Origin of the sequence: Eubacterium sp. Marseille-QA0814 (genome assembly GCF_965119675.1) — a bacterium.
Lineage (GTDB): Bacteria > Bacillota > Clostridia > Lachnospirales > Lachnospiraceae > Eubacterium_G.
In genome coordinates this window covers 1,952,672-2,010,342 of sequence record NZ_CBCPMG010000001.1, presented here as the reverse complement: position 1 = coordinate 2,010,342, position 57,671 = coordinate 1,952,672, and the positions used below count along the sequence as shown (strand labels likewise).

51 protein-coding genes (1 of these 51 cut by a window edge) are annotated in these 57,671 nt (G+C 32.7%); 7 read left to right on the top strand and 44 right to left on the bottom strand.

From position 1 onward, the window contains the following. Positions 1 to 60: 60 nt before the first annotated feature. The 19 genes from rpiB to ACQY63_RS09210 all read right to left on the bottom strand — a co-directional run bounded on the left by rpiB (position 61) and on the right by ACQY63_RS09210 (position 20,030). Entirely contained in the window at positions 61 to 513 is a 453-nt protein-coding gene (gene rpiB / locus ACQY63_RS09300; protein ID WP_022165115.1) for a ribose 5-phosphate isomerase B, read from the bottom strand. A 92-nt stretch (positions 514 to 605) separates the two neighbouring features. After that, a complete protein-coding gene (locus ACQY63_RS09295; protein WP_022165116.1) occupies positions 606 to 1,343 on the bottom strand; it encodes a DeoR/GlpR family DNA-binding transcription regulator in 738 nt (245 codons plus the stop codon). 64 nt (positions 1,344 to 1,407) lie between these two features. Next, on the bottom strand, positions 1,408 to 2,307 hold the full coding sequence (locus ACQY63_RS09290; protein WP_302690120.1) for a ribokinase: 900 nt from the start codon (positions 2,305 to 2,307) through the stop codon (positions 1,408 to 1,410). 139 nt (positions 2,308 to 2,446) lie between these two features. Continuing rightward, positions 2,447 to 3,421 carry an ABC transporter permease gene (locus ACQY63_RS09285; RefSeq protein WP_296963618.1) on the bottom strand — a complete coding sequence of 325 codons (975 nt, stop codon included), beginning with the start codon at positions 3,419 to 3,421 and terminating at the stop codon, positions 2,447 to 2,449. Position 3,422: 1 nt separating this feature from the next. Further along, positions 3,423 to 4,919: a sugar ABC transporter ATP-binding protein gene (locus ACQY63_RS09280; protein WP_022165119.1), complete on the bottom strand. Its 1,497-nt coding sequence runs from the start codon at positions 4,917 to 4,919 to the stop codon at positions 3,423 to 3,425. A 78-nt stretch (positions 4,920 to 4,997) separates the two neighbouring features. Then, complete coding sequence (locus tag ACQY63_RS09275) at positions 4,998 to 6,104, bottom strand: sugar ABC transporter substrate-binding protein (protein WP_412335968.1); 1,107 nt, start codon at positions 6,102 to 6,104, stop codon at positions 4,998 to 5,000. Between the two features lie 33 nt (positions 6,105 to 6,137). Beyond that, positions 6,138 to 7,058, bottom strand: a complete 921-nt coding sequence (locus ACQY63_RS09270) for a sugar phosphate isomerase/epimerase family protein (protein WP_428245093.1) — start codon at positions 7,056 to 7,058, stop codon at positions 6,138 to 6,140. Between the two features lie 423 nt (positions 7,059 to 7,481). After that, positions 7,482 to 8,384, bottom strand: a complete 903-nt coding sequence (gene alsK / locus ACQY63_RS09265) for an allose kinase (protein ID WP_412335964.1) — start codon at positions 8,382 to 8,384, stop codon at positions 7,482 to 7,484. Positions 8,385 to 8,399: 15 nt separating this feature from the next. Further along, a complete protein-coding gene (gene rpe, locus ACQY63_RS09260; RefSeq protein ID WP_022165123.1) occupies positions 8,400 to 9,050 on the bottom strand; it encodes a ribulose-phosphate 3-epimerase in 651 nt (216 codons plus the stop codon). 218 nt (positions 9,051 to 9,268) lie between these two features. Further along, entirely contained in the window at positions 9,269 to 10,258 is a 990-nt protein-coding gene (locus ACQY63_RS09255) for a LacI family DNA-binding transcriptional regulator (RefSeq protein WP_428245092.1), read from the bottom strand. A 319-nt stretch (positions 10,259 to 10,577) separates the two neighbouring features. Next, complete coding sequence (locus ACQY63_RS09250) at positions 10,578 to 11,879, bottom strand: leucine-rich repeat protein (protein ID WP_428245091.1); 1,302 nt, start codon at positions 11,877 to 11,879, stop codon at positions 10,578 to 10,580. Between the two features lie 141 nt (positions 11,880 to 12,020). Beyond that, entirely contained in the window at positions 12,021 to 13,292 is a 1,272-nt protein-coding gene (locus tag ACQY63_RS09245; RefSeq protein ID WP_428245090.1) for a leucine-rich repeat domain-containing protein, read from the bottom strand. A 167-nt stretch (positions 13,293 to 13,459) separates the two neighbouring features. After that, positions 13,460 to 14,755: a leucine-rich repeat protein gene (locus ACQY63_RS09240; protein ID WP_428245089.1), complete on the bottom strand. Its 1,296-nt coding sequence runs from the start codon at positions 14,753 to 14,755 to the stop codon at positions 13,460 to 13,462. A 379-nt stretch (positions 14,756 to 15,134) separates the two neighbouring features. Beyond that, a complete protein-coding gene (locus tag ACQY63_RS09235) occupies positions 15,135 to 16,481 on the bottom strand; it encodes a glucose-6-phosphate isomerase (RefSeq protein ID WP_290989588.1) in 1,347 nt (448 codons plus the stop codon). Positions 16,482 to 16,605: 124 nt separating this feature from the next. Continuing rightward, on the bottom strand, positions 16,606 to 17,319 hold the full coding sequence (locus tag ACQY63_RS09230) for a hypothetical protein (RefSeq protein ID WP_296966018.1): 714 nt from the start codon (positions 17,317 to 17,319) through the stop codon (positions 16,606 to 16,608). Between the two features lie 91 nt (positions 17,320 to 17,410). Then, a complete protein-coding gene (locus ACQY63_RS09225; RefSeq protein WP_428245088.1) occupies positions 17,411 to 18,103 on the bottom strand; it encodes a 5'-methylthioadenosine/adenosylhomocysteine nucleosidase in 693 nt (230 codons plus the stop codon). Positions 18,104 to 18,186: 83 nt separating this feature from the next. Further along, positions 18,187 to 18,435, bottom strand: coding sequence for a TIGR03905 family TSCPD domain-containing protein (locus ACQY63_RS09220; RefSeq protein WP_022165129.1), 249 nt, complete (start codon positions 18,433 to 18,435; stop codon positions 18,187 to 18,189). 42 nt (positions 18,436 to 18,477) lie between these two features. Beyond that, positions 18,478 to 19,221 carry an ABC transporter ATP-binding protein gene (locus tag ACQY63_RS09215; protein WP_022165130.1) on the bottom strand — a complete coding sequence of 248 codons (744 nt, stop codon included), beginning with the start codon at positions 19,219 to 19,221 and terminating at the stop codon, positions 18,478 to 18,480. A gap of 8 nt (positions 19,222 to 19,229) precedes the next feature. Beyond that, entirely contained in the window at positions 19,230 to 20,030 is an 801-nt protein-coding gene (locus ACQY63_RS09210; protein WP_022165131.1) for an ABC transporter permease, read from the bottom strand. Between the two features lie 181 nt (positions 20,031 to 20,211). Here ACQY63_RS09210 and ACQY63_RS09205 point away from each other — a divergent pair, with 181 nt between their 5' ends. Beyond that, entirely contained in the window at positions 20,212 to 22,674 is a 2,463-nt protein-coding gene (locus ACQY63_RS09205) for a CDP-glycerol glycerophosphotransferase family protein (protein WP_428245087.1), read from the top strand. Positions 22,675 to 22,779: 105 nt separating this feature from the next. Beyond that, a complete protein-coding gene (locus ACQY63_RS09200; protein WP_428245086.1) occupies positions 22,780 to 24,462 on the top strand; it encodes a CDP-glycerol glycerophosphotransferase family protein in 1,683 nt (560 codons plus the stop codon). 146 nt (positions 24,463 to 24,608) lie between these two features. On the opposite strand, the gene ACQY63_RS09195 is transcribed toward ACQY63_RS09200, so the two are convergent. The 6 genes from ACQY63_RS09195 to ACQY63_RS09170 form a co-directional block, all read right to left on the bottom strand. After that, positions 24,609 to 26,804: a CDP-glycerol:glycerophosphate glycerophosphotransferase gene (locus ACQY63_RS09195; protein WP_428245085.1), complete on the bottom strand. Its 2,196-nt coding sequence runs from the start codon at positions 26,802 to 26,804 to the stop codon at positions 24,609 to 24,611. A gap of 9 nt (positions 26,805 to 26,813) precedes the next feature. After that, complete coding sequence (gene tagD / locus ACQY63_RS09190; RefSeq protein ID WP_117999977.1) at positions 26,814 to 27,230, bottom strand: glycerol-3-phosphate cytidylyltransferase; 417 nt, start codon at positions 27,228 to 27,230, stop codon at positions 26,814 to 26,816. 72 nt (positions 27,231 to 27,302) lie between these two features. Beyond that, a complete protein-coding gene (locus ACQY63_RS09185) occupies positions 27,303 to 28,490 on the bottom strand; it encodes a CDP-glycerol glycerophosphotransferase family protein (RefSeq protein WP_022165136.1) in 1,188 nt (395 codons plus the stop codon). Further along, complete coding sequence (locus ACQY63_RS09180) at positions 28,487 to 29,611, bottom strand: CDP-glycerol glycerophosphotransferase family protein (RefSeq protein WP_022165137.1); 1,125 nt, start codon at positions 29,609 to 29,611, stop codon at positions 28,487 to 28,489. The genes ACQY63_RS09185 and ACQY63_RS09180 overlap by 4 nt, the downstream gene beginning before the upstream one ends. Before the next feature lie 7 nt (positions 29,612 to 29,618). Beyond that, positions 29,619 to 30,437 (bottom strand): glycosyltransferase, encoded by an 819-nt coding sequence (locus ACQY63_RS09175; RefSeq protein WP_302689946.1) that lies wholly within the window; start codon positions 30,435 to 30,437, stop codon positions 29,619 to 29,621. A 9-nt stretch (positions 30,438 to 30,446) separates the two neighbouring features. Further along, positions 30,447 to 31,808: a sugar transferase gene (locus tag ACQY63_RS09170; protein ID WP_428245084.1), complete on the bottom strand. Its 1,362-nt coding sequence runs from the start codon at positions 31,806 to 31,808 to the stop codon at positions 30,447 to 30,449. Between the two features lie 421 nt (positions 31,809 to 32,229). Between ACQY63_RS09170 and ACQY63_RS09165 the strand changes: the two genes are divergently transcribed. Next, complete coding sequence (locus tag ACQY63_RS09165; RefSeq protein ID WP_428245083.1) at positions 32,230 to 33,630, top strand: LCP family protein; 1,401 nt, start codon at positions 32,230 to 32,232, stop codon at positions 33,628 to 33,630. A 9-nt stretch (positions 33,631 to 33,639) separates the two neighbouring features. Further along, positions 33,640 to 34,701, top strand: a complete 1,062-nt coding sequence (locus ACQY63_RS09160) for an undecaprenyldiphospho-muramoylpentapeptide beta-N-acetylglucosaminyltransferase (protein ID WP_022165141.1) — start codon at positions 33,640 to 33,642, stop codon at positions 34,699 to 34,701. 98 nt (positions 34,702 to 34,799) lie between these two features. On the opposite strand, the gene ACQY63_RS09155 is transcribed toward ACQY63_RS09160, so the two are convergent. The 5 genes from ACQY63_RS09155 to ACQY63_RS09135 all read right to left on the bottom strand — a co-directional run bounded on the left by ACQY63_RS09155 (position 34,800) and on the right by ACQY63_RS09135 (position 38,489). After that, entirely contained in the window at positions 34,800 to 35,213 is a 414-nt protein-coding gene (locus ACQY63_RS09155) for an HIT family protein (RefSeq protein WP_022165142.1), read from the bottom strand. Between the two features lie 75 nt (positions 35,214 to 35,288). Further along, entirely contained in the window at positions 35,289 to 35,891 is a 603-nt protein-coding gene (locus ACQY63_RS09150) for a rhomboid family intramembrane serine protease (RefSeq protein WP_428245082.1), read from the bottom strand. A gap of 125 nt (positions 35,892 to 36,016) precedes the next feature. Beyond that, positions 36,017 to 36,577, bottom strand: coding sequence for a DUF5662 family protein (locus tag ACQY63_RS09145; protein ID WP_428245081.1), 561 nt, complete (start codon positions 36,575 to 36,577; stop codon positions 36,017 to 36,019). 60 nt (positions 36,578 to 36,637) lie between these two features. Continuing rightward, positions 36,638 to 37,465, bottom strand: a complete 828-nt coding sequence (locus ACQY63_RS09140; RefSeq protein ID WP_302689949.1) for an ATP-grasp domain-containing protein — start codon at positions 37,463 to 37,465, stop codon at positions 36,638 to 36,640. Between the two features lie 142 nt (positions 37,466 to 37,607). After that, on the bottom strand, positions 37,608 to 38,489 hold the full coding sequence (locus tag ACQY63_RS09135) for an ATP-grasp domain-containing protein (protein ID WP_428245080.1): 882 nt from the start codon (positions 38,487 to 38,489) through the stop codon (positions 37,608 to 37,610). A 250-nt stretch (positions 38,490 to 38,739) separates the two neighbouring features. On the opposite strand from ACQY63_RS09135, the gene ACQY63_RS09130 reads away from it, so the two are divergent. The 3 genes from ACQY63_RS09130 (at position 38,740) to ACQY63_RS09120 (ending at position 41,984) form a co-directional block, all read left to right on the top strand. Beyond that, positions 38,740 to 39,375, top strand: a complete 636-nt coding sequence (locus ACQY63_RS09130) for a hypothetical protein (protein WP_428245079.1) — start codon at positions 38,740 to 38,742, stop codon at positions 39,373 to 39,375. A 66-nt stretch (positions 39,376 to 39,441) separates the two neighbouring features. Next, entirely contained in the window at positions 39,442 to 41,340 is a 1,899-nt protein-coding gene (locus ACQY63_RS09125) for a BMP family ABC transporter substrate-binding protein (protein ID WP_302689952.1), read from the top strand. 47 nt (positions 41,341 to 41,387) lie between these two features. Then, positions 41,388 to 41,984 carry a metallophosphoesterase family protein gene (locus tag ACQY63_RS09120; protein ID WP_022165149.1) on the top strand — a complete coding sequence of 199 codons (597 nt, stop codon included), beginning with the start codon at positions 41,388 to 41,390 and terminating at the stop codon, positions 41,982 to 41,984. Between the two features lie 84 nt (positions 41,985 to 42,068). On the opposite strand, the gene ACQY63_RS09115 is transcribed toward ACQY63_RS09120, so the two are convergent. The 14 genes from ACQY63_RS09115 to ACQY63_RS09050 all read right to left on the bottom strand — a co-directional run. Then, positions 42,069 to 43,178 carry a DUF6273 domain-containing protein gene (locus tag ACQY63_RS09115; RefSeq protein WP_428245078.1) on the bottom strand — a complete coding sequence of 370 codons (1,110 nt, stop codon included), beginning with the start codon at positions 43,176 to 43,178 and terminating at the stop codon, positions 42,069 to 42,071. Positions 43,179 to 43,271: 93 nt separating this feature from the next. Beyond that, positions 43,272 to 44,168 (bottom strand): hypothetical protein, encoded by an 897-nt coding sequence (locus ACQY63_RS09110; RefSeq protein WP_428245077.1) that lies wholly within the window; start codon positions 44,166 to 44,168, stop codon positions 43,272 to 43,274. 151 nt (positions 44,169 to 44,319) lie between these two features. After that, positions 44,320 to 44,793 (bottom strand): hypothetical protein, encoded by a 474-nt coding sequence (locus tag ACQY63_RS09105; RefSeq protein ID WP_022165153.1) that lies wholly within the window; start codon positions 44,791 to 44,793, stop codon positions 44,320 to 44,322. Next, entirely contained in the window at positions 44,790 to 45,500 is a 711-nt protein-coding gene (locus ACQY63_RS09100; protein ID WP_022165154.1) for a hypothetical protein, read from the bottom strand. Before ACQY63_RS09100 ends, ACQY63_RS09105 begins: the two co-directional genes overlap by 4 nt. A 54-nt stretch (positions 45,501 to 45,554) precedes the next feature. Continuing rightward, on the bottom strand, positions 45,555 to 45,845 hold the full coding sequence (locus ACQY63_RS09095) for a hypothetical protein (RefSeq protein WP_428245076.1): 291 nt from the start codon (positions 45,843 to 45,845) through the stop codon (positions 45,555 to 45,557). Positions 45,846 to 46,181: 336 nt separating this feature from the next. Beyond that, positions 46,182 to 46,904: a hypothetical protein gene (locus tag ACQY63_RS09090; RefSeq protein ID WP_302689958.1), complete on the bottom strand. Its 723-nt coding sequence runs from the start codon at positions 46,902 to 46,904 to the stop codon at positions 46,182 to 46,184. Between the two features lie 104 nt (positions 46,905 to 47,008). Beyond that, on the bottom strand, positions 47,009 to 49,966 hold the full coding sequence (locus ACQY63_RS09085) for a phage tail tip lysozyme (RefSeq protein ID WP_428245075.1): 2,958 nt from the start codon (positions 49,964 to 49,966) through the stop codon (positions 47,009 to 47,011). 185 nt (positions 49,967 to 50,151) lie between these two features. Continuing rightward, entirely contained in the window at positions 50,152 to 50,850 is a 699-nt protein-coding gene (locus ACQY63_RS09080; protein WP_296964642.1) for a LytR/AlgR family response regulator transcription factor, read from the bottom strand. A 5-nt stretch (positions 50,851 to 50,855) separates the two neighbouring features. Next, on the bottom strand, positions 50,856 to 52,148 hold the full coding sequence (locus ACQY63_RS09075) for a sensor histidine kinase (RefSeq protein ID WP_428245074.1): 1,293 nt from the start codon (positions 52,146 to 52,148) through the stop codon (positions 50,856 to 50,858). Between the two features lie 256 nt (positions 52,149 to 52,404). Next, complete coding sequence (locus tag ACQY63_RS09070) at positions 52,405 to 52,797, bottom strand: hypothetical protein (RefSeq protein WP_428245073.1); 393 nt, start codon at positions 52,795 to 52,797, stop codon at positions 52,405 to 52,407. Then, positions 52,763 to 53,209 (bottom strand): hypothetical protein, encoded by a 447-nt coding sequence (locus ACQY63_RS09065; protein ID WP_428245072.1) that lies wholly within the window; start codon positions 53,207 to 53,209, stop codon positions 52,763 to 52,765. The genes ACQY63_RS09070 and ACQY63_RS09065 overlap by 35 nt, the downstream gene beginning before the upstream one ends. Positions 53,210 to 54,425: 1,216 nt before the next feature. Further along, positions 54,426 to 55,304 (bottom strand): S8 family serine peptidase, encoded by an 879-nt coding sequence (locus ACQY63_RS09060; protein WP_428245071.1) that lies wholly within the window; start codon positions 55,302 to 55,304, stop codon positions 54,426 to 54,428. A 337-nt stretch (positions 55,305 to 55,641) separates the two neighbouring features. Next, positions 55,642 to 56,271, bottom strand: a complete 630-nt coding sequence (locus ACQY63_RS09055) for an ATP-binding cassette domain-containing protein (protein ID WP_022164551.1) — start codon at positions 56,269 to 56,271, stop codon at positions 55,642 to 55,644. Positions 56,272 to 56,276: 5 nt separating this feature from the next. Continuing rightward, positions 56,277 to 57,671: the 3' portion of an ABC transporter permease gene (locus ACQY63_RS09050; protein ID WP_022164552.1), read on the bottom strand. It continues 468 nt past the right edge of the window; the window shows 1,395 of its 1,863 coding nt (coding positions 469–1,863); its start codon lies beyond the right edge, outside the window; its stop codon occupies positions 56,277 to 56,279.

The window sequence follows — 57,671 nt, the reverse complement described above, 5'->3', positions numbered from 1 at the left end:
TTGGTTTCAATATAATTCTAATCTTTATTTCAAAACTTAATTACAACTTTAGTTTTAATTTTATTTATTTTTCTGTTTTTCTTCAATTTCTTTTAGCATGTCAATTCTAACCTGATGTCTTCCACCTTCATATTCAGCTTCAAGCCACTGGTCTACTATCATTTTTGCAAGTTCAATACCAACAACTCTTGCGCCAAAAGCAATTATGTTTGTATTATTGTGCTGTTTTGATAACTTTGCACTATAAGGTTCACTACATACACATGCTCTGATGCCATTTACTTTGTTTGCTGCAAGCGAAATTCCAACTCCTGTTCCACAAATTAATACGCCACAGTCAACCTCACCTGCAACAACAGCATTTGCAACTGCTTCCCCATATTCAGGATAGTTACATCTTTCAGTTGAATCTGTACCGAAATTAACAACTTCATGGCCTTTTTCTTCAAGGTATGCCTTAATTTCATTCTTCATTTCTACTGCAACATGATCATTTCCAATTCCAATTTTCATTTTTCTACCTCTCATAATTTTCATATTTTAGTCGAGAAAATATTAAGAAATATCTCCTTTAAAAATTAATATGTTATACAGTAAATAACCTGTTATACAATAATATATTCTTCTGCACCCTTTACAACCTCTGTTACTTTATTACAGATGATTGTTGCCTGATTCAAGTCAAGAACTTTACATAAGGTGCTTTTTCCTGATTTGCTACTATCTGCTAAAATATAAGCTTTCTTAGCATTTTTGCATACAATTCGCTTCTTCTCAGCTTCAAGTAGATCTGGTGTATTATATCCTGCCTCAAGGGAAAAACCAGACATTCCAACAAATGCCTTATCAAAATAGTAACTCTTTAAGAAATTGTTTGTTGTAATTCCTCTAATTGATGCTGTTGCTATATTAATCTCTCCGCCGGCAATAATACATTTAATGTTAGGACTTTGTAGTTCAGAATATATTAATGCGTTCGTTGTCACTACTGTTATATTCTTGTCTCTTAAATATTTCATCATATCTAAAGCTGTACTACCTGAATCAATGTAAATGGAATCTCCATCTTCAACTAATTCGGCTGCTGCTTTAGCAATTCTATCTTTCTCACTGACATTTTTCATTTTCTTTGACATGACAGGGATTTCATAGCTGTCTCTTTTTAAACAAGCGCCACCGCCTCTAAGTAAAGTAATCTCGCCTTCACGTTCCATGGTCTTAAGATCTCTTCTAACCGTAGACTCTGACACTCCACCTAAGGCCTCACAAAACTCATCTAAAGATACAACCTCATTTTGTTCCAGTAATTGTGCGATTTGCAATCTTCTCTCATAAGGTATCATATCTTTTTCCTCCTACTCTCTATAATATCCTTTAGCCAATAAAAATGTCAATAATAATCGGTGTTTACATAACTTCTTCTAATGTTGGCATGGATGGCTGTGCTCCGCATCTGCATACAGTTACTGCACTGCACTTTGTTGCGAATCTGCAAGCCTCTGTCAATGTTAATCCTTCAACAATAGAATGGCTTACTGCCCCAATATATGAATCTCCGGCTCCGGTTGTTTCCACTGCATCGACCTTCTTTGCCGGAATAACTTCGATTGTACCATTTTCATATACTACAGCCCCAAGTGATCCTAATGTAATAATCACGTTATTATTGTATTTTTCGGCTAATTTCTTTATTTCTTCTTTTGCTTTATCTACTGAATCAACAGTTTCCTTACAGTAAAAAGATGCCTCAACCTCATTTACTACAAGTATATCTACTTTTGCAAGATATTCGTCCGGTATTTCAATCGCAGGCGCTGCATTTAACACAACTATACAACCTGCTTCTTTTGCTTTGTCAATTCCATATTCTATCATTGGCACAGGAATTTCGTTTTGTAAAATACAAACCTTTGACTCCTTTAATGCCGGCATGGCTTTGTCTATATCTTCTTTTTTAATCTGGAAATTTGCACCTCTTACAATGCTGGCATAAACGCTACCGTCTTCTAATGCGTGTATAATTCCCATTCCGCTACTGCCTTCAACTTTTCTAATGAATCTTGTATCAACTCCGTACTGTTTTGCTGTACAAACCAAAAAGTCTGCTGATGCATCAGTTCCAACGCAACCTACCATATATGTTGGTGTTTTTAATTTAGCTGTCTGCACTGCCTGATTTGCGCCTTTTCCACCGGCACTAAATGTAGAATTATCTACTGCCATTGTTTCGCCTTTATAAGGTAGTCTATCTACTTTTAAGATAACATCATAATTTAAACTGCCTATTACAGTGATTTTATTTTTCACTTTCTTACCTCCTGCCATCTGTTAAAAAAGAAAGGCGCAAAGTTTAAATCCTTGCGCCTTTTTATAATTCAAATGCTTTGAAAATATATTAGTGCCGCAATACTGTGTGCTATTTGCGGTTTTGTTTTGTAGCTTAAAACTAAGCTGTCTTTTTATGTCTTGAAACGAATCCCTTAATATCCTGCTGGATGAATTCGAAGTATGAAGCTACGATGATAATAATACCAGTTACTACGAACTGCCAGAAAGAATCTACGTTGATTACTACCATACCTACTTTTAATACTGCAAGCATTAATGCTCCGAAGAATGTACCAAGGGCTGTACCTTTACCACCTGCCATTCTTGTTCCACCAATAGCTGCTGCTGCGATGGCATTTGTTTCATATGCCTGACCTGCTGTTGCTTCTGCTGAACCTAAGCTTGCTAACATAATCATACCTGCGATTGCTGCACAGATTCCACAGAAAATGTATGCTACATATTTTGTTTTGATTACGTTTACACCTGAAAGTTTAGCTGCTTCTTCGTTTCCACCGATTGCATATAAGTAATCACCACTTCTCATCTTTGATAAAATAATGTGAGCAATTACGAATACTACTACCATTACTACAATGTAACTTCTAACGCCGGCAAATATTTCACCGTTGAAAATGTTTCTGTATGATTCTGGAACATTTGTTACCGGTACGCCTCCTGTTACTACGTAAGCAATACCTCTGTATAAACTCATTGTACCAAGTGTAGCAATGAAAGGCTGTAATTTTAATTTGTTAATTAAGAATCCGTTAAATGCACCAAGAACTGCACCGATTACGATACCAACAACAATTGCTAATACTGGATTCATTCCATAAGTTACTGTACATGACGCAACTACGATACCGGTTATGGCGTATGTACAACCTACTGAAAGGTCGATACCACCTGTTATGATTGTGAACATCATACCTACGGCAAGAATACCATTTAATACCATTTGCTGTAAAACTGTTATAAAGTTACTATAATTCAAAAAGTTTTTATTTAGTGCTGTAAATACTACACACATAGCGATTGTAGCAATGAGAACTACAAATTCTCGCTTATACTTATTCCAAATATTTTTCATTTTATTTACCTCCAATTGCCAAATCAAGAATTGAATCTTCGTCAAAATCAACTTCGTTTGTAAGCTCAGCAGTTATCTTTCCTTCACTCATAATGATAATTCTATCACTAATACCCATTGCTTCAGGTAATTCTGAAGATACCACTATGATACTTTTTCCTGCTTCTACAAGTTCCTCCATAAGTCTGTAAATTTCAGCTTTAGCACCTACGTCTACACCCTTTGTTGGTTCATCGAAAATGATAATATCTACATCTGTAGACATCCATCTTGCTAAAATAACTTTCTGCTGGTTACCACCTGACATATTACTTGTCATATAATCGACACGTCTTGGATGTACATCCATTTCCTCAAAAAACTTTTCAGCATTTTTGACTTTCTTCTTTGTGTCTGTAAATGGTCCTGTCATATATTTCTCTAAACTGGAAATAGCTATGTTTTCATAATTGTTTGATAGATTCATAAATCCCTGTGTTTTTCTATCTTCCGGTAATAAACCTATTCCGGCTCTCAAAGCCTTTGTAGTATTCCAGCCGCTCTTTACCTCTTTGCCTTTTAAAACAATCTTTCCTGAAGTTCTCTGGTCAGCTCCAATGATTGTTCTCATTACCTCTGTTCTTCCTGCTCCTACCAAGCCGAAGAAACCAAGGATTTCACCTTTATGAAGTTCAAAACTTACGTCTTGATAATTTTCGTTTGTTAAATGTTCTACACTTAAAACAACCTCGTCTGTTCGTGGACTTGGTTTTGTTCTTGAAGCCACTGCTGCTACATCTCTACCTACCATTGCATGAATTAATTCTTCTCTGGTAGTATTTTTAATGTCCATTGTCTGGATATATTCCCCATCTCTTAAAATGGAAGCTCTATCACAGATTTGGAAAATTTCTTCCAATCTATGGCTTACATATAAAATAGTTACGCCCTGTTTCTTTAGTTTTCTTACTACATCAAACAAAGCTTCTGTTTCTTTCATTGTAATTGATGCTGTTGGCTCATCAAGAGAGATAATTGTTGAATGATGGTACAATGCTCTTGCAATTGCCAACATCTGCATTTCACCTGCTGTCAATGTACTTACTAAATCTGATGATTTAAAGTTACAATTTAATTCTGCCAGTATTTCATCAACTTCTCTATTCATTTTCTTGAAGTCTATAAAGACTCCTTTTTTAGGTTCATAACCCATTGTTACATTTTGACCAACAGTAAGATCTTTTACTACTAAAGTTTCCTGATGAACTTTAGATATTTTGCCATTTACAATAGCATCATTTGTGTCTTTAAAGCTTACTTTCTCTCCATGAAGCTTTACTTCGCCTTCATATTCCGGATAAACCCCATGTAATATATTTAATAGTGTGGATTTTCCTGCACCATTTTCACCTAATAATGCGTGAACCTCTCCTTCCTCTACAGAAAAAGATATATCTTTAAGGACGTGTACTCCTGGAAAGCGTTTGTTAATATTAACAAATTCAACAGCCTTCGCCATAATAGTTCCTCCTTTTTATAGATGGGAGAAAGCAGTGCCTTCTCCCATTGTAAAATTACCTTTTATTTTCAAGTTAAATTATTTTGCAACATATGTTGGATCTTTCCATCCAATGATCTGAGCTGCATCTTCGTTTACATTTGATGAATCAATAAGTGCCTGTGGAGTATGTACTACTCTTGGGATATCCTGTCCATCTAAAATTCTTAATGTTACTTCTGTAGCAACCTGTGACATATAGTATCCAAATGAATCTACTGTTGCATCAAGCTTTCCGGCTTTGATTGAATCATAAGCTTCACCAATACCATCAACACCTACTACTAAAATGTCAGCCTTAGCTTCTTCTACAGCTTCAACTACACCTAAAGCCATATCATCATTGTTACAGAAGATTGCCTTTAAGTCAGGTTTCTGCTGAATCCATGTGCTTGCTAATTCTTTAGCTTTCTGACGATCCCAGTCAGCGTTCTGTTCTGCTACTACATTAAGTCCTGACTTGTTGTCTTTAATCCAACCCTTGAATCCTGCTGTTCTTTCACGAGCTGCGAAAGCTTTTGCCATACCTACAACGATAGCAACATCACCCTTGTCACCAAGTTTCTTTGAAACCCATTCAGCTGCTAATTCACCATTCTGGTATGCATCAGGTCCTACAAAGTAATCTGCTGCTGAAATTAATCCATCGTTTACGTTTATTGTAGGGATTTTTTTGTTCTTAGCATTATCTACTGATGATGTTAAGTTTGAATCTGAGATTGGGCTTAACATTAATGCACTGTATCCCTGGTTTACAAGGTTATCTGTCATTGTCTGCTGTCCGATTTCATCACCTTCATCTGTTGTTCCATCTACTTTTACTGTTATATCAACTCCGGCTTTCTTAATAACCTTTGCTGACTGTTCATAACCATTCTTAAAGTTACGCCAAAATTCATTTGAGAATGATTTTGCGATGGCACCTAACTTTAAGTCACTTGCAACCTTAACTTCTTCTCCGTTGTCCTTACGGATATCTTCGATTGTCTTGCTGTCTTCAATCTTATCTGGGTTGAAGTCCTCTGTTGCCTGTGTTTCATTGTTCGCTTTTGTTGTTTTGTCTGAACTCTGTGATGAGCTACCGCAGCCAACTAATCCGAACACCATTGTTGCTGCTAATGCTACTGCTAAAATTTTCTTTCTCATTTGCATTTTCTCCTTTTTCTTTTATAAAATTTCTTATTTTAACATGTCCAGTACAAGGCGATGGGCCTCTACACCGTCACGTTTAGATACAACTTCTGCGATTCTGTCCATTCCGATTTCATCAATTATTTTTGAAATCTTTTCGAAAGAATCAATGTTTGCCTGAGTTTCTGCTTTGGCATTTTCTCTAATTGGGAATGTGTCAAAGAACACAACTCCCTGATAATTATATTTCTTTAAGTAGTAAATGAACTCCGCCGCATGTGCTATGTTTACTGATCCAAAAATCATTCCGCTATCCATTTGTGAATATCCGTCATTCATATGTAATCCGTATAGCTTACCCATACTTGCGGCTATCGCCAGACCGTATGCCGGGCTGTCTCTCTTCATTAGCATATGGCAAAAATCTAATGTACATCCAACATTCGGTCTGTCAATTTCCTTTATAAGGAGGAGGGTCATTCCTGTACTATCTATCATTGAAAAGTTCCTTGGTTCAAATGGTTTGTATTCAATGCTTATTTTCAAATCAGGTGCATAATCAGCAACCTCTCTAAAAGCATCTATTAATTGATTCCAGGCTTCTTCGTAATCAAGTTGGAATGCATAATCAAAACCATCATTCTCCATCCAGAGGGTAATGTATGTTCCGCCAAGCTCTCTACAAATCTCTGCGGCTTCTTTGCAATACTGAATAGCTTTTTCTCTTAATTCCTTATCAGGATTAGTGAAGTCGCCATTTGTAAAATAATTTCTCCATCTTACTGCAAGACCATTTACCTTTAAGTCTCCAATTGCTTTCTTAATTTCTTCTAAATCATATCCTGCGAAATGTTCCGGATAGTTAAATTCTAAATGTGTAATTCCGTCCATTTCGTGATATGCCTTAATTGCATCAAAGACGTTCTGGCCTTTTAATATAAATGAATTAAATCTTCCTGCGTAGTTCATAATACCTTCCTTTCTATGTTTCTCTTTATCTTTCATTGTCTTTAGTTCTTTTTGCTTGATTTCATTTTCTTTCAAATGTTTTCATCTGTTGTCATAATTGTATAACTCTTTTCATTATTCGTCAATACTTTTCATTATTTTTCACGTTTTGCACAGTTTTAAAGTTGTTCTTTTGTGCATATTGTATAATTTATTGTGATAAAACGTTACATTTTTCGTCAAATCTTCTGTTTTCTTATTGTGGCAGAATAAAAAAAGTGTCATTTTCTTTCACTTTCTTTCATTTTTCCAAAAAAATCGTGAATGAAAACAACACTTTTATTATGTATTTATTATATTTTAATCAAACTTAAGACTTATAACATTGTTAGTCAAAACCAAATACTTACTCTATACTGATTTTCAGCCATTCCAATCTTAAACTTATACTAAAGTCTTAGCATAGATAATGGCACCTTTTACACCATTGTCAACTTTATCTTCTGAATACTGCACCTTCAAAGTTTCTGCAGGATATGGTTTTCTCATACGAACGTATAATCTCTCTTCTAAATAATCTTTTGGGAATCCTTTCATGTTAATTACTCCTCCGCCAAAAATTACTGAATGAGGATTCAAAATATTTATTTCCGAACATGCAACACAAGCAATATTGTCAACAAAATTTTTCAACACTGAATCATTGCTCTTCATGACAAATAAATCATTCATATCAATGTCTGGAAAATATTCATCCTTAATTTCTACTAATTTCCAACCTGAAGCATAACATTCAGAGCAGCCGATGTTTCCACATCCACATCTGTCTTGTCCACCTATCATCGGAATGTGTCCAAGTTCTCCAGCCACTCCATCACGACCTACAAGTGGTTCTCCATTAATAAAAATCGCATTTCCTACACCTGTTCCAATATAAATTCCTACACCAATTCCTTCATTAGATAATTTCTTGTCATATTTATCCCAATAGTAAAGCATATTAACATCTCTGTCCAATGCTACCTTAACACCAAGGTGCTTTTCCAATTCCTCACCAAGAAACAGATGATCCATTCCCTTTATGTTTGGAACCTGAAGAATTTCTTTTCTATCCGCACTTAATGCTGCAGGAATTCCAATTGCAATTTGCTTAACTTCAAATTCATTACAATTTCTTTTAATATAGTCTTCCAGAACCTTAGCCATACTCTCAGAAATATTGCCATCTTTGAAAGTTTCCTTGCTTGATATTCTTTCAAAATCTGCCAAATCACCATTCTCATCTGTATGACCTATTCTGATATTTGTACCACCTATATCTATTCCAATAACACACTCTTTGTTCATAGGCCTCTCCTTATCTTATAAAGCTCTTAAATTTTCAATTAATTCTTTATATGGCTTTCCTTTTCCAAATAATGAAGATGTTCCAAGAATAAATCCTTTAACACCTACTTTTGATAAAGTTTCAACTCTTTCCGGTGAACATGCTCCATCAAGCATAACTTCATATCCATACTTTTCTTTCATATCAACTAATTGCTGAATTTTCTCATCAACTGATGGAATATATTTCTGTCCTGCAAATCCAGGATTAACACTCATTACCATTACATAATCTACAAATGGTAATAATGGCTTAATAGTTTCCACAGCCGTTCCAGGATTAATTGCTATTCCTGGTTTTGCTCCCGCATCCTTAATTGACTGAAGTGTTCTTGTTGGATGAACATCTGCTTCAGGATGAATATAAATAATATCAATTCCAAGCTTTGCAAATTTCTCCACATAGTTGCCAGGATTTTCAATCATAAGATGAGCATCTACAGGAATTGTTGACTTCTTGCAAATAAATTCTACATCTTGTAATCCCATTCCAAAGTTTGGAACAAACTGTCCATCCATAATGTCAATGTGAAAAATGTCTACTCCTGCATCAACCAACTCCTGAACCTCTTTTTCTAAATTTCCATAATTAGCACACATCATTGATGGGCATAATAATTTTTCCATTGCAATACCTTCCTTTCATTTTGTAATTTTATTCCTACTTCAATGTAAACGTTTACATTCGTTTGCAATTAAAAGAAACTGCATCCACAGCTTCCTTATTTATTTTTAGTTTATACTGTAGCAAATACAATGTCAATGATAATTTTTCCAAACTTTTTCATTTTTTTTCATTGTTATCTACCAAATGTAACATTTCCATCTTTGGTATATTGGTTCTTCTATACACTTTCTCTTTTTATAATTTCAATTGGTAATACTATTTTTTTGTTTATTACTTCTACCTCATTCATTAATTTTTCTAATTGTAAAACAGCTATTTTCACCATTTCATCAATTGGCTGTTTCACAGTTGATATTGATGTGGTTGCTATGGCAGATGCTATACTATTGTCGTATCCAAATACTTTTACTTCCTTTGGAACTTGTATTTTTAGTTCCTTTAAAGCCTTCATTACTCCAATGGCAATTATATCTGTTGTAGAGAATATACCATCTACATTTTTATTTTCCCTAATATATTTCTTTGCTTTTTCATAACCATCAATCTGAGATATTTTTCCTGTTTTAATCAATTTCGACTTTAATCCTGCTTCATCCATAGCTTTCCTGTAACCTAAATATCTATTTTTGTGTGTTGAAACATTGTGTTCTGGACTTATACAAATTACATTTTTGCATCCGTTTTCTATCATTTCCGTTGTCGCCTGATACCCTCCTTCAACATTATCACTCTCCACAACTACAACCTCTTCACCTTCAAGGTACATTGGTTCTCTGTCAATATAAACTGTCGGCATTGGAATTGCTTTTTTTCTCTTTCTTGTAGAGGAAACAATATGAATTATTCCAGCAACTTGCTGAGCCTGCAACATATCCAAACATTGGTTTTCTATTCTGTAATCTTCATTTGTATTACAAATAATACTAGCATAACCTTTTTCGAAAAAAAGCATTTGAACTTTTTGAGCAATTTCACTAAAAAATTCATTGGAAATATCAGGAACAATAATTCCTATAATGGTAGATTTTCTAGTTCTAATTCCTTTTGCCAAAAGGTTAGGAACATAATTGTTTTCTTCCATAACCTTCAATATTTTCTTTTCAGTATCTTTTGCCACTTTTCCGTTTTTGTTAATTACTCTTGATACAGTTGCAATAGATACCCCTGCCATTCTGGCAATATCTTTGATTGATAAATTGTTGCTCATGATTACTTCCTTTTGAATTTTTGATTATAGCTTATTTTCAAGATTTGAATGTCAAAATGCCCAAATCTTGTTCCGCGCTTCGCACTTTCAAAATTATGCAAATGCAAGCGGGGCAAAACCTTTTGACACTGTAATCATTATAAAATAACTAAATTTACTTATCAACTATAGAACCGTAAACGTATCTTGCGACATTATTTGTTCTGGATACGTGCCTATTCAATAACTATTTTCTTTTGCAACGAGATTTCTTTCTATAACAAAGCCCTCAGAAATTAATTTTACATAATTTCCAAGGGCTTTGCATTATTTTATTATTTTATTTTGTTAAAACAATCTTTTCGCTCCACTTACCATAAGACTTTTTGTTTTTCTTTACAATCTTGTATGGTCTTACTGAAATATAAGCAGGCTTTCCTTCAATCTTTGATGTATAGTTATCTATATCATAGCTGAAGCTAACGTTGTATTTTTTCTTGAACACCTTAGGGGCTTTAACCTTAATGCTTGTTTTTGTTGTAAAATACTTATATGTCTTGCCACCTTTCTTAATCTGAACCTGATAGCCCTTGGCACCTGTTAATTTTGCAAACTTAGCATTAATTTTATTCTTTTTGAAAGTTGCACTTGTCATTACTGTTTTTGCACTCTTTAATGACTTTGTAGAAGTCAATATTACTTTCTGGTCAAATGCCTTTGGACCCATTGCTACACTGCTCTTTAATGTAACTTTCTCTAAAAATATTGTTTCCTTAAATGCGCATCTGCCAATCTTCTTTAACTTTGAGTTTGTAGTTAATTTTAATACGTGTGATTCTGCAAATGCATATGGTTCAATAGTTGTTACATTCTTGCCTAATTTTACTACTGAAATTACCTGATTATAAAAAGCTGCTGATTTAATTGTTACTGCAGTATCAGGAATTGTTACTGTGTAGCTATCTGGATTTGCCATGCGGTAGTAAACTGTTTTACCGTCAGATGATACTAAACACTCATTTGCGATTCTGACTCTGTTATTATCCTTAGCAATTGTAACTGTTGGGTCATCTGCTTTTGCTAATGCAAGACCTAATGTTTCGGCACTTCCTTTTAACTGAACTTCCTGTACTTCACTACCTAATGCCCCATACTGGAAATTATTCATATCTCCTTCTACTACAACTTTTCCTACACCATTAAAAGCATCTGTCTCAACTGTTCTAACTGTTTTTGGAATTGTAATTGATTTTAAATCTTTAAATGCGTTACCCTTAATTGTTGTTACTGTATCTGATATTTCAGCACTGCCAACGCCATTGAATTTTGCAAAAGCGTCTTCACCAATTACTGTAATTCCATTTCCTATTACAATTTTGTCAACAGTGCCTAAATGTGAATACTTAGTGCCATTCCACATAGCACCTGTTCCACTAATCGTTAATGTTCGAGTTGCTTCATCGTAGCTATAAATGGCATTGTCACCACAACGCCCTTCAATTTTCTGACTAGGTGCTGTAGTTGTAACTTCCACTGCCTTTACTACTCCTGTTGTTAATTCTAATGGCATTACTGTTGGAACTGCTAATGTTAATGCCAAAGTTGTTGCTGTTAATACTGATAAAAATTTTGATTTTCTCATCTTAATCTCCTCCTGTTTTCTCTTTGATTTATTTTGTTTGATATATATATAGATCGAAGGCTTTTCAAAAAATATTGCATCAGCTTTATTTTTTTTTCATAGACCCGATTACAAAGCCCTCAGAAATTAATTTTACATAATTTACAAGGGTTTTGTTAAAACAATCTTTTCGCTCCACTTACCATAAGACTTTTTATTTTTCTTTACAATCTTGTATGGTCTTACTGAAATATAAGCTGGCTTTCCTTCAATCTTTGATGTATAGTTATCTATATCCTTTGATGTATAGTCATATATATCATAGAAGAAACTAACATTGTATTTTTTCTTGAACACCTTAGGGGCTTTAACCTTAATGCTTGTTTTTGTTGTAAAATACTTATATGTCTTGCCACCTTTCTTAATCTGAACCTGATAGCCCTTGGCACCTGTTAATTTTGCAAACTTAGCATTAATTTTATTCTTTTTGAAAGTTGCACTTGTCATTACTGTTTTTGCACTCTTTAATGACTTTGTAGAAGTCAATATTACTTTCTGGTCAAATGCCTTTGGACCCATTGCTACACTGCTCTTTAATGTAACTTTCTTTAACTTTGTTCCCATAAATGCGCATCTGCCAATCTTCTTTAACTTTGAGTTTGTAGTTAATTTTGATACGTATGATTCTGTAAATGCATATGGTTCAATAGTTTTTACATTCTTGCCTAATTTTACTTCTTCAATTCCCTGATTATAAAAAGCTGCTGATTTAATTGTTACTGCAGTATCAGGAATTGTTACTGTGTAGCTATCTGAAATGTGGTAGTAAACTGTTTTACCGTCAGATGATACTAAACACCCATTTGCGATTCTGCATCTGTTATTATCCTTAGTAATTGTAACTGATAAACGATCTCTGTCATTTACCAATGCTAATGCAAGACCTAATGTTTCGGCACTTCCTTTTAACTGAACTTCCTGTACTTCATAACCTAATGCCCCATACTGGAAATTATTCATATCTCCTTCTACTACAACTTTTCCTACACTACCAAAAGCCTCTGTCCCAACTGTTCTAACTGTATCTGATATTTCAGCGCTGCCAACGAATTCGAATTGTGTAAAAGCGCCTGTACTAATTACTGTAATTCCTTTTCCTATTACAATTTTGTCAACATTGCCTAAATTTGAATACTTAGTGCCCTTCCACAGAGCACCTGTTCCACTAATCGTTAATGTTCGAGTTGCTTTATCGTAGCTATAAATGGCATTGTCACCACAACGCCCTTCAATTTTCTGACTAGGTGCTGTAGTTGTAACTTCCACTGCCTTTACTACTCCTGTTGTTAATTCTAATGGCATTACTGTTGGAACTGCTAATGTTAATGCCAAAGTTGTTGCTGTTAATACTGATAAAAATTTTGATTTTCTCATCTTAATCTCCTCCTGTTTTCTCTTTGATTTATTTTGTTTGATATATATAGAACGAAGGCTTTTCAAAAAATATTGCATCAGCTTTAATTTTTTTCATAGACCCTATAACAAAGCCCTCAGAAATTAATTTTACATAATTTCCAAGGGCTTTGCATTATTTTATTATTTTATTTTGTTAAAACAATCTTTTCGCTCCACTTACCATAAGACTTTTTATTTTTCTTTACAATCTTGTATGGTCTTACTGAAATATAAGCAGGCTTTCCTTCAATCTTTGATGTATAGTTATCTATATCATAGCTGAAGCTAACGTTGTATTTTTTCTTGAACACCTTAGGGGCTTTAACCTTAATGCTTGTTTTTGTTGTAAAATACTTATATGTCTTGCCACCTTTCTTAATCTGAACCTGATAGCCCTTGGCACCTGTTAATTTTGCAAACTTAGCATTAATTTTATTCTTTTTGAAAGTTGCACTTGTCATTACTGTTTTTGCACTCTTTAATGACTTTGTAGAAGTCAATATTACTTTCTGGTCAAATGCCTTTGGACTCATTGCCACACTGCTCTTTAATGTAACTTTCTTTAAATCTGTTCCCTTAAATGCGCATCTGCCAATCTTCTTTAACTTTGAGTTTGTAGTTAATTTTGATACTGGGTTTTCTGCAAATGCATATGGTTCAATAGTTGTTACATTCTTGCCTAATTTTACTTCTGAAATTCCCTGATTATAAAAAGCTGCTGATTTAATTGTTACTGCAGTATCAGGAATTGTTACTTTGTTGCTATCTGAAATGTGGTAGTAAACTGTTTTACCGTCAGATGATACTAAACACCCATTTGCGATTCTGACTCTGTTATTATCCTTAGTAATTGTAACTGATAAATATTCTCTTTTTACTTTTGCTAATGCAAGACCTAATGTCTCGGCACTTCCTTTTAACTGAACATAGTCTGCTTCATTACCTAATGCCCCATACTGGAAATTATTCATATCTCCTTCTACTACAACTTTTCCTACACTATAAAAAGCATCTGTCTCAACTGTTCTAACTGTTTTTGGAATTGTAATTGAATCTAAATAGTGAAATGCGTTACTCTTAATTGTTGTTACTGTATCTGATATTTCAGCGCTGCCAACGATAAATGGTGAAAAAGCGTCTTCACCAATTACTGTAATTCCTTTTCCTATTACAATTTTGTCAACATTGCCTAAACGTGAATAATTAGTGCCATTCCACATAGCACCTGTTCCACTAATCGTTAATGTTCGAGTTGCTTCATCGTAGCTATAAATGGCATTGTCACCACAACGCCCTTCAATTTTCTGACTAGGTGCTGTAGTTGTAACTTCCACTGCCTTTACTACTCCTGTTGTTAATTCTAATGGCATTACTGTTGGAACTGCTAATGTTAATGCCAAAGTTGTTGCTGTTAATACTGATAAAAATTTTGATTTTCTCATCTTAATCTCCTCCTGTTGTTAATTCTAATGGCATTACTGTTGGAACTGCTAATGTTAATGCCAAAGTTGTTGCTGTTAATACTGATAAAAATTTTGATTTTCTCATCTTAATCTCCTCCTGTTTTCTCTTTGATTTATTTTGTTTGATATATATATAACGAAGGCTTTTCAAAAAATATTGCATCAATTTTAATTTTTTTTCATAGGGATTTTTTTTATAAAAAAAAGAACCCGATTACAAAGGCGTCTCTTCCTTCATAATCAAGTCCTTTTTATTATTTAGAAATATATGTGTCGAAGTCTATATTGAGTGGTATTCTCCGGGTGACTTCTTCCCATATTTATTTTTGTTAAAATCTTTGAACCATTAAATTTATGATTACAATCTTGATTTTAATTCTGCTGTTAAATCTTCATAACCAGGTTTTCCAAGAAGTGCAAACATGTTCTTCTTGTAGCTTTCAACACCTGGCTGGTTAAATGGATTTACACCAAGGATATAACCACTTACACCACATGCAAATTCGTACATGTATAATAGCTCTCCAAGATAGAATTCGTTCTGTTCCGGAATGTTTACAATAAGGTTTGGAACATTACCGTCTGTATGAGCAAGAATTGTACCGTTCATGGCACTCTTGTTTACGAAATCCATATCTTTTCCTGCTAAGTAGTTAAGTCCGTCAAGGTCTTCAGGATCTTCATCAATAACTACTGATACTTTTGACTTTTCAACATTTAAAACTGTCTCAAACATAATTCTTGAACCGTCCTGAATGAACTGTCCCATTGAGTGAAGATCTGTTGTCAAGTCAACTGCTGCTGGGAAAATACCTCTCTGGTCTTTTCCTTCGCTTTCGCCAAATAACTGTTTCCACCATTCACCAAAGTAATGTAAACTTGGTTCATAGTTTGCAGTAATTTCTACTGCCTTACCCTTTCTAAGAAGGATATTTCTGATTGCTGCATATTTCATTGCATCATTATCTTCAAAAGCATTTTCTAATGCAGCCTTTCTTCCACTTGCTGCACCTTCCATAAGCTTGTCAATATCTGCTCCACTTACTGCGATTGGAAGAAGTCCAACTGCTGTAAGAACTGAGAAACGTCCACCTACATCATCAGGAACTACGAAGCTTTCATAACCTTCTGCTGTTGCAAGTCCTTTAAGGGCTCCCTTTGCCTTATCTGTTGTAGCGTAAATTCTCTTTGCTGCTTCTTCTTTTCCATATTTCTTTTCAAGCATTTCCTTAAATACTCTAAAAGCAATTGCAGGTTCTGTTGTTGTACCTGATTTTGAAATAATGTTTACTGAGAAATCTCTATCTCCAATTACATCGATTAATCCCTGTAAGTATGCCGGGCTAATGCTGTTTCCTGCGTAGTAGATTTCAGGTGTCTTTCTAATTTCCTTTGATACATTGTTGTAGAAACCATGTCTTAAGAAATCAATAGCTGCTCTGGCACCTAAGTATGAACCACCAATACCAATAACAACAAGAACTTCTGAATCTCCCTGAATCTTCTTTGCTGCCTTCTTAATTCTGTCAAATTCATCCTTATCATAGTCAACCGGTAAATCAATCCATCCTAAAAAGTCATTACCTGCCCCTGTTTTTTCAACTAAAACTTTCTTTGCATCTTCTGCGATTTTCTTCATGCTTGTTACTTCATCTTCTGAAATAAATGAAGTAGCTTTAGAATAATCAAATGTTACTTTAGACATATTTTTTTCCTCCGTTTAAACTTAAAACAAAACTCAACCTTTATTATACTTTTTTGAAACGATTTTTTCAACCCTGTATTTTATGGTATTTTTCACTAAAAAGTCCCCTATTTTTTATGTTTTTTTACCTAAGAAACTCTCCAATAACCTGGTCTAAAACTTCCTCTTCTCTTGCCTGCTCTTCTTTTTCAGACGTTTTCTGAGAGTAGGCAATATCAGGTTTAATATTTTCATTTTCAGGTATTTCATTAGCCACTTTGTTTTCAATCGTTTGACTCTGGTTAAATCGTCTGCCATTGCCTTCCTCCAAAGCCTCAGCCAAAACATATGTTAATTCCATTTTTCTATCACTGCAGGCAAGTGTCCTATTAACCATTTCCAAACTAATTGCCACAAAACTGCCTATAATCAAATATTGAACCCATGTAATTTCATTAGGACGTTCTAAGTACACCTCATAAGATACAATTGAATACACTGCCATAATAATTAGCGTACAATAGTTAATTATATTATTTACCCTGTTTACGGAAATATACATTATTCTGCATCTGTTCAAACTCTTTTGCACAAATCCTATAGGATTTTCCATGTTGTGATTTACCTGTCTTAAACTATCATATTTAGTTTTAATCTGTCTTAAAGTTGCGTTGTTGGTTTTGTTTATATTGCCTGCCTTTCTTATAAGCTTATTGTAATTATGTAAAACAAGCCATTTTGTGACAACTCCTAACGCAAAAAAACTCCCTACAATAAGTAGAAAGTTTTCCTGATTTACTATCTTTGGTATTGTTGTTTCAGCCCAGTTTTCCAACTGACTTATGTAATAGTCAAACATTTATTTTCCCCCTTACTGAAAATTAATTTCTTTTCAGTAAATGGTAGCACAAACTTAACCTTGTTGCACTAAAAATCGTTCGACATATTTTCTAATAATTTTTAATAATTTTGTACATTAATTCAATTGAATTTTCTGCGGCTTTTTTCTCAAATGTTGGATAATCCATTTCTGCACCGCCATCTGCTTTGTCTGAAATAGCTCTTATTACCAAAAATGGAATGTTGTTTAAGTATGCTGCATGGGCAATTGATGCCCCTTCCATTTCCGCACAGTCGCCGCCAAACTGGTCACGGAGATATTTTTTCTTTTCTGCAGTTCCGATAAACTGGTCACCTGAAACTACCTTCCCTTCAAATATTTTCACATCCAATTCAGCTTCTTTTGCAGATTTCTTGGCAACTTCCATAAGTCTCTTGTCAGCTTTAAACACTGAAGTTTCCATGTCAGGAATTATGCTTTTTTCATATCCAAGTGGTGTAACGTCCATATCATGTTCTAAGGCTTCAGTTGAAATTACAATATCACAAATATTAATATCATTATTAAGGGAACCTGCCACACCTGTGTTAATTACCCCATCAACCCGAAAATCATCTACTAATATCTGTGTGCAGATTGCTGCATTTACTTTTCCAATACCGCTTTTTACAACTACAACGTCTTTTCCAAAAATGTTACCCATGCAGAATTCCATTCCTGCCTTCTTTGTTACTTCCAAATTATTAATGGCTGACTTTAAAGTTGCCACCTCCACTTCCATTGCTCCAATTATACCAAGCATGTTTATCCTCCTAAAATTCTTTCATTTAAAGCTAACAAAACCGTTGTCATATTGTTTTCTGACAACGGTTCTATTAAATTAATTTATTTCTGCTGTTCTAAATACTGTTCTAATGCCTGTGCAAGCTGGTCCGGACATGAAGTTCCTCTACCGTTACAGTCAATACCTTTAAGTCTTTTAATAACTTCGTGAATATCCATTCCTTCAACTAACTTTGCCACGCCCTGTGTGTTTCCGTGACAACCCATAACAAACTGCACGTCTTTTACCTTGTCACCGTCAACGTCAAACTTAATAAGTCTTGAACATGTTCCTCTTGTTGTATATTCCATTACCTTGTCCTCCTTTTTCTAAGAATTACATACGACAATGTTTTAGTCATTTAACTTGCTCTGGTAAATTGCTGACACTTCATCAATATCACCTTTGGCAATTAACTGACCATGATCTAATAATATAGCTTTATTGCATAAACGTTCAACCTGCTGCAAACTATGTGATACAAAAAGCACCGTTACTCCATGATCAAACATCCCCTGCATTTTCTTTTCACATTTCTTTCTAAACTTAGCATCACCTACAGATAATACTTCATCTAAGATTAAAATTTCCGGTTCAACTACTGTGGCAATTGAGAAACCTAATCTTGCTTTCATACCTGAAGAATAATTCTTAATAGGTACATCAATAAATTCACCAAGTTCAGAGAACTCTAAAATTTCATCATATTTTTCTTCCAAGAAACTTCTTGAAAATCCTAACACTGAACCATAAAGGAAAATGTTTTCTCTTCCTGTGTAGTTAGGATCAAAGCCTGCTCCAAGTTCAATCATTGGAGCAATATGACCGTTTCTTGTAACCTTACCTGTTGTAGGTTTGTAAACTCCTGCAATAACTTTAAGAAGTGTAGACTTGCCTGCTCCGTTAAGACCAAGAATTCCAAGTCTGTCACCTTTTTGAAGTTCAAAATTAATATTTTTAAGAGCCCAAAATTCGTTAAAACGAATTGTCTCACCTTTTATTTTCTTTATAAGTAATTCTTTTAAATTATCTACTTTTTCTTTACTTAAGTTAAAACGAATACTTATATCTTCAACTTTAAGTGCCGGTTTTTCCATAGTTCCTCCTAAATATGCAAGATGAACTTATCTTGATTCTTCTTGAACATTACAATTCCAATTACTAATGCTACCAAACTAAATCCAAGTGAGTAAAGCATCATTGTTAAGTTTGATAGACCATAACTCATGCTTGTGAAAAGTGAACCGCCTTCCATAACTACACATCTTACATTACTGATAATGCAGTATAATGGATTAAACTGAAGTACAGTTTTTACCTTTTCAACTTTGTCTACATAATAGAATATTGCTGAGCAATACATAATAAGCATTACTATAACTTCCCATAAGTATTCCAAATCTCTAAAGAATACACATACAGTTGATAATATAAGTCCAACTGCCACACAGAAAATAAATAATATTCCCAGTGGTATAAACACTTCAATAATATGCCATGACATTGGAACTCTATAGAATATAGCCAATATTGCAAGTATTATTAATGATAATAAGAATAAAATAAAGTTATATATAATTGTTGATAATGGGTATAAATATTTTGGTACATATACCTTCTTTATCATAGCCTGATTTGCTCTAATGGATCTCATTGCCACCTTACTTGTACTTGAGAAGCAACTGTAAATCAATCTACCGCATAAAATATATACCGGGTAGTAAGGATGACTGTTTCCTAACAGTTCACCAAATACAAATGCTAATACCATTGTTGTAAGTAATGGTTCCAACAGCGTCCACACTAAACCTAAATATGATCTTCTATATTTGAGCTTAATACCTTTATATACTAATTCTTTTAAAAGGTATCTATATCTCATAAATCCTTGAATATACTTCTTCATATTACCTCCATCTTTTCTTAGTAATACTCGCAATAATTATATATTATTCTTTTGTAATGTCAACAAATAGCCACATTTTTTTATTATAACAAAAAAGTTATTAAATGTGAAATTTATAGTATTTCTTTTTTATTTGTACTATAATATAAGGAATACTAGATTCAAAAGAACGGAGATTTTTATGGGATTTTTAGGCAAAGTCAAAAGAAAAGCCGGCAATTTCAAAGAAACTGCAAGGCGTTCCAAATATGCTAAATACTACAAAAACCTTTTAATTGAAGATAAGGTTATTTTATATGATTCTTATTTTGGACGAGGCATGATTTGTAACCCCTTTGGCATTTTTCTTGAGTTACTTAATAATGACGATTTCAAGGATTATACCCACGTTTGGGTTATTGAAGATAAATATGGAAACGAACCTGTTATGGAGCAGTTTGCAGAAAACAAAAATGTATTTGTTATCGGCAGACACAGCGATGACCATCTTCGCTATTTAGCTTCAGCAAAATATATTATAACTAACGTTTCCTTACCCTTTTATTATTGTAAGAAGCCGGACCAAATATACATTAACACATGGCATGGAACTCCTATTAAGAGTTTAGGTTTTGATATGCCAGACGCACCGGTTACAATTTCTAATGTCCTTAGGAACTTTCTTTCTTCGGACTATATGATTTCAGCCAATCCTTTTTTAACATCTGTATTTCTTGAGAAATACAAATTACAGGGATTATACGAAGGAACAATTATAGAAGAAGGCTATCCTAGAAACGACAGGCTTTTTAATACTGATAGAAAAGCTCTATTATCACTTCTTGGAAAATACGGCTTAGATATTGATTCAAAAAAAGAGATTATTTTATATGCTCCAACCTGGAAAGGCAACGACTATAATCACCCACAGGTTGATGTTAATGAATACATTGATTTTAAGCGGTCACTGGAGTCCTTAATTGACACTGATAAATATCAGGTTCTACTTAAGCCTCATCAGGTAGTTTATAAGGAGCTTAAGAAATCCGGCAGAATAAGCGATTCGCTTATACCTGCTTTTGTAGATACAAATGAACTTTTGTCAATTACAGATGTTTTGATTTCAGATTATTCAAGTATTTTCTACGATTTTCTTGCAACTGGAAAACCTGTTGTTTTCTACATTCCTGATTTGAAAGAATACAAGAATTATCGTGGTTTATACCTTGCTCCGGAACAACTTCCGGGACCTTGTTTAACAAACATTGATGAAATTGGAAAAGTTATTAACAATTTAGATTTTTATATTAACAAATATCAAATTAAATATAATGAAGCAAAAGCTTTTGGTTGTCCAATGGATGACGGCAATGTGGCAAAACGTATTGTAGATGTTGTTTTTTATGGCAGAACATCTGATGCTAACGGCAGGGACTATAATTTAATTAAATGTAGTAACCATAAGAAAAAGCTTTTATTCTTCGGTGGCGGTTTACGAATGAACGGTATTTCCACTGCCCTTAGAACAATGCTTGATTATATTGACTATGACAAATATGACGTAACTGTTTACGCAGGGAATTTGAAATTTCCTGACAGTAAAGAAATGATTTGTTCATTTAATAAAAATCCTAGAATTTTTGCTAGAGTTTCTTACACACCTTCAACGTTTGGCGAAATGATTCGCAATGATTTTCTAAGAGTCTTTGGTTTTTGTAATGGTCTTATGAAAAAGATCTATCCAAAGGCAATGTATGACAGGGAATTTGTAAGATGCTTTGGTACATGTCATTTTGACACTGTTATTGATTATTCAGGTTATGGTAGTTTCTATTCCATACTTCTTTTAAGTGCTACAGGTGCAAAGAAGTTAATTTGGCAGCACAATGACCTGCTTACTGAGAAGAACAAAGTTGTAAACAACAAGAAACCACACAGTCGTGAACTTCGTGTTGTTTTTTCAACTTATCAGTTTTATGACAAAATCGTTGGTTGTTCAGAAGCCACAATGGAAGTAAACCTTGAAAAAATCGGTTACAAGAATTTGAAGAGAAAATGTACTTATGTTAGAAACGCAGCTAATTTTGACAGGGTACTAAAAGGAGCCAAGGAATCATATAATGAAGAGACTGCTATAAATGCAGGCTTACCGGAGCTTCTTAATAAAGATTTAATTTCTTTTGTTAATATGGGCAGATTATCACCTGAGAAAAATCAGGAAGCTTTAATTAAAGGTTTTGCCAAAGTTAACAAAGAGAATCCTGACACAAGACTTTACATTATAGGTGACGGTCCATTAATGGAACACCTTAAATCTTTAATCAAGTCTTTAGGTTTAAAGGGGAAGGTTATTATGACCGGTAATATGGAGAATCCTTTTATGTTAATGAAAGAATGCAGTTGTTTTGTCCTACCTTCATTACACGAAGGACAACCTGTTTCATTATTAGAAGCAAGATTACTTGGTCTGCCAATTATAATGTCTGACTTTAGCTCTGCTAAATCTTCTTTATTTGAAAACGGACAACTTTTAATTGGTAATAGCGAAGAGGAAATTTATAAAGGTTTAACTACTTTTATTAACGGTCAGGTTCCTACTTGCGATTTTAATTACAAAGATTATAATAAAACTACAATAGAACAGTTTGAGGAAATTATCGGGTAGTTTACGATGACCTGTCACGTAACCCCCATATATAATTAATATAACATTTAACTATTTACTTATTTCAAAGAAAGGACAAGTATTTTACTTGATTATGGTGCAAGTATGGAGAAATATTCAGCCACTATAAAAAATGGGTTTAAATACACTCTGAAGCGAAACATAAAGAAATATACTCAAAACATAAAGATGCCTGAAAAAGATTTAGGTAAAAAACAATACTACTCATTTTTGTCTATACCGGTTCGTGAGCATCATATATTTTACGAAGCTTTCTCAGGACTTGGTGTTCTTGATAATCCTCGTGCCATTTTTCTACAGTTATTGAAAGATCCTGCATTTGAGGATATGATTCATATTTGGTCCATTTCAGATATGGATATGGCAAAAGACAACATTAAGGAATTTGAAGATTTACCAAATGTTCGTTTTGTTAAGCGTGAATCTGAAGATTATTACCGTTATCTTGCCAGCAGCAAGTATCTTGTATCAAATTCAACTTTTGGGTACTTTTTTGTGAAACGCCCTGAGCAAACATACATTAACACCTGGCATGGCGTTCCAACCAAATACATGGGTTACGAACATACTGTTGAACGTGTTGAAAATGCCAGAGGACCTGCAAGGAACTTCTTAGATGCTGACTATCTTATTTCAGCCAACAAATTTATGACAGAAGTTATGTACAAGCGTGCCTACAAGCTTGACGGTCTGTATGAGGGCACTACTTTGGAAATTGGTTATCCAAGAAGTGATTTACTTATAAACGCAGATATTAAGAAGGTAAAACAAAAACTTGAAGACATTGGTATCAAGACTGACAAGAAAATTATTTTGTATGCACCAACCTGGAAAGGTAATCTTTACAATCAACTTGAATATGATGTTGAAGAGTTTAAGAATACTGTTAAGAAGTTTTCAGAAAACATTGACCAAAGCAAATATAGAATTTATTTAAGAGTTCATTATTTCTTATACAAAATTTTAGCTGAGGATTCTGAATTAAAGGATATTTTAATACCTTTTACAATTGATACTAATGAGCTACTTTCAGTTGTGGATATTTTAATTTCCGACTACTCAAGCATCTTCTTCGACTTCCTGATTACAGGTCGACCAATTGTTTTCTACGTTCCTGACTTAAAGGAATACGAAAGTGGTAGAGGGCTTTATGTACCGGTTAATACTTTGCCGGGAATTGTATCCTCTAATTTAGATGAAGTTGCTTCCTCACTGGATGCAATTTGCAAGAATAGAAAAGAATATTGCGATTTCTACAAACCACAGCTAGATGAAATGAATCGTTGGTGTACTTACAATGATGATGGATTGTCTACTCAGAGACTTATTAACATTATCTTTAAAGACTACACCTATCTATCATCAAGAAATCAGGATATTATCAAAACTTTTGATGAAGGGAAGAAAAAAGTTCTTATATGTGTTAATTCAAAACAAAAGAGCAATGCCTTTTGGGCTGAATTTTATCAGAAGCTTAAGAAATACGATTTTAAAACTACAGACGTAACTGTACTTGTTACTTCTTTTAAAGATTTAGAATCTAAAAAATATTTTAACAATCTTCCTGATGAAGTAAGAGTTTTAGTTTGGTTTGCATTACCATTTGTCATTGAGGCGTCTAAAACTTTCTATGACAGAGAAGCGCTTAGAGCTTTTGGTGATGTACACTTTGATGAAGTTTTAGTTGAAGGTGACATTAATGAATATTTTGCAGACTTTGCAAACAACCTAAATGGCTTATACGAAAAGGAGCCACAGCAGGACTAAATAATAATTACAAAAAAACGGTCAGTATGGATTTTACCAAATACTGACCGTTTTTTACAGCACCATAAATAATGTGCCGGCTGTTATTAATATTGAGCCAATGGCTGATTTGTAAGTAAAGACCTCATAAGAATGAGGCCTTTTTATTATGATTCTTTAAAAATCTTATTTACAACTCTTTCTGTAGCATGACCGTCATCTATGCAACAGAATCTATTGTAAAATTCTTCATATCTGTCTTTATATTTTTCCTGAATTTGGTCAATGTTCTTTATGGCATCTACTACTTCATCATTTGTTAGAAGCATTGGGCCCGGAAGATCATCTTCCATGGATAAATAGAAACCATGTAAAACATCTCTATATCTTTCAAGATCGTAAGTATAATAAAGAACCGGTCTCTTTAAGTTAGCAAAGTCAAAGAATACTGATGAATAGTCTGTTATTAAAATATCTGTTATTAAATACAAATCCGTAACATCATCATAAGCACTTCCATTAACTGCAAACTCACCGTATTTTGACATATCTAAAGCTTCAACAACTAAATAATGTAATCTAAGCAATAACACATATTCGTCACCGAATTCTTTTTCTAATCTGTTTACATCTAAATCCAAGTCAAACTTAAACTGTCCAATTTCATAGTAATTATCATCACGCCATGTTGGAGCGTACATAATTACTTTCTTGTCGGCAGGAATTCCTAATTTTTCCTTTATCTTTCTAGCACGTTCTTCTCTGTCAGGTGCATATAAAGGATCATTTGCAGGATATCCGTATTCAAGAATTTTTTCTTTTGGATACATAAAGCAACTTTGGAATTTTTCAGTTGAAAACGGATTGTCTGATAAAAGATAATCCCAGTTTTCTTTCTGTCTGTAAAACTTGTCCTTGTAATTTGATACGCCACCTACAACATCGTTTAAGTCAAAAGCCAGTCTCTTAAGTGGTGTTCCATGCCATGTTTCCAAAAGCACTGTATCTTCCCTTTTTGGAACACTAAGTGGCTGTTTCATATTTAGAATCCAATATTTACTTCTATTCATATAATAGAAATATCTAAGACCTGATCTTCTAACTGTTTTATGTTTTCCCGGTATCTTCAAGCCTCTCTTATCCACAGACCACACATAAGTGTATTTATCTCCAAAATGTTCCTGCATGTATTCGTAAATATATTTAGGCTGTCCGGAATAATTTCTTCCCATAAAACTTTCAAAAATTACATAGTTTTCTTTCATTGGCATTTTGTTAAAAATATGCAATGCAAAAGCTTTATTTCTAGCCCATTTATTTTTGAACATTCTCTTTAACTTCTTCTTTGCCAGATATCTGTTGCCTGTTTTTTTAACCTTTGCCAAATCGCCCTTTGCCATTGCCTTTATTACAGGCTTTTCAAGAAAATAAAAATATCTTCTTTTTAAATTCTTCTTATCCATCTGGCTACATCTCTTGTAGAATTCCTGGAAGTATTCATTTTCCCAGCACTCTTCTTCCTCTGTATTCCAACGGAGTTTTTTAATTAAGTATAATGTGACGAACTTAGCTTCAATAAGATCAAAATGTCCCTGAATTTCAGGATGTCCCTCAGCTACCTTCTTTGCATTGTCAATTGCCATAAAATAATAAGGCATTGACTCTACCTTAGGTGTCTGTTCGATTGCCGGATTATTATATCTGTCATTATGATGTCTCTTTACATAAATTGCATTTACGTTACTTTTGATTTTCTTTGTTGTACACAAAATCTCTGTAAGCACTCTAACATCTGCGAAACAATACTGTTCTTCATTAAACCTAATGTTATTGTCTGTAAATAATGACTTTCTATATAATGCACCAAGAACTGTTAATCTTTCCAGTCTTCTAAAATGAGTAAGTCTTGACTCAATGGGATTATCAAAATCATATTTTTCAAGATTTTCCTCTTCCTTTTCAATATCACGCTTTTCCTCAAATGTAACTGTTCCCTGATATGTTCCCTGAACACGACCATAAGCCATATCTGTATCTTCATCCATTACATCTAATAATTTCTTGATTCCATCATCGTAAATGTAGTCGTCATTATCAAGAAAATAAATATATTCTCCATGTGCCTTATCCATGCCCAAATTTCTGGCTGCGGATACGCCGGTTTTGCCTTCCAAATAGAATATTTTTAAATTAATTTTGTCCTTGTATTCGTCAATGACCTGCTGGAATTCATCTTTGTCATCCTGTAAATCATCTACAACAAGCACTGTTTCATAATCCTTAAATTCCTGTTCTGAAATGCTTTTGAAGCAGTCTTTTAAATACAATAGCCACTTTCTGTGGGTTACAATTATACTTACCATTTCCATCTCCTACTTATCGCCCTTAGCAGTCATGTCTTTTTTGTTAAGGTCTTCTTTTATCTGTGTAGTTGAAATACCTTCTGTTCTTGGTAAATAAACTACTTCGCAATAATCTTTAAGGAAATCAAATTTGCCTTCCCAATCGCTACCCATTACAAAAGTATCAATCTTGTAGTCCTGTACGTCTGAAATCTTCTGATCCCAGTTATTTTCAGGGATAACTAAATCTACATATCTGATAGCTTCAAGTACCTGCTTTCTCTGCTCATAAGTAAAGTAACATTTCTTTTGCTTTGAGTTCCAGTTAAATTCATCTGTTGAAAGCACTACTACCAAATAGTCTCCCATTTCCTTTGCTCTTCTTAAAATATTAATATGTCCATAATGAAGCATATCAAATGTTCCATATGTTATAACTCGTTTCACGTATTCTTCCTCCATTTCTGCATTCGTGTGATTGTATAATCTTAACGAACCCATAGTATCACAACAATTATACTAATTTTCTATTATCATATCCAGCACTTTTTTACTGACGTCAGGTCCGTCTAAATAATTATACTTCTCGTTAAACTTTTTATATTTATCATCAATGACAAAATTGTCAATGAATTTCTTAACATACGCCATTGTTTCCTGCTGATTAAACACTACCGGACCGGGCAACTCTTTCACATCAAAATAAAAGTCTCTGGTCTTATTTTTGTATTCGTCATAATCCGCCATAAAGAAAACAATTGGTCTTTTCAGATTAGCATAATCAAAGAATACCGATGAGTAATCTGTAATAAGCATATCGCTTATGGCATAAAGAGTGTTTACATCTTCAACTGAAGATACATCATAAACAAAGCCTCTATACTCACTTACATCCAGTTTCTTTGATATAAAATAATGTGCCCTAAATAAAATTACATAATCATCACCAAGTTCTTTGTACGCTTCCTTAAAATCAATATAGTTAGCCAGCTTAAAACCTTCTGCTGCACTGTACTGATTATCCCTGAATGTGGGTGCGTAAAGTACAACTTTCTTATTTGTTGGTATATTTAGTTCTTTCTTTATATTAGTGCATTGGTCTTTTGTAAATTTAAAAAGATAGTCATTTCTTGGATAGCCTGTTGTCAGCACATTGTTCTCTTTAGACACATTTTTCATATTAAATGCCGAAATAAACTTATCTGTACAATACTTAGACGGTGAAATCATGTAAGTTATTTTCTTTGATTCCTCCACATAAATATTTTTCATCTGAGACTTGTTTGTTAATGCGTTTCCCTGCTTTTCCACATCAAGACCAATTTTTTTCAAAGGTGTACCATGCCATGTCTGAACAAAAATCTGGTCAGCCTTAGGTTTCAAAAACATTCTTGGATTTGAATTAAAAATCCAATATTTTGCTTTTGCCAAGGCTCTGTAATAGCCAAAACTTTCAAACTTAACAGCGTTTTTCACATCTGTTCTGTTAGGATTTCTAAGAGACCAAACCAGTGTGTAATCTTTATATTTAGGATTATTTTTCATTTCTTCATACAACGCCTTTGGATTACACGAAATATTTCTTCCCTGAAAAGACTCAAACACAACCATTTTGTCATCTCTTTTTTCTATGAGTTTTGCCAGAAAATATAAAAATCTTTTGTAAAGCAGCATTAGTTTTCTTAGTATGTCTTTTACCTTTTTCATTTAATACCTCCGAAAACTTTCTTTTCCACTCTCTGACAGCTTTCGCCGTCATTGTAAGAGTTAATAATCATATTAACTCTCTCTCGTTCTGCTGCGAAAACATCATTATCTTCTGCCACATTCACCACATATTTTTCCAAATCTTCATAGGAATTAATCTTCTCACCTGGCATGTATTCAAATGGATTATCAAATACAAAACCTCGCTTCTTTCTATATTCTTCAATATCTTCAACTGTAAAAGCAATCGGTCTGTTAAGAAGCATATAGTCAAAGTAAGCTGATGAGTAGTCAGTAATAAGCGCATCTGCATTTCTAAGCAGTGCATACACACTTAGACCTTTCTTCTCAAGTGCCTTTTGTGTCATGAATTTAATGTTGCTGTGCTTTTCTTTGTAAGCATCAGCTTTTTGAAGTGGATGCATTTTTATAACCATCTTAATGTTTGATTTTTTTAATTTTGAATTCAACTCTTCTATCTGAGTTTTCTTTAAAACCGAAACAATATAATCATCATTATATTCTCTGTACGTTGGAAGCCACAAAATTAATTTCTCATTTGGCTTTTTCAACAATTCATCTTCTTTTTTGTTTGGTATAAATAGCTCATCATTTCTTGGATTTCCAAGTATTTGTACCTGTTCCTCATTGCAGCCGAAAATCTTTGCCATAATCGGTTTATACAATGGCGAACTTGCAGCCACAATGGTAAAAAAGTTATAGTCTATTTTCTCTAATCCTTTTTCCAAATTTCCGATTTTCTTCAAAGGTGTGCCATGCCACAAATTAACAACTGTCTGATTTTTACTAGGTTTTATTGGATATTTACCAAAGCAGTAAAAAGCGTATTTTGATTTTAGAAAATACTTAATGCCCTGCTTGTTTCCCACAAATGTAACATTAGTAGGAGCGCTTTCAATATATTTTTCATAATCATTACTGCTTACCACAATCCGGTAATCATCGTTATAGTTCTTTCTTATTAAATAATCATAAAAAGCCTTAACATTATCTCTAAAGCCTAAGTTAGTATAGAAAAATATTAGCTTTTCGTCTTTTTTTATAGCCTTGTTAAACCACGTTAATGGTTTGAAAAAAACTTTTAAAACTTCTTTATTCATTGTCCTACTACTTTCTTAATGTCTTTCCATATAAGGTAGCTCTTAAGCCGTTAGGAATAATACTTACAATACTTCTTGTTAATACACTTGTAAGGAAATTTCCCACAGATATGAATCCTATCTTTTTCAAATGTTTTCTGAATCTGTAAATATACCTTACATAAGAAACACCGCCACGTCTCTTGTACATTTCACTGCCACCACGCATATACAGGAGATTTTCCTTAACATTATATCCTTTGTAGCCTTTATTTAACATTGTACACCAAAGATTATAATCCTCGAAAAATCTATAATCCTCATAAAATCCGGCTTCTATTACTGCTGATTTTTTGTACATTACTGATGGATGATTAAAAGGACTTCTGTTTTTTGCAAACATAATTATTTCTTCATTATTCTCAGGAACCACGCGCATGTTTCCGGTGTTACTAATATCTCCCACAAACTCAATTATGTTAGAGCCAACTATATCTGCATTTTTTTCCTTCATTGCCTTCATCTGCTTTTCAACTCTATCAGGCATACTTACATCATCGCTATCCATTCTAACGATTATCTCATTTTTACATTGTAATATTCCATTGTTAAGTGCCTTTGCCAACCCCATGTTATGCTCAAGCCTGTAAACATTGAATAAGCCTGAATAGGTTGTTACAAAATCTGCAATAACTTTATTCAGGCCTTCTGTAAGATGGCCATCACATACAATTACAAAATCATTAGTTTTTACTGTCTGATTAAGAATGCTGGTAATGGCCTCCTTTAAATATTCAGGTTTTTCTTTTATATAAACTGACATTAGCACTGAGTAATTCTCTGTCATATAAATCACCTATTTCTTATCTATAATTGCTGTCTTCTGATTCTTGTCCACGCCTTCAGTATTATCCTTCATGAACATAATCTTAAAGGTCATTAATATTAACTGAATATCAGTCCAAATCTTATAATGCTGAATATAATACATATCCAACTTCAATTTATCATAAGGTGTTGTGTTATATTTTCCGTATACCTGAGCATATCCTGTAAGCCCTGCTTTTACCTTTAATCTGAAACAAAATTCAGGAATTGTTTCCTCATACTGTTTTGCGATTTCAGGTCGTTCAGGTCTTGGACCTACAACTGACATCTTACCTGAAAGGATATTAAACACCTGTGGTAATTCATCAAGATGTGTTGCTCTTAATATTTTTCCCACCTTAGTAACTCTGTCATCATCTTTGGCTGCTAAACGTGCGCCGTCTTTTTCGCAGTCAACTTTCATGCTTCTGAACTTTAATATTTTAAAAACTTTTCCATTGACCGTAAGTCTTGGCTGTGTGTAGAAAACCGGTCCTCTGTCCCAAATCAAATCGCATACTGCAACAATCACAGTAATAATAACTGTTGGTATACATAAGATTAAGGCAATGACAATATCAATAATTCTCTTCACAAAAGCCTGTTCCCACTTAAGTCCTCTTATCTTAGTTACCAATAATGGCGAGTCAAATAAATTATTCTGTTCTGCACCAATGACAATAATATCTGATAACTTCGGTGTAATATATGCCCTCTTATCATACATATAACAAAGTTTGATAATTGAGTTTCTTGTTCCACTTGGTATGTCACAAAGCAATACTGCTGAATGTCCCAAAATGGCTTCTTTTATTTTTGAAAAATCTTCATCACAATGAATTGACTCTTTAATGTGATATTTATCTTCTCTTGTTTTGATTTTCTTTACTAAATTATCCGGATCCCTATCACTATATATTAATAACATGTCTTTTGGTGGATATAACCATTTGTAGACCGACATGGCTATTGCCGCCCAAATGAGACAACATAAAATATTATCAAAACTCATCCCAATAATAGGTGCCGGATTTACTAATTTAAGACTTAACATGGAAATCTGCAAATACATTATTACATTAGTAAATAACAATGCAAGTAACTGCGAGAATACCAAATCCGAATACTTAAGTCTTCCTAGCTTAAATGCTCCGTACACCTGACATAACACTGTAAACAATAAAGCATATACAAACAACAGCACCATATGACCTTTAAAGAAAAAGCCTCTGTCCATTCCACCGCTGTAATGATTATCCCAACAATACCAGAATACCATTGTCTGTACAGTTATTACTGTTGCAAGCAACAATAATACTATTATTCTTCTAAACGCTCTTGACTGTTTCATTTTTTCTCCTACAACATAAGCTGGCTTGCATCAGTTTCAAAGTCCGCAACGCCAGCTCATAATATTCTATAATTTTACCAAAGCCACTATTATTTGTCAATTTTACCACCCTGACCGTATAATAGGTAGACTGTTATACTTTGTTTTTTTATAAATATGTAGTATAATTAGACCGAATTTTGCGAACTGTCAGAAACAATTTTTGATAGTTTTTCAACGCATTTTAATTTGAATGAAATATTAATGAATATACTTGAATGAATTATTTATATTTTGCTCAATAAATATGCATTTTATTTCGTATAACAGATACAAACAATTATATGGCTAAAGTTTTTTAATCACTTTTTCAAATAAAGTGATTATTTAGCTTTTACTAAAAATTAAAATGTTACTCTATAAAAGAATTTAGGAGGTACTTATGAGTAAAAAACAAAATTCATCAGATACAAAAGCCGGCTATTACGGATATAGCTCTGAAACAACATCAGCAGCAAATCATGCCAAATCAAACTCCGGTAGTAAAAAGAGTGTAAAGGCTAAAGATCCAACTAAAGGTTCAAAGGCAGGAAAAATCGTTGGGATTGTTCTAGTGCTAATTCAGCTTGCATTGTCAATTACTGATGTTTATTTATTCCTTACTAAAGACTTTGCTTTTATCACACCTACAATAGTTAGTGTAACAATACTTATTCTTCTTGTACTTTTAGGCTTAGTTTTCTTCTTATTACAGAAATCTAAGAACGCTCAAACATTTGGGAAGATTATTTCAGTTATTGTAATTATTTTATTGGCACTTGCATGCTTTTTCCTTTTCCGTGATTTTTCTAAATTCACTAACGGTAAAAAGCTAGATAATAAACCATTTGTAGTTTTCGTTTCTGCAAATGATACTTTTGGAGAATTTAACAGGAAGTCATTAGGACGTTCTGATACAAATATTTTAGCAGTTGTAAATCCAAAAACTCACAACGTTTTAATGGTTTCAACTCCTAGAGATTATTATGTAGAAGTAAAGGCAAAATGCGTTGCCCCTGATTCATACGACAAATTAACACACGTTGGTTTATATGGAAAAGGCACGGCTAAGAAAGCAGACGGAACTGCTGCTACTGTTAGTGACTGGCAATGGGCAAGTGAGGTTTCATGGAATCCGGGCAATAAAGCTTTAATGGACACATTAAAATCTTTATATGGATTCAAAATTTCAAGCAGCCGTTATCATTATGTAAAGCTTAACTTTACAGGTTTTGCCAAACTTATTGATGCCATGGGTGGCATTACTGTTAAGGTTGATAAACCTTTCAGTACAACAACTTATGCTTCATACGGTGATACTGAAACAAAAGAACGCAAGAAATACACATACACTAAAGGTAACATGAAAATGGATGGTGCCACAGCCCTTACTTATGCAAGAGAGCGTCATTCATTTGGCAATGGTGATATGCAAAGAAACAAAAATCAGGTTAAGGTTCTTAAAGCCATTGAGAAAAAGGCATTAAGCGGCACAACATTGCTTCATTATAATAGTATTTTAGATGCTATCGAAAACAGTTTTACAACTGACATGGATATTTCATCATCAATTAATTTATTAAAAGATGGTGGTTCTGACGGTTGGAACATTATGTCATTTGGTGTAATCGGTACTCCTTCAAAAGACTTATGTACTTATACAGGAACATATCTTGCAACTGTTTTACAGGATAAAGATTCTGTGGCAAGAGCTACTGATTTAGTGAACATGACTTTAAATGGAAAAACTACACAGGAAATCAAAAAGCAAATTAAAAAATATAATAAAGAACAAGGAAACTAGGTGAATATTATGAAAAAGATTATTTTAACCGGTGGTGGAACAGCAGGACATGTTACACCAAACATTGCCCTTGTACCTCAGCTTAAAGAGGCAGGCTTTGAAATTAAATACATTGGTTCTGAAGGTGGCATGGAAACTAAGTTAGTTGAAGATGCCGGCTTGGATTACCAGGGAATTTCTTCAGGTAAACTTAGACGTTATTTTAGTTGGAAAAACTTTTCAGATCCATTTAGAGTTTTGAAAGGCTATTTTCAGGCAAAGAAAATTATTAGAAAATTTAAACCTGATATTGTATTTTCAAAAGGGGGTTTTGTTACAGTTCCTGTAGTCTTTGCTGCAGCCAAATACAAAGTTCCTGTAATTATCCACGAATCAGATATGACACCGGGACTTGCAAATAAACTTGCTATAAAGAAGGCAACAAAAGTATGCCATAACTTCCCTGAAACTGCTAAGTATTTAGGCGAGAAAGCTGTTCACACAGGCTCACCTATAAGAGCAGAGTTATTTACAGGAAATAAAATCACAGCTCTTGACATGTGTGGTTTCACTGCAAACAAGCCTGTTATTATGGTAACAGGTGGTAGCCTTGGTGCCGAGAAGGTAAATAAACTTGTTAGAGCTGCTTTACCTGAACTTCTTAAAGATTTTCAGGTTGCACATCTTTGTGGAAAAGGTAAGGTGGATGAATCTCTTAATGGTACAGAAGGTTATGCTCAGTTTGAATATATCAGTGAAGAAATGAAAGATTTCTTTGCAATGGCAGACATAATTATATCAAGAGCCGGTGCCAACAGCATTTGCGAGATTTCAGCATTAAACAAGCCTAATATTCTGATTCCACTATCTGCTAATGCAAGTCGTGGTGACCAGATATTAAATGCTAACTCTTATAAGAAGCAGGGCTTCAGTGAAGTTCTAGATGAAGATGTAGCCACAAAAGATGATTTGATTTCAACAGTACATAAAGTCTTTGACAACAAGGACACATACATTGAAGCAATGTCAAAATCATCAGGTACAGGTGGTGTTGAAAAAATTGTTGGCTTAATAAAAGATTTGAGCAAATAAAATAATATAAATAAAATATAAGCCCTATGTTAAAACTGATATGCATACAATAATTTAACTTCATATCAGAATATAACATAGGGCTTTTTTATTAATAACTATTTCAATATTTCTTTAACCTTTGCGGCAATTTTTTCTAAACCTTCTGTGTCCTGTGTGCCAGGTGTCCACTTAATGTTTGCATCATCCTCATCATATCTTGGAATAATGTGAATATGCAAGTGGAACACTGATTGACCTGCTACTTCTCCATTGTTCTGTAAGATATTGATACCCTTACAACCTGTTGCTTCTTTAAGGGCTGTTGCCACTTTCTTTGCAACAATGTGAGCATGTGCAAGTGTTTCATCATCAATCTCAAACACGTTTGCTGCATGTGTTTTTGGTAAAACCAAAGCATGTCCTAATGTTGCCGGACCTGCATCAAAAATCACCTTTACCTTGTCATCTTCATATAGCGCAGTGCTAGGAATTTCTCCTGCTGCTATTTTACAAAAAATACAATCACTCATGTTATGCCTCCTAATCTTTTTTATAATTTTATCATATATGATTCGGGTGTCAAAAGCATCCAAATATTTTTTCTACTATAAATTAAAATACCTGCCTCTGTCTTTGATGCGATATAGCAAAAATCCCATTGCCACACCAATTAATGCTCCGCCAAGATGCGCCATTACATCCACACCTTCTTCCATATTTCCAAATACCATCAAAACAAATAAAATAATAAGTCGTGGTGCAGACACCTGTCCCATTCTTTGTCTGTTTTTGAAAATCATAACAAGCATAACTCCGAATATTCCAAATATTGCGCCTGAAGCACCTACGCTAACAACAGCTTCTCCTAAACTCATTTCAATTAAAGCCGACAATACCGCGCCACCTATACCACTTACAAAATAAGTAATCAGATACTTAATTGGTCCATATTCTTTTTCAATCTGATAGCCCAATATTCCAAGCATAAACATATTATTTGTTATGTGGTTGGCACCTGAATGTACAAACATATGGGTTATCAATCTGTACCACTGGCCATCTTCCAAAACAGCCGGCCAGTACATTGCGCCATGTTCATATAAAAACTGAGTATTTTCAGTGCTGCCTGTGAACTCCATTACTAGAAACACGGCAATATTTGTAATTATCAAAATTGTTGTCACTATTGGTATGTTCTTCTTATTCATAGTTTTATTTCCTTATTTTTTCTTTGTTTACTTGATTTCTTACTTTTCCAGTGATCTATTTTCTTATATATTTTCTTACTTTCTCTGGCATTTAATTTACTTATCTAATGTTCTGCTTTATTCTTTCACTTAATTTTCTTTTCTTCTTTAAGTCTCTTTCTAATGTACTTAAATGCCTCGTCCTCACCGGCTTCTGCAGTCATAACAAGCAATTTTTCAATTTCATCCCTTGTTTTCAAATTAATGCTTCTGTGAGGTTTTCTTCTGCTAAAATAGTCTAAGGGATCCGTCTGTTTATATTTCTTGCCATTGTATATCTTGCTGGCAGCCAATCTGTCGCAATACATCTCAGCCACATAATTGTAAGGCATTTCCACCGGTTCATTTCTATGGGTTTCAATATTGTAATCCACCCAATATTCAAAGTGGTGACGATTACGTCCTTTGTGGTGCATCCAAGCCTTTGAATATCCGAAAACTTCCCTTTCGCCCTCGTTAGGACTTCTGTGTCCTATATAAAACTTAACTCCCGGAATAAATTCTGTTGGCGTATATTTAGACAAGTCATGTCTAAGTCCCTGCCACAATATACCAGCTTTTTTACAATGTTTAATTACCTGATGTCTGTGTCTTGTTATTGTACAAAAATGACCTGTCAGCCTTTGAAAAAAGTTTCTTTTTTCCATTTGAATATCTCCATTTTTATTTTCTTTTAACTCCAACGAGTGTCCATATTTGAATATTATTTATGATATCTCACCTATAATATAATCTACAAATAACTTAGCAATATCTATGTCACAAACGCTGTAAAGCATTCTTGCTCCCACTGCGTCCTCAATTTCATTAAACACAGCCTTCCCATTATGAAATGTAAAATCAATTCCACCATAATCAATTTGGAATTTGTTTAAAATCTGCTTAACCATGGCAATTTCATAATTATTTAAATTATATTCCCGGGCACTTCCACCAAGACTATAATTGCTCTTAAAGCTTTCTTTTGAAGTTCTTAAAACAGCCTTAACAATTTTGTTTCCTATAACATATACCCTAACATCTTTTCCAATGTCGGAGCAAAGTTTTTGGATAACATACTCGTCCTTTATCTTAGAAAGTGCCTGTTTCTTCTCATCTTCATTATGTACTAAAAACACCTGACTTCCGCCATGTCCACAGCAACTTTTGATTACATATGGATAAGTAAAATCCTGTATGCTTTCATGGCTACCAATTACTTCTCCCTGATAAATTATTGGTAGAAAAGGAACTATGCCTTCCAAATATTTGTAATTTTTGCCTTTGTTATTAGCAATGTCTGTAACCATGCTGTTATTAAAAACTCTTATTTCTCTTTTCTCAAGAAGTTCTGCAATGTAGGAATTTCTGCTTCTGTTTATTGCAAAATCAATGTTTGCATTCTTTACAAACACCTCTGGTTTATCAATTTCTTCTAAAATAACCAGCTTAAGTTCAACATTATATTGGTCGAAATCTTCCTTAAGCATTCTGATAAAACCTTTATTTTTTTCTGCATCTTCTCTTGAATAAATCACCCAGCCAATGTTGCTCATTTTTTGGAATGTTCCCTCCTATATTAATCAACTAATTTTAAGTTTCTATTAATAAATTGAATCTTTTTCTTATTTACTTCAAATATAAATCTTGGCTTACTAATATGTTTAGCATCAATTTTCCACTCATTTAATTTCAATGCTAATCTTTAATACTTTTAACAATATAATCTAAAATACTCTCCGATACATTCACGCCTGTGCAGTCATATATGTTTTTAAAGTGAGCATTGGAGTTCACCTCGCAAAGAACCGGTTCTCCCTCTTTTCCAAACATGATATCCACACCTGCAAAATCTAAATTAAGTTCGCGACATACATCTATAGCCATCTGTGCCTGCTCTTTAGTTGGTGTGTACTTTTTCATTTTACCACCGTTAGTTATGTTGGCGCGGAAATCATTTTCATTTACACGCTCCATTGCCGTAACAATCTCATCACCTACAACGTGTATTCGAACATCTTTACCCTTAGAACTTTCCATGAACTCCTGCATAATAAACTCATGATGCCCGATTTCTTTTATTTTATCAACTGCTTCATAATAGCTATTTACCAAATATACCTGTTCACCAAAAGAACCTTTGTTTTCCTTAATCACCATAGGATAGCCGAGGCTTCCTTCAACCTGAAGTAAAAAAGTATAATCTTTATATTCCTTATCAAATGTCATTGGTGCAATAAAAGTTTTTGGCATTTTTATGTTTTTGTTTTTTAGGCGGATAAAAGTTAGCGCCTTGTCATCGCACGCCTCAATTCCATCTGCATTATTAAATACCCTGAAGCCTTCTCTCTCAAGCATTCTTGCCAAATTGACATCCTTATCCCAAAACAAAACAAATTCCGGTCTTTCTCTCCAGTTTATATTTTCAGGATCTGCCGGAATAATTGAATCAAGCTGGTCATTAGGCAACTTTTTCAAATTAATGTTTCTTTCCTTTGCTGCTTCAATTAACCAACTATATATTTCTTCAAACTTTTCACTTTTTAAATATCCATTTACTACCAACCAAGCTGTCTTCATATTGCCCTCCTACATTTGTATTTTCCCTTTAACAGCAAAGAACGGTTAAGGCCCCCTTGCCATTAACCGTTCCGGACTGAAAAATATGTTAGTATACTTATGAGTCTTAGGAGAGACTTATAAGTAATAGGTACTACTCTTTAATTATAACAAATTCTTATTTTTTATCAACATACTTTTGCTTTTTACCTTTAACTTATTGACCTTTTATGCTAAAATTATGTAAAGATTAGCTTTTAGGAGGCGACAAATGCGCGATACAAAACAAACAACGAACAAAAATATAACATATATCGTTATATTTACAATAATGATTATAGTTGTTGCATTACTAATAATTTTTATACCAAAACTTAAGAATAAAGATACTAGCAGCAGCAATTCATCACCTGATTCAGTATCTGTAATGTCAACAGAAGGTTCACAGGATGAAACAATTAGTAAATCCATTAAGAATTTAACTGATGTTAAGTTTGGCAGTAAACGTAAATCTATTTCTTCTTATGAAAAGAAACAGAAAGGTACTCAGGATGGTTCATACGCAGCTTCTTCAGATGGAAAAGTTGCATATCTTACATACAAATTCAGCGAGAAGAAGCCACCTGAATACTTTGGTGCACAAGTTCTTCCTACTGATTCTAACGCTCTACTTCAGTATGTACTTAACGAAAAAGGTAAGCTTTATGAAGTGCGTTTACAGTATGGCAAACTTTCAAAGGATTCTTATGATGCTATAGTTTCTAACATTTCAGGTACATACGGAAATTATACATTTGCAAGAACATATTCAAATGGTTCCGCTGAGCATTGGTGGAAAACAAAGAGTATTACACTTATAGCATATTACCAAAGTACAAGTGTAAGTGTTTATCTCAGAAAAAATTAATTAACATGACACCAGACAACTCTTTGCTTATGCTTAGAGTTGTTTTTATTTGAAAGGAAGGTTTCTATGTCTTATTCAGATTATGTACAGGCAGCTAAAATTGGGAAAAAAGATTATCAGTCAAAACTTATGGCTGGAGAAAGTCCAACTCTTGAAGTTCTTGATGATATTTTGCATACAACCAAAAGTTACAGAGAAGTATCTCTTGGGTTAGTTCAGATTCCATTAGCCCAGGTGGTAGGTACCAAAACTGCCGGAAGAAGCAATTCTTTTTCCAGCAACTTTATGCCTATTCTCGACCCTAATTCCGAGTTTGCTTCCAAGTGGATGACACTTTCCACAGCCCAACAGGAAGAAGGAATTACCGATCCTATTATTGCTTATGAATACATGAACAAATTCTATGTTTTAGAAGGAAATAAACGTGTCAGCGTTTTGAAATACTACGATGCAGTTTCCGTAATGGGACAGGTAACAAGAATTTTACCGAAAAAAACAGATGATTATGATGTTAAACTTTATTATGAATTTGTTGATTTCTATAGTTTGTCAGAAATCAATTACTTATATTTTTCAAAACTAGGAAGTTTTGAAAAATTGCAAACTGTTGTAGGCAAAAAGCCTGGAGAAGTTTGGAGCCATAACGAAAGAATAGATTTTCGCTCGCTGTTTCTAACTTTTAAATCCAAATATGATGAAATCGGTGGCGAAAATCTTAAGGAAATCACTTGTGGCGATGCTTTCCTAGCGTTTACACAACTATATGGCTATAAAGAACTTTTAGAAATGTCAGACAGTGAATTAACTAAATTAATTAATTCAAATTTCTCTGAGTTTGAGCTTATGTCAGATACCGAAGTTGACTTAAGAATGACTGCTTCAACCAAAAAAGCTTCTGTTTTAACAAAGCTTTTGACACCGGGTGCAAAGCATTTGAAAGTAGCATTTATTTATGAAAAAACTTCAGCATCCAGTGCATGGACCTATTCCCATGAGTTAGGTAGATTGCACCTTAACGAAGTTTTTCCTGATGATGTAACTACCGTATACTATGACAGTATTAATTCACACAATATTGAAGAGGCAATTGATGATGCCATTGCCAATGGCTGCAATGTAATATTTACAACATCGCCAACTTTTTCTCAGGCAAGCTTAAAGGCTGCAATTGCTAATCCAAAAATTACAATACTAAACTGCTCACTGCATGACCCTCATACTTCAATGAGAACATACTACGCAAGAATGCATGAAGCTAAATTCATTATGGGTGCAGTTGCCGGTTCAATGGCAGCGCATGACAAAATTGTATACATTGCCGATTATCCTATATACGGAACAATTGCCAATATTAACTCATTTGCACAGGGTGTAAAAATGACCAATCCAAGAGCAAAAATTCATCTGCTTTGGAGCTGTTTAAAAGACGTTGACGTTGAAGAACAGATTAAACAATTACAGCCTGACTGCGTTTCCGACAAAGATTTGTCTGTTCCAGAAGCCGGAACAAGATACTACGGTTTATACATGTCATATCCTGACAGTATTTGGAATCTTGCCATTCCAATATATAACTGGGGAAAATTCTACGAGCAGCTTATAGAAGCCATTCTTAATGGTACATGGAAAGCAGATGACTCAAAGAATGTAAAGGCAATTAACTACTGGTGGGGCATGGCTGAAAACGCAATTGAAGTAATTAGTTCTCCATGGTTACCTGAGGGCATTAAAAAATTAATAAATCTATTAACAAAAACAATTCGCTCCGGTGATTTTAATCCATTTTCAGGAATTATTTATTCACAGGACAAAACAATAAAAAATGGTGAAAACCAAACTCTCTCACCAAACGACATTATTACAATGGACTGGCTTTCGGACAATATTATCGGTGAGATACCTGTTATTGATGAACTTGAAGAAGAAGCAAAACCTGTTGCAATGCAGCAAGGTGTAAATCAATAACTAAAAGAAACAATGGGGTTTCTTAAAAATAAGTTCGGAGGACTAATATGAAGATTTTATTTATATCAGACGAGGAATCCAAATACTACTGGGATTATTACTCACCTGATAAATTAGAAGATATTGATTTGATAATATCTTGTGGTGATTTGGCTCCACAGTATTTGTCATTTCTTGTAACACTATCTCACGTTCCGGTTCTTTACATACATGGTAATCATGACGAATGTTATCTTTCAACACCTCCAGAGGGATGCGTGTGTATTGATGACGATTTGATTGTCTACAACGGAATTAGAATAATGGGACTTGGTGGTTCAATGCGTTACCGTCCGGGAACTTTCCAGTTTACAGAAAGACAAATGAGACGCCGCTACACCAAACTTAAGCGTAAGCTTTTCCTGAAAGGTGGTGTTGATATTTTGGTTTGTCATTCACCTGCCAAGGGAATTAATGATGGAGAAGATTTGCCGCATACAGGTTTCAGTGTGTTTAAGGAAATTATGACAAAATATAAACCAAAATATTTTGTGCATGGTCATGTTCATAAAGCATACGGTCACGAATTCAAACGCTACGACAAATTCGGCAACACAATTATCGTTAATGCCTGTGAACGCTGCGTAATAGATTACGAAAAATAAAGATGTGATAATTCACTTTAATGTTTAAATCTCAGATTATATATCTGATTAAACCGGTGAATTATCACATCTTTTTTATTTGTTTTACTTATACTGAATCCACATTGCCGGACGAATGTTAATATTCTGGCTTGATACCTCGTAACCATAATCCATGACCTTGCCGTTAGATACGAACTGAGCTGTATTGTCGCTGATACCCGCATCAATAAGCCACCAGTCTCTTGTATAATTACTTAAGATTTCTTCATATCTGTTTGCCTGCTCAGCATTAAGCATGAACAACTTATCTGTTGTTTCCTTTCCACCCTTTGTCTTAGACTGACTATTAAGGGGAATTGGAATCCTTGTTTCTAATATTTTTGACTTCTGACTTTCAGAGAATGTTTCATCAATAAAATCACTATTTAAGAATTTTCTAAGAGATGACTTTTCCCATGTTACGCTAATATTTTCATCATTGTATGCATATCCTGGAATTGGTTCTGACTTAACCAAAAATGCTTTTCCCTGTTTTTTCTCAAGAATAAGCCACTTATACTCTCCAAAAAGTATACTTGTGCCAACCTCAGACTTATCAATATTGTTAAGTTCCAATTCACACAACTGAGCTTCGGAATCTTTATAATCTCCCAAACTTCTCAATGTATTCTTTGCGACTTCGTATTCATCTTTCTTTTTGCAATCTATGCCATATTCATATTTGCTTAAAGTTGCTCTATCCTGACTGTCCTTGTAAGACTTTAAATTATTGAACATCTTATAGGACTTTTCATAATTGCCAACCTTTTCATAATATGAAGCTCTAACATATCTTCCCTGTTTTGTCTGAGAAAAAATTACTCCTACAATTCCAACAACTATTACTACAAGAATAATTCCTAAAACTATTTTTCGGACAACTCCGTTACTCTTCTTCTCTTCTTCCTGAAAATTATCAGGTTTCTTTTCATTATTTTTGTTAGCATCAGCCTTTTTCTTAAATTCTTTTGCCTTAGCCTCTGCCTCTTCAGCTAACTTAGCCGAGTCCTCATAGTCACCCAGCTCTCTATATTTCTTAGCTATTGTTCCGTAAATTTCTGCTCTTTCCTTGTCTCTTGTCAGACAATTAACAGCCTGTGTCAGTTCTTTCGCTTTCGCATACTTCTCTTCGTCAGTCAACTTAACTTCTTTAACTTTTGTTTTTGCCGCCATATATACCTCCATTTTATCTTTTTCATTATATTACTCATACACTTTAAAAGCAACTGAAAAAGTGGCATGGACAGTTTATGTAATTTTCTTCTTTTAATTACCTGCTACATAAAAAGTCGCAGAATTAGTCACTACCTTTTCTTTATTCTTTCCACTTGATTTATAATTTATTGAAATAACAGCCTCATCTAAACTCAAGGTGTTTCCCTTTTTATATTTTAATGGAAAATATACATAGTTCTTTCCTTTTTGCAGTTTTAATCCTAAATCCTCTATGATAATTGTTTCATAAAATTTCTTCTTATAAACATCTTTGATTTTATTCTCAAGTTTGGAATCGCCAATCATACTATGAATTTCTTCAAAATCCTGTTGGTTAAAAATCTTATAATTATTATCAACTTCTACATAATTATCCAAACCTAACCTTACATTACTTATTTCTATATTTTTATTTGTATTTAACTCTATTATAATGCCGTAATTATATACGTTGTCATTATTATCAGTTTTCAAAACAGCTTCTGCATTAACAAAACTACACTCCTTGTAATTTTCGTTTTCATCATTTATGAACACCAATGTTCCTATTTCATAGCTATGTTCTTCGTTGTCGTCCTTCTTTTTTACAATTAACCTTGCATCATCCCCTATTGATGTCTCGAATTCTCCTGATAAAGTAATATGTCCCATGTAATATTTGTTATCTATTAATTCGTCTTCAAGTTTCAACTCATCTACATTCACATCAAATTCATCAGAACCAACTGCCACTCTTACAGATTCAATATTACTTTTCTTCCATGAAGCTCTATTAGGATTGTAACACTTGAAATTTAGATTTAATTGCTGGGAGCCAGTATATAAACTACTTAATAATTTATCAAATTTAACTTTTTCTTTCTGATTATCATTTTTTGAATTAAAGGCAACGATTATCAACACAATTGCCACTATAACTACTGCTGCTCCAAATATACGTTTCTTCATTTTTTCCTCCCCTCCGTATTTGATTCACAATACTTTTGTATTATAGCACAGTTTCCATTATGCAAAAAGCAAGTGCATATCTAAAAGCACTCATAATGTAACTTTCAATCATAACTTCTCCCTCTCTTTAGTTTAAAATAATCATTAAACTTTACTCGCCTACTAGCATACAAAAATTTATGTAAATGAAACGTTGAATTATATGTAAAACAAATAAATATAAAAACAAAATAATAACTACTAAAATTACATTGCTTAACAATTTTCGCAACGGTGTATTTGCTTTCATAGATTTATTATTTTTATCATTCTCCTTTAAGTCAGTCCCCTTTGTCTTATTTGCATATTTTTTCAGAATCCATCTCCTTGAAATATATGTTCCGTAAAAAGCAAAAATTAACGCGGTTATGATCATTCCTGCCAAACCAATTTTTAATAATGTTGGACTAATAGGATTATAATATAAATTGCTATATGTTACCTGATTATCAATATACACTCTATGTAAATCAGAACCTTTCTTCGCTAGTTGTACCTCTAAGCCATCAGTCCGGTATACATATGAAAAAAGTACATAAATCAATAAATCCATTATCCACAATATTTTTATAACTCGTTTTTTCATTTCAAATTTTCTCCTAAAATTCCCTTTTTTCTTAGTAATCTAAAGCTCATTCTTATTAAAACTATTGCCAATAAAATAAATGTAGGCACTAAATAATCATAGCGACTATAATTCACATTAAACAATATGAGACATAAATCTTTCCACTCATCAGGAATATCTAATGGATGTATTGTATTAGCAAAAATTGCTCCTACAATAAAAAATACTCCTAACCAGAAAAATTTGACTCTCTCTAAAAATTTTCTTATTTTATCTTTACTAGCTATAACAATATAACTAATTATTGTAATATAAAATGCTACCACTAATTTAAAGTATATTGTTCTGTGATCTGCATATATTTCACTAATATTAGTAGCATATTTATAAAAATCAAATTTAAGAGAATACACTATTATCTCTGTTATCTCATAAAAAGTTATAAATAATACTATTAAATTAGTAATATGATCTGTCCTCTTATAAATAGTTAACATCATACTGACAATCAATCCTAATATGGCACCTATCAGTATACTGTATACTCTAAGATTTGATATATAAATTGAAAGCACACCAAATAATACCCCATAATATGTTGTTACAATAAATTGTTTCATTTTTCTAGGTATTACTTTGTCACTAATAAGTAGCATTATTCCAATCAATATTCTAAATAAAGTGATTACAATTTCACCATGTATATCTATGTAAAAATCTAGCATTCTTCTCTCCGTTATACTTCTTAATTAATTGTTTATTTGATAAATATAATCCTTCTAATTGTCAATTATTAATGCCGGTTCATCACTACCAAGAGTTTCATAATTTATCTTTTGTAATTTAATCATCTTTGTTGAATCAAAGATTTTTTCCAATTCATTTGATAAATTATTTTTATCATACAATTCATAGCTATTGTTTTTATAATCAATAATCATATAATTATTGTTTTCATTAACCAAATATAATTTACTCTCTTTAGAATCATCATAATAAAAAGTAATTTTATCAAATATAGACTCATCTTCTTTTAAATCATATATCGTGTAATCAAAACTACTCATCATTTGAAATCGTCCGTCACCTACTGATAGGTAAGTGTCTCTTCCAGATTGATATTTTGTTTTTTTTGTATTTGCACAGCCTGATAATCACAATATAAATATTAACTCCAGTATTGAAAACTTTTTAATCTTTATTTCCTTCCTCCATCTTATTACTAATTATACGAATTTAGCTTTTATTTTTCTATCTTTATACTCCATTTCTACCCTTATTTTATAGCTGTGACTAGCACCTATAGCCTGGCTTAACCATTCATAGTTATTGTCAAACATAACTATAGAGTCATAACTTTCGCGTTTAAAATCATATCCATCTATTAAAATATAATTCAAAGTGTTTCATTCTTTATCAATTGGATTTCCCTTGCTCCACACTACATTTTCTTTTTCTTCTTGTTTTTTCAAAAAACTATCAACCTGTTCTTTTGTAGTTTTTTTGTTATTCACTCTATAAATAGGAGACTCTTCATTTTCATTATCACATGCACAAAGTTCGCTATAATGGCACTCTCCATTATTAAATTTCAGTCTACCAATATATGTGTCTGCAGCACTTCCAGAACTTTCAAAACTTCCGTCTTTCTTTATATTTTTCATTCCTCTGAACGGAAATGAATAACAATACACTTTTCCATCTTTATAAGTTAATACCAACTCATTTCCTAAACTTGTTTGTAACACAACCTCTTGCTCCCCATCATAATCTATATCCACTTGACACCAAGATTTAATTTTTGTTTTTTCAACATTACTTTCTTCTTGATATTCATATTTACCTTTTGAATTAACACTCATATAATTATCTGAATTGTAATCTCTAATGTAGCATTCCTTTTTTAATTCAGTATTATAATACCTTGTCTCGTTTTTAAGTACGTCTAATATTTCTTTATTGTCAATTTTCACTACTTTACTACTAGTTGTCACAACTATATTTTTTTCTGTTGAACTTTCATTAGATTTGTTTGTATTTTCTGTTTTTTTATTACACCCTACTAAGGACAGTATGCACACTATTATACATAAACAAATTATCTTTTTTTTCTTATTATTCAAAGTCATAGTTACTTTCTCTCCTTTATTAATTTTCTTACGAAAATATCTACTAACAGCTCAAAATAACTAAAATTATTTAAGTTATTTTGAGTTGTTACTAAATAAATATTTTACTTATATTTTTTTAACAATTTTTTTGCGGTATTTATTCTCTCGTCTAAATGTGGTACTCCTGCCTGCTCATAATCTTTACAAAAAGAATTCACCATATCAGCTATCTCTTTTTTGCCTTTAAATATTTTCCACTTATTTTTATAAGCACTCTTTCGCTCTTTATTAAAATATTCTAACTGAACAATCAAATCACCAACATTCAAACTTTGAGTCCTATGCTTATTATTAGCTTTTTTTACATATTTTAACAAAGCTTCCTTCCTAGTAAAATAGGTCCATTGAAGAATCCCCCATCCTTTACTATCATATGCATCATACTTTTTGACATACCAAAATGCCGGTTCTGAGCTTCCTTGTAAAATTAAAGAACTATATGTATGCCACGTTTCAACATAAATATTGCCCAATATTGCACATGCCTGCTTCTTGTTAGTCTTCAACTTTTTCCTTAAATATTTATATATGTATTTTCTGGCTTTGTTCGTATTATAATATGTATACTTTTTTGCCTCCTGTTCTCTTATAGAATCCCAAGCACCTGCCGGATAATATTGTCCACTATTTCTATTCTTCTTATGTCCACTCGGATCCACATAATTTATTGGATTTCCGGAACAATAAGCATATAGATTCCACGTATCTTTGTCAGTTTCTGTGCCTCTATAGGTATCCTGACTTAAAAATTCGCCATCACTTGAATCATAATATCTTGCATTCAAATAGTAAAGTCCTGTATTTTCATCATATATACCACCCGTATAACATATTTCATTATAGAACTTACTATCAATGTTCTTTTGTGTTTCTCCGTAGTCAGTATAACTGTACGCCTGTTCACATTTGCCACTATTATTAAGAATTGCCACGACACTTCCCTGTACATCTTTAGAATAAAAGTATTCTGTCTGTGTACCTGAATCATACCTTATTGTAGCAAATGCATTACTATCATTTCCAATAATGTTTTGGCTTGTCTTATTGCCTTTTTCATCAGTTGTATATAATAGCAAGCTTCCCTCGTAATAATAGTTTATTGTTTGGTAATTAACCTTATTTCCCTCAATTTGCGTATCTGTTTTCAAAATACGTTGACCTTGTCCATTATATTCATTATGTTGTTTTGATGTAATTACTCCATTTGTCTTTATTTCCACATCAATTAGCTGGCTATTTACATCGTATTTGTAAGTAGTGTTTGTTTTTTTACCACTGTCAATAACAGAAATTTGATTTCCTTTATTGTCATAATTATATGATTTACTATACGATTTAACATTTGAACCATCAGCGCATTCTATTACCGTACTTGATGTTAACTGATTTAATTCGTTATAACCATTATATGAATAATATCCTGTTGTTTTTGACTGATCTGTTGCAACAGTATATGTCTCAAACTCTGATTCATAGGTTCTGTTTCCTACTTTATCATATTTGTATGTACAACGTACCGTTTTGTATGTTAACTTATTATTCTTTTCTGATTTTACAAGTCTTCCTTCTTCATCGTAAGCATAGAATACTTCCTCATCCTTACGTGAATCTTCGTAATTACTTATCTCATGTTTATAGGTAATATTAGAATTTTTATCATACTTATATTCATATTTTTCCTTTACAGTATTTGGGTTATCACTTGTAAAATATGTCATTAATACTACTCTATCAATTTTATCATATGAATAATCCCTTTGAATATAGTCCGTACCCTTATTAAGGAAATTTTTATAATCTCTTATTGTTCTAACTTTTGCATTACTGTAATAATCATATTTTCGAATTACAGTTGTGTCATCATCACCACCTGATAGAATGCCGTCAATTTCTGTAATCCATTTGTCTTTATTATAAATAAACTTAATGCCTTTCAATTTATCCTTTGAACTGTTAGGATAATATATCTTTATGATATTATCATCAACATCGTACACATATTTAATCATTGAATCTTTAATTTTCTCAGTTGTCGGTGTACTTGTTGCATTTATCTCAGCCACACCTGTATTTCTTCCATATGCATCATATTCATAATATGTGTATCTGTAAGGCTTTCCACTCTTATAATCAATAGCTGACTTAACCTTATCATCCACTGTATATTCATACTGTGTATAGCCTTCAACATTTCCGCTATCATCAATTCTTGTTGACTTAATTAATTCACCTGTTGCATCTTCATATGTATTTTGAATATAGCTTCCATCAGAATATATTTCTTTTGTCTGTCTGCCATTAGAATCATATTCATATGTTTTTACAATGCTTTTTGTTGATGCTATATCTTCAATTTTAGTAATCTGATCAGAGCCATTATTTGTTGTTTTAGATACTCTTCCTAATGCATCCGTAACGGTATCTACCACACCCCTGTCATTACCATCTTTTATCAACTCATCATATGAGTATGTATTAGTTGCATCAGAAGGTGTAATTACTTTTGTTGTCCTTCCCTGCTCATCATATTCATATTTTGTTTGATTTCCTTCTCCGTCTGTGCTTTTTATTAAGTTTCCATTTTGGTTGTATTCATTTGTTGTAACAATTGAATCCTTACCTACTTTCAATGTGTTACCAGATATCTCGGGATTAGTAATTGTAGCTGTCTGATTTCCTTTTTCATCATATGTTTTCACTATAAGCTTACCATCGTCTATTCCTGACGGATTATTTTGATTTGTTCCGTTAGTATATTCAGTAAAAACTCTTCCAGACGCATCATAAGTATAATCAATATACAATCCATTACTTAATTCCTTAACAGTTCTTCCATCGTAATCAACAAAGCTCTGACTTACAATTTCATTTTTGTTGTTATATACAGTTGTGCTTTTAACATTGCTTTTTTCTTCTGCCTGCTGATTTGCTTTTGTAATAAACAGACTCACGTTTGCACTGCTAACGCTTAATGTTAATGCCAATGTAAATGCGATTCCTTTCTTAAGTACATTCTTCAATTTTTTCTACTCCCATTTTTGATTAGTAATGTAAAAAAGCACTCCCTACTTTTTATGTTTGTACATCTAAATTTAGATATGCATCACAGTATACTCACATTTCCCTTTATTATCAATAGACTTTGCACGAACGTCGAAAAAAACGACATGAACGTTGTTTTTTTGACGTTCATGCCGTTTTTTTATTACATAGCTGCGATTTTTTTCTTTGCTGCAATATATCGTTTTTTCGTTTCTGCATATTTTCTCACGCTAACATAAGATTTCTCATTATCTTTAAAATATGCAAATTCTTTATCAATGTATTCCACCTTTGCCATATTGGTCAAATAGGATTTGTGACTTCGGTAAAACCCATACGTTTCTAACCGGTTTTCCAAGTCATTGATTTTTTCATCCGAAATAAAGCAACCCTCTTCTGTATGAATTAGTGTTTTTCTTGACTTTGTTTCAATATATAGAATTGAATTAATAGGAATTTCTCTTGTCTCATTACTTTTATGCCCTATTATGCAGGCGTATTTATTTTCATTTATTTTTTGTATTGCTCCAAAAGCTTCTTCTAATTCATTCTGCATATTTAACTTATCAATGTATCGAAATGCATTTACCAAAAATCCCTGTCTTGCACAGTCCAAATGTGTCGTAAGAATTATGACAATACTGTTTTTATTACTTTTGTTGTATTCCGTTATTGTCTCAAAGCCGTTTAAATCCGGCATTTCTACATCCATAATTACAACATCATAGTATTTGTCTTTTTTCAGGAATTCCATCCCCGAGCTAAACATTTCAATTCTGTCTTTATCTCCTGTGTAATTATTAATTACTTTTTGCGCTGTTTCTCTCCAACAGCTTTCATCATCAACAATGGCTATATTCATTTTCCTTATACCTCATTATTCTTTAATGTAACTGATACAACAAAACAACCATTTTCGATTTCTATGTCTATTAACCCGTTACATGCATTGACGCTATCTTCTACATTTTTCAATCCCCAACCATGATACTGTTTTTCGGGCTTTTTAGTTTTTAGATTTTTCTTATTAAGATTATTATCACAATAAGAATTTCCAATTTCTATTATTATCTCGTTTTCCGTATAACGACATATTACCCAAACTTTCTTTATCGTGGCTTTTTCTGCCGCCTCTATAGCATTGCTCAACAGATTAGAAAATATTGTACATAAATGATATGCACTAACACTACAGTTTATTGGGAAATGTCCCTGAATCTGTATGTTAATGCCTTTGTTAATTGCTTCAGCATAATATTTATCTAATATGGCATTGGCAATATCATTTCCAACATTTACCTTAGTTCCTAACCTGTCAACGCGCTCTATAATATCCTGAAGATATTTTTCAAATTCTTCATTCTTCCCCTCTTTTTTCACTTTATCCAATAGAAATAAATGATTTCTTATATCATGTCTGAATTTCTTGGTTTCGACTTCCCTTTGTTCCAGGTATTCGTAATAGTTTTTTTGTTCTTCCAAGTATTTCTTTGCTAACATTTCATTTTCTCTGTGTATATTTCTTGAAATTATCAAAGCTACTGTTGAAACTATTTGAATTATTAATCCTATGGAAACAAGTAAATAAATTATGATGTAAACAGCTTTCCCGTCATGTACAACCTGTTTCATTGTTATATATGCCAGTATTGCCAATACGCAGAAATTTGCCATTATATTTATCGTCATAATTATCCAATATTTAACAGCTATCTTCTTTATTCCGTAAATATACTTTCGTTTTATTATAATTGATAAAACAATAATGCAAATCAACGTTAATAGTGATGCTATAAGATTAGAATAATTTCTTGCATTGAGTTTTAGCATCTCTACTATTGTCTCAACAATTTGTGAAAAAAACATCTCAACACATTCCAATACCATAGAACTTCCTATGATATATACAATTACCGTCTTATTTTTTTCAACAAAACAAATCTTCATAATTATAAATATACATACTAAAAAGCTTATTAAATCCAGCCCCGTATGTTTCATCAATACAGGATTAGCACTGAATATGGATACAATAATTGTTGCTAATATTTTTAGACCATTACTATTTTTAGATTTAGTAAACTGTAAAATATTTTCTGCAATCAATAAAATCCCCATTATATGAAAAAGATTTGCCAGTATATTACAAAATATGTTCATTGATTTCTTTGCTCCCTAATGTAAAATATATTAAATTATACCATATTTTTACATATAAGATTAATATAAATCAACTCATTTTAATAAGCTCCAAAACCAATGTACCCACTTGTACACTTCCCTTGTCCTTTCCGTATATACTGTTGTATTGCCCGGACAAGAGTTAGCATACTTCTTTTTATTTAATTGTAAATAGTTTTTGCACGAACGTCGTTTTTTTCGACATAAGCGTTGATTTTTTTCTGATTTTTACATCTTATTTGACTATGTTTATATAATTTTTATACTCTTCAAATTCTGTTAAAAAGTCGTTTATTTGTGATTTTTTTACATTACCTGACATGGTAATTTTGATTTCTTTGGAAGTAATAGCACATCCAATTATATAGTCATATTTGTCTCTGTCGTGAAGAATTTGATTGCTAATAAACTCTTTTACAGTTTTTAATTTTGCATAAGAAATTTCTCTATTTCCAAACACAATGTCCTCTGGTGAATCCACAATTTTTAATATTTTTTTGCGATTTTCACTGTTATCTCTGCATATAAAAACTTTTAGTTTCAAATCGCCATCAACCAGTGCAATCTCGTTTCCGCTATACCAGGATTCACCTTCATATTTTTGTAATGCAGTAACATATTTTTGCATTTTCTGGTACCGATTGTATTGTTCGCTTTTTGGGAGCTTCTACTTCATTTTCATCATCAGTTCCGTTTTTATTCAATGTTTTTAATTTAGATAGTTGATTATATAAATAATCAATATCATCTTTATTTGTGAATGTTATTGTTTGAATTGGTTCTAACCATGATACATCTTCCTGTGAATTTTCACCTACAACAATTTTTGAAATGTCCTTGTAAGATTTTATATTGATTTCATTTAACAAAGATTTCCCGGTTTTACCTTTGTCTTTTCTATTAGTAATAGTGCTTTCATTAACTACCTGACTGTTGTCTTTTTTTGCTGCTTTACCAACTTGGAAATACGCAATTCCACTGATAATTCCAACCACCAAGCACACCACAATAGTTATGCATGTTTTTTTCTTATTTTTCATATTTTCCTCCTGAATTTTGTTTTATCTTGTGTTAAAACTACTGTAATGGAAAAATGTATAAAACTTGTAACTGAAACTTTTAGAAATAGATTTTGTAAGTTTTTATTTAGATATGTACTTTTTCATACTTCCCCATTATGAAATAAAGTTGTACACAAAACGCATACAACCTTATAATAATATGTATTCATATATTTGTCAAAAATTCCAGTGTTTAAAGCTACCTGCCCTGTTTTTTATGCTTTTCTATTGCACCAATAATTACGAATAGAACGCCTAACATTTGCTGCTCTCAACTTTAATTCGTCACATACAACTCGATTCCACTTCGTTACATCTCGCTGATGCGGCATTCGCCGCATCAAAAAAAGAGAAAAAGACTCTCTGTCTTGAATGCAAGCACTCAGGATTGAATGAGTCACATACAGCTCAATTACGCTTCGCTTCATTTCGCTGATGCGGCATTCGCCGCATTAAAAAAAGAGAGAATGTTCTTTTCGAAATGTAAACATTTCTCTCTGAACATTCTCTCTTTTTTTATGTGACTCATTGCTTACGCACAAAGAAAAGTACCACCCCAGGCAATTTAATGTCCGAAACGGTACCCGCAAGTGCGCCTTCAGGGATGCGGTTGTCCTGTGGACAACTCTGCCCTTGGCAGTAGCATCGACCGAAATGCCAATTGAGACCTCGAACCCTGCACACCCTGAAAGCCCTAGGGCATTTTATATCAGTTTATTAAACATTATTTTGTGTTATAAAAATGTCCGCAATTCCTTTGTTTATCCGGCATTGCGGGCAATATGAAACTTTATGGTATTTTATAATAAAATGTAAAAAGTTCAAGTGTTTGTGGGAAGGATTTTAGGTTTTATACTTAATTAATACATTTATTTGTAATAATAATTAGTTATCCATTTTTCTCTTTTTATTCCAAATAATAGCTATCTTCTATGCAAAGAATGATGAAATTAGTACTATTACAATTCCTATCCTACAACATTTTATTAATATCATTCGTCAATTCTAACTTCTTTTTCTAGAAAATATTAATAATAGAATTAATATTGTATCAATAAAAAACATAATTACTGTATATTGTGTTTTCCAAAAGAAATCATCCATTATAATACTCATAAAATTAAACAAACAAATTAAAATTGATATTATCATTATCAAAAGGATAACGATTTTTTTCTTTTCAACTTTCATTATTTTACTCCTCCTTCAATTTTTGTATTATGTTCAAAATATTTAGCTGATTATTATCTTTTATTTTCCCTTTTAGGCATTTATTTTTAGATGCTGCATCTAATAGTATTTTCTTCATCTCATTTGCTGACTTTATTTCTTCACTCATACTATATATTATTGCACAGGCCTTTGCAACATATGGCACAACAAAAGAAGTTCCACCCATATAAGAAACTTTATTATCTTTTGTTAAGCATAAAATATCCGTTCCTGGTGCTACAATATCAACACTTTCACCATAGTTAGAAGTAGTACTTAAACATCCATCACATCTAAAACTTCCTACCGTAACAACATTATTAAAATTATAACTACAAGGATACATTTTCACTTCATCTATGTCTAAATTATAATTACCAGCCGCTACCACAAAAAGCATATTAGATTCTTTTATTACCTTTTTCAATTTTAAGTTTTCTTTAAACATAAGCAAACTTACAACACAAATTTCAGCCCCATTTTCTTGAGCATAAAGTATAGCGTCTACCAAGTCATCAAACTCCCCATCATTACCTTGTTGCATGATTTTTAATGGCATAAATTCAATAAACTCGTTTTCTTCAAAATTACCATCTTCTGTTGAATTTGTACATAGTATATTGGCTATACTTGTACCATGACTTGTATCCTCCCTAGAAAACAATTTAGTGTTGTTATCTTTAAAATTATATCCACATATGTCATCCACATACCCATTTGCATCGTTATCAATATTATCTATCTTTTCATCAGTATTTTTCCACAAATGTCTTTTTAAAATAGCATTTTCAATATTAATTCCTGAATCAATAACTGCAATAGTACATTTACGATATTTTAAATATTCATTTAAATCAACCATTGAAATATCTATTTTGCAATTCACAATTCGGAAGATGATGATATTGAAGTTTATACCAAAGACAAACTAAAAATTGTGCTTAACTGCACTAGATTAAATAAAAATGTTTATCTTGAATATCCGTTGGATATTGCTTATCTCCATCGACTTGCAAGGGAAGAATCATTTAATTATATCTATTTCGCCTTACAACCCGATGGATTGCAAGGGTATGTTAAAGCAATGAATGTATTCAACTAAACCTATGCATTTTTAACCTAAGAGCATATTGCGATTTCGATTTCGCAATATGCTCTTTCTGTTTATTAAAACTGACAAGATATTCAATAAAAATTTATTACAATTGGACTATTTCCTTACAATATGAAAGTGCAACATCATCATGAGAAACCATAACAATTGTTTTTCCTTCTTCATTTAATTGAGTCAATAATTTCATCACAATCGCCGTATTCTTGTCATCCAAACTTCCTGTAGGTTCATCTGCCAGAACAATATCACAATCTTTAAGCATCAGTCTTGCAATGGCAATTCTTTGTTGCTCACCTCCTGAACAAGTATAAATCTTTTTATTTAAAAATTCATTTGCAACTCCAACTTTCTCAAGAGCTTCTAACATTAACTCCTTTCCTTTTATCTTATTCTTTTTATTGATTACAATCTTGAGATTTTCATATACTGTCAAATCATCAATAAGTGCGTAATTTTGAAACAGATAACCTATTACCTTTTTTAACATCTCTTTTCGTTTTTTCTTATCTCTGTACCTTACCTCTTCCCCCATAATATTGAGAGTACCCTCATAGTCCTCCAATAAACCCATTATATTCAACAAAGTTGTTTTTCCTCGTCCACTTTTTCCTTTAATTCCTAGAAATGTACCCTTTTTAACCTCTAAATTATAGTTATCAAATATAGTATTATTTCCATACTTCTTTGATATATTTTTTAATTCTAACGCATTCATAATAACTACCTTCCTTTAATTACAGTTCCTATGCTTTCAAATGATTTTCTTGATAAGATAATATAAAATATTATTGTTTCAGGAATAATTAAAAACATAAAGATCCTATTTATGATAATAGATGCTGCTACTATAATCGTAGCATTATAAAATATAAAATTAAAAATATCATTCACGGTCTTTCTTCCTAACAAACTATATACCGCCATTTTCTTTTTCTTAAATTCATAATAAATACAATACAAACTTATATCTACAAGTACATATGTTAAAAAAACAATAAAGAAATATATTACACTTTCAAATAATTCCGTCTGATAAGTTGATATATGTGTGCGCAATTCTACACCCAATTCTTCCATCTCTATATCTGCTTTTTCATATCCCATTGTTAGTAATTTTTCTTCCATCTGTTTTGCTACATTTTCAGTCATAAAAACATCACCATAGCTAACTGTAGCCCTTTTTTCTAGTTTTGATACCTGTATAACAGAATTATAAGAATACTTACCCGGAGTTTCCAAATCCATAATCCATTGTCCATTTGGAATGCATATGGTTTCTATATTTTCTAATCCTTCATACTTTATTATTTTGCTACGTTTTTCCCATAAATTTTCTGGAATTAACAAGTACTCTCTATTATCTTTTATTTGCAATTTATTTCCGTTTTTATTTTTTATTCCCAAATAAGAAATAAGATTAGATGAAGCAATTATCATATTGCTTTCAATGCTATCTAAATCCTTGTACACAACAGCAGGTTCATTTCTATCTTGTGTGCTGTCTGATGGACAATAATTAAAGATTTCATTAGACTTAAACTTTTGCATATATAAATCAAGTTCTTTTTCTTCATCACTACTTAATGCAACATGCTGTGTACAAATATACCAATTATGAGCTTCAATCTCCTCTGCTCTTTTAACTCCTTCCGTTAGTCTCAAAGTATTATCTATTAATTGTGTTGATATAATAAGCACTACTACCACCAAGATTACTTTAAACAGCATTACCATTAAAAATATGATTTTATTGTTTTTTTTGTTCTTTATAGAATCTATATAATCTGTATTCTTGATAAAAATTACTGCTACCATTGCAACACATATATACACAAAATCCAGAGCTAAAATTAAAAACAGCAACATTATTAAATATTCCGGCAATTGACTAATATCCATAAACATTATGTACAAGACAAATAATATTGCACATGGTACAAATCCATATCCTGTATTTTTTACAATATCCTTATACAATCGTACTGAAATTCTTCGTTCAGACCAACCATTTAATTTCAATATTCCAATTTCTTTTAATCTTGAAATATAATATATCGATGTGCTGAATAAAGATAAACAAAAGATGGATACAAAAAAGCCAATATTTAAAGGACT

Bases quoted from the DNA above. Each gene is read 5' to 3' on its own strand.
- rpiB (WP_022165115.1), bottom strand. From the start codon at position 513: ATGAAAATTGGAATTGGAAATGATCATGTTGCAGTAGAAATGAAGAAT.
- ACQY63_RS09295 (WP_022165116.1), bottom strand. From the start codon at position 1,343: ATGATACCTTATGAGAGAAGATTGCAAATCGCACAATTACTGGAACAA.
- ACQY63_RS09285 (WP_296963618.1), bottom strand. From the start codon at position 3,421: ATGAAAAATATTTGGAATAAGTATAAGCGAGAATTTGTAGTTCTCATT.
- ACQY63_RS09280 (WP_022165119.1), bottom strand. From the start codon at position 4,919: ATGGCGAAGGCTGTTGAATTTGTTAATATTAACAAACGCTTTCCAGGA.
- ACQY63_RS09275 (WP_412335968.1), bottom strand. From the start codon at position 6,104: ATGAGAAAGAAAATTTTAGCAGTAGCATTAGCAGCAACAATGGTGTTC.
- ACQY63_RS09270 (WP_428245093.1), bottom strand. From the start codon at position 7,058: ATGAACTACGCAGGAAGATTTAATTCATTTATATTAAAAGGCCAGAAC.
- alsK (WP_412335964.1), bottom strand. From the start codon at position 8,384: ATGAACAAAGAGTGTGTTATTGGAATAGATATAGGTGGTACAAATATC.
- rpe (WP_022165123.1), bottom strand. From the start codon at position 9,050: ATGGAAAAATTATTATGCCCATCAATGATGTGTGCTAATTATGGAAAT.
- ACQY63_RS09255 (WP_428245092.1), bottom strand. From the start codon at position 10,258: ATGAGCAACAATTTATCAATCAAAGATATTGCCAGAATGGCAGGGGTA.
- ACQY63_RS09250 (WP_428245091.1), bottom strand. From the start codon at position 11,879: ATGAGAAAATCAAAATTTTTATCAGTATTAACAGCAACAACTTTGGCA.
- ACQY63_RS09245 (WP_428245090.1), bottom strand. From the start codon at position 13,292: ATGAGAAAATCAAAATTTTTATCAGTATTAACAGCAACAACTTTGGCA.
- ACQY63_RS09240 (WP_428245089.1), bottom strand. From the start codon at position 14,755: ATGAGAAAATCAAAATTTTTATCAGTATTAACAGCAACAACTTTGGCA.
- ACQY63_RS09235 (WP_290989588.1), bottom strand. From the start codon at position 16,481: ATGTCTAAAGTAACATTTGATTATTCTAAAGCTACTTCATTTATTTCA.
- ACQY63_RS09230 (WP_296966018.1), bottom strand. From the start codon at position 17,319: ATGTTTGACTATTACATAAGTCAGTTGGAAAACTGGGCTGAAACAACA.
- ACQY63_RS09225 (WP_428245088.1), bottom strand. From the start codon at position 18,103: ATGCTTGGTATAATTGGAGCAATGGAAGTGGAGGTGGCAACTTTAAAG.
- ACQY63_RS09220 (WP_022165129.1), bottom strand. From the start codon at position 18,435: ATGGAATATACAACAAGAGGAACATGTTCAAGACTTATTAAGTTTGAC.
- ACQY63_RS09215 (WP_022165130.1), bottom strand. From the start codon at position 19,221: ATGGAAAAACCGGCACTTAAAGTTGAAGATATAAGTATTCGTTTTAAC.
- ACQY63_RS09210 (WP_022165131.1), bottom strand. From the start codon at position 20,030: ATGAAGAAGTATATTCAAGGATTTATGAGATATAGATACCTTTTAAAA.
- ACQY63_RS09205 (WP_428245087.1), top strand. From the start codon at position 20,212: ATGGGATTTTTAGGCAAAGTCAAAAGAAAAGCCGGCAATTTCAAAGAA.
- ACQY63_RS09200 (WP_428245086.1), top strand. From the start codon at position 22,780: ATGGAGAAATATTCAGCCACTATAAAAAATGGGTTTAAATACACTCTG.
- ACQY63_RS09195 (WP_428245085.1), bottom strand. From the start codon at position 26,804: ATGGTAAGTATAATTGTAACCCACAGAAAGTGGCTATTGTATTTAAAA.
- ACQY63_RS09185 (WP_022165136.1), bottom strand. From the start codon at position 28,490: ATGAAAAAGGTAAAAGACATACTAAGAAAACTAATGCTGCTTTACAAA.
- ACQY63_RS09180 (WP_022165137.1), bottom strand. From the start codon at position 29,611: ATGAATAAAGAAGTTTTAAAAGTTTTTTTCAAACCATTAACGTGGTTT.
- ACQY63_RS09175 (WP_302689946.1), bottom strand. From the start codon at position 30,437: ATGACAGAGAATTACTCAGTGCTAATGTCAGTTTATATAAAAGAAAAA.
- ACQY63_RS09170 (WP_428245084.1), bottom strand. From the start codon at position 31,808: ATGAAACAGTCAAGAGCGTTTAGAAGAATAATAGTATTATTGTTGCTT.
- ACQY63_RS09165 (WP_428245083.1), top strand. From the start codon at position 32,230: ATGAGTAAAAAACAAAATTCATCAGATACAAAAGCCGGCTATTACGGA.
- ACQY63_RS09160 (WP_022165141.1), top strand. From the start codon at position 33,640: ATGAAAAAGATTATTTTAACCGGTGGTGGAACAGCAGGACATGTTACA.
- ACQY63_RS09155 (WP_022165142.1), bottom strand. From the start codon at position 35,213: ATGAGTGATTGTATTTTTTGTAAAATAGCAGCAGGAGAAATTCCTAGC.
- ACQY63_RS09150 (WP_428245082.1), bottom strand. From the start codon at position 35,891: ATGAATAAGAAGAACATACCAATAGTGACAACAATTTTGATAATTACA.
- ACQY63_RS09145 (WP_428245081.1), bottom strand. From the start codon at position 36,577: ATGGAAAAAAGAAACTTTTTTCAAAGGCTGACAGGTCATTTTTGTACA.
- ACQY63_RS09140 (WP_302689949.1), bottom strand. From the start codon at position 37,465: ATGAGCAACATTGGCTGGGTGATTTATTCAAGAGAAGATGCAGAAAAA.
- ACQY63_RS09135 (WP_428245080.1), bottom strand. From the start codon at position 38,489: ATGAAGACAGCTTGGTTGGTAGTAAATGGATATTTAAAAAGTGAAAAG.
- ACQY63_RS09130 (WP_428245079.1), top strand. From the start codon at position 38,740: ATGCGCGATACAAAACAAACAACGAACAAAAATATAACATATATCGTT.
- ACQY63_RS09125 (WP_302689952.1), top strand. From the start codon at position 39,442: ATGTCTTATTCAGATTATGTACAGGCAGCTAAAATTGGGAAAAAAGAT.
- ACQY63_RS09120 (WP_022165149.1), top strand. From the start codon at position 41,388: ATGAAGATTTTATTTATATCAGACGAGGAATCCAAATACTACTGGGAT.
- ACQY63_RS09115 (WP_428245078.1), bottom strand. From the start codon at position 43,178: ATGGCGGCAAAAACAAAAGTTAAAGAAGTTAAGTTGACTGACGAAGAG.
- ACQY63_RS09110 (WP_428245077.1), bottom strand. From the start codon at position 44,168: ATGAAGAAACGTATATTTGGAGCAGCAGTAGTTATAGTGGCAATTGTG.
- ACQY63_RS09105 (WP_022165153.1), bottom strand. From the start codon at position 44,793: ATGAAAAAACGAGTTATAAAAATATTGTGGATAATGGATTTATTGATT.
- ACQY63_RS09100 (WP_022165154.1), bottom strand. From the start codon at position 45,500: ATGCTAGATTTTTACATAGATATACATGGTGAAATTGTAATCACTTTA.
- ACQY63_RS09095 (WP_428245076.1), bottom strand. From the start codon at position 45,845: ATGATGAGTAGTTTTGATTACACGATATATGATTTAAAAGAAGATGAG.
- ACQY63_RS09090 (WP_302689958.1), bottom strand. From the start codon at position 46,904: ATGACTTTGAATAATAAGAAAAAAAAGATAATTTGTTTATGTATAATA.
- ACQY63_RS09080 (WP_296964642.1), bottom strand. From the start codon at position 50,850: ATGAATATAGCCATTGTTGATGATGAAAGCTGTTGGAGAGAAACAGCG.
- ACQY63_RS09075 (WP_428245074.1), bottom strand. From the start codon at position 52,148: ATGAACATATTTTGTAATATACTGGCAAATCTTTTTCATATAATGGGG.
- ACQY63_RS09070 (WP_428245073.1), bottom strand. From the start codon at position 52,797: ATGCAAAAATATGTTACTGCATTACAAAAATATGAAGGTGAATCCTGG.
- ACQY63_RS09065 (WP_428245072.1), bottom strand. From the start codon at position 53,209: ATGAAAAATAAGAAAAAAACATGCATAACTATTGTGGTGTGCTTGGTG.
- ACQY63_RS09060 (WP_428245071.1), bottom strand. From the start codon at position 55,304: ATGGTTGATTTAAATGAATATTTAAAATATCGTAAATGTACTATTGCA.
- ACQY63_RS09055 (WP_022164551.1), bottom strand. From the start codon at position 56,271: ATGAATGCGTTAGAATTAAAAAATATATCAAAGAAGTATGGAAATAAT.